Consider the following 43,113-nt stretch of genomic DNA (forward strand, 5'->3'; position numbering starts at 1 on the left):
GGGTCTGACCGCGCCCAAGGGGCGGACGATGGGCCACGCGGGCGCAATCATCTCGGCCTTTGGCGAAAGCGCGAGTGAGAAGGTCGAGATCCTGTCGGCAGCCGGTGTGACCGTTGCCGAAAACCCTGCGGTGATCGGTGAAACCATCGCCCGCGTTATGGGAAAGGCTGCGTAATGGTCAAACCATCGGTTCTTGTTACCCGTCGCTGGCCTGCCGCCGTCGAAGCGTTGCTGGCCGAAAACTACAACGCTGTGCTGAACACCGGGGACACTCAGATGACCCCGGCGGAAATCAGAGAGGCACTTGGTAAATACGATGCCGTCTTACCCACCGTCACCGACACGCTCAGCGCCGAAGCACTGGATGTGCCCGCGGCCCAGACCAGAATTTTGGCCAATTACGGCGTAGGCTACAGCCACATCTGTGAACCCGCAGCACGCGATCTGGGCATGACGGTCACAAATACCCCGGATGTCCTGTCCGAATGCACTGCTGATCTTGCGATGACGCTGCTGCTGATGGCCGCGCGCCGCGCAGGAGAAGGAGAGCGTGAACTGCGCGCAGGCGGTTGGACCGGTTGGCGCCCGACGCATCTGGTCGGCACCAAGGTAAGCGGTAAAACACTGGGCATCATCGGATTTGGCCGCATCGGTCAGGAAATGGCGCGCCGGGCACATCATGGGTTCGGTATGAAAATCGTGGTGCAAAACCGCAGTGCCGTATCGAGCGACGTGCTGAAACAGTTCAATGCCACTCAGGTCGAAACAGTCGATGAGCTTTTGCCTCAATGCGATTTCGTCTCGCTGCATTGTCCGGGCGGTGCTGCAAACCGCCACCTGATCAACGGACGACGTCTCGACCTGATGAAACCGGATGCGTTCCTGATCAACACCGCGCGTGGAGAGGTCGTGGACGAGCACGCGCTGGTGCAATCGCTGATGTTTGGCACCATCGGCGGTGCCGCGCTGGATGTGTTCGACGGCGAACCCCGCATCAGCCCGGATCTGCTGCAATGCGACAATCTGGTGATGTTGCCGCATCTGGGCAGCGCCACAAAGGAATCGCGCGAGGCCATGGGGTTTCGCGTTCTGGACAATCTGGGCGACTTTTTCGCAGGCCGCCCACCTCGTGATCGCGTGATCTGACGCGCCTCTCTTCAAAGGACAAATCCCATGAGCTTTTATGCAATCGAACAAGCCCCCGCACGCCTGAATCGCAGCGAACTTGCCGTACCGGGCAGCCAACCCGGCATGTTCGAGAAAGCCGCGAAATCGGATGTCGACGTGATCTTCCTTGATCTGGAAGACGCCGTTGCCCCCGACGAAAAAGAGCAAGCCCGCAAGAACATCATCCAAGCGTTGAATGACATCGACTGGGGCAACAAGACCATGTCGGTGCGCATCAACGGGCTGGACACGCATTACATGTACCGCGACGTAGTGGATGTGGTGGAACAGGCGGGTCAACGGCTTGACCTGATCATGATCCCCAAGGTCGGCACCGCAGCGGATGTCTATGCGGTTGATATGATGGTCACGCAGATCGAAGACGCCATGGGCTACAAAAAGCGCATCGGGTTTGAACACATCATCGAAACCGCCCTGGGCATGCAGAACGTCAGCGAGATCGCCGCTGCTTCGAAACGCAACGAAAGCCTGCATTTCGGCGTGGCGGATTACGCGGCTTCGACCCGCGCTCGGACCACGATCATCGGGGGGGTCAACCCGGATTACTCGGTTCTGACGGATCCGGATGGCGACGCAGCCCGCGCAACCCATTGGGGCGACATGTGGCACTATGCGCTGGCCCGAATGGTCGTGGCCGCCCGCGCCAATGGACTGCGCCCCATTGATGGCCCCTTCGGAGATTTCCAGGACCCCGAGGGCTATAAGGCCGCTGCCAAACGCGCTGCTGTTCTGGGCTGTGAAGGCAAGTGGGCCATCCACCCCAGCCAGATCGCACTGGCCAACGAGGTCATGTCCCCCGCTGACGCCGAGGTCAACAAAGCGCAACGCATTTTGGAGGCAATGGCCGAGGCCGAAGCCGCCGGTAAAGGGGCCGTTTCGCTGGATGGTCGTCTGATCGATTACGCGTCGATCCGTCAGGCCGAAGTAATGGTTGAAAAAGCCCGTCAGATTGCCGCTGCGTGATTTAGGGCGGACACATGCCGCGCCCCGGTCCAGCCGGGGCGCAACGCGGTAAGCATTTAGGCTGTATGGCTTGCATTATGCAGCACCCAGTCTCTGACCTTGATCGCGTCATCAGACAGGGGGTTTTTCTTGGACCAGACCAGATAAAACCCCTTTCCGGTCTTCCACTCCCATTCAGTTTTGCCGGCCAACAAGCCTTGGCTTATCAGCCTGTCTGCCAGATGTTTCCAGCCAAATGCAAAGCCTTCGCCCGCCATCGCGGCCTGAAGAACCAAGGCATAATCATTCAGACGAAGACCCGTATTTGGAACTGAATGCCTGATCGAAAAATTCGCGAACCAGTCGCTCCAGCTTGGCCGCTGACGAATGGGTTCTTCCAGATGGATCAGGCGTTGATTCAGCAGGTTGGGCAAGCTGCGCAAGTCAACAGCCGCCGCCATAACACGCGGAGCTGCAACCGGGTAAATGACCTCATCAGCGATCAGCGCGCTGTCATATCCCGACCAGTTGCCATTCCCCTGACGCACGGCAAGGCTGATGTTTTCAGCATCGATATCGGGCTCACGGTCGCTGGACTGCAGTCTCAGGTCAATTCGCGGATGCCGCTTTTGCAAATCCGCAAGCCTCGGCATGACCCAGTAATTGTTGAACGCCGTTGACGCGCTGAGCGTTACATATCCCGTCTGGTTCAATTGCTGGATCGAAGAGACCGACAGCGCCAAGTGTTCAAACGCATGCGTCACGTCAGCAAGAAGGCGTTCCCCCGCCGCAGTCAATGTGACTTGCCGGTGGGCACGCGTGAACAGGGCCGTGTCCAACCCCTCTTCCAGACGTCGGATCGAGACACTTACGGCAGGCTGCTGCACATTCAGTTCCTGCGCAGCGCGGGTAAAGGATTTCAACCGTGCCGCGGCCTCGAAGACGACCAGATGACGTGGTGATCCAAGCTGTTTCCAGAGTTCTTGCATAAACTGTGTTTATGCTAACCATACAAATTTTCAAGCGTCACAGGCCATTCGCGAATAGATAGTATGCCGCAAAAAATTTGGAGTATGCTCTATGGCTCGGCGCGCACGTCAGTCCCGTTCCCGTGGTTCCGAGGCCGGTTCCGTACCGGCTTCACCCTATATCAGGCGCCAACTGGCGTTCTTTAATCCTTTGAACGAAGAGGATTTGGAACGCCTTGAGGCCCAAGTGGACTGGATCTTCGAAGAAGTTGGCATTGCCTTTCGCGATGATCCCGAAGCACTCGAACTGTGGCGCCGCGTGGGCGCGCGCATTGAGGGTGACATTGTTCGTGCTGATGCGTCATGGATTCGTGACCTGTGCGCGAAAGCGCCCAAAAGCTTTCAGCAAGTCGCCCGCAATCCCGAACGCTCGGTCGTCATTGGCGACGGCAATCAGGTGTTCGCCCCAGTCTATGGTGCGCCCTTCGTGCGGGATCTGGAAGGCGGCCGCCGCTATGGCGACATCGAGTCGTTCGAAAAGCTGGTCAAGCTGACCTATATGCACCCCAACCTGCACCACGGCGGCTTTGTCACTTGCGAACCCTGTGACGTTCCGGTCAGCAAACGCCATCTGGACATGATGTTCGCCCACATGACGCTCAGCGACAAGCCGCATCTGGGGGCCATCACCGAGATGAGCCGCGCACAGGACAGCGTCGACATGGCCGAGATCGTCTTTGGCGTGGATTTCATGGAAGACAACTGCGTGATCATGGGTAACGTGAACACCAACTCGCCGCTGCTGGTGGACCGCGTGGTGACGGAATCGGCGCGGGTCTATTCCTCGCGCGGTCAGGGCCTGATCGTGGTGCCGTTCATCCTGTCCGGCGCGATGGGTCCGGTCAGCACCGCCGCCAGTGTCGCGCAGGCGATGGCCGAGGCGATGATGGTTTGCGCCTATGTTCAACTGCTGCGCCCCGGTGCGCCCTTTGTTCTGGGCAACTTCCTGTCGTCCATGTCGCTGAAATCCGGCGCACCGACCTTTGGCATGCCCGAGCCGGTGATCTCGAACTACGCCATCGGCCAACTGGCCCGCCGCGCCGGTCTGCCCCTGCGCTGCGGCGGCTCGCTGACTGCCTCCAAGATCGAAGACGCGCAGGCCGCCTACGAATCCGCCGACTCGATGCATTCAACCATGCTGGCAGGCGCAAACTTCGTCCTGCACTCGGCAGGTTGGCTCGAAGGTGGCCTGTGCACCGGCTTCGAAAAGCTGATCATGGATGCCGACCGTCTGGGGTCCTATCAGAAGGTTCTCAGCCAAGGCCTCGACACCAGCGACGACGCCTTTGCCCGCGACGCCTATGATGAGGTGGATGCAGGCGGTCACTTCCTGGGCTGCGCTCATACCATGCGCAATTATCAAACCGCGTTCTATGAACCCAAGCTCAGCGACAGCGAGAATGTCGAAAGCTGGGAAGAAGGCGGCTCCAAGGACATGCGCCGCCGGGCCTATGAGCGTTGGAACCAGATGCTGAACGAATATCAGCCCCCCGCGATGGACGAAGCCAAGAAAGAAGAACTGGCCGCCTATGTCGCCAAACGCAAAGAAGAAATCCCGGACGCCTGGTACTAAAACCGGGATCCCTTCATCTGGCCAAAAATATCCTCGGGGGTGAATTGAGCCGCAGGCTCAAGAGGGGGCAGACAGCCCCCTTCCCCCAACCACAAGAAAAGACACAGGACCCTCTCATGCCCGAGATTCAAAAAGACGAAACCACATCCGGCAAACAACTGCCCTCCCACGCCAAGGTCGTCGTCATCGGCGGCGGCGTTGTGGGTTGTTCGATCCTTTTCCACCTGGCCAAATTCGGCTGGAAAGACGTCGTCCTGCTGGAACGCGATGAACTGACCTCCGGCTCCAGCTGGCACGCGGCGGGTCAAATACACACGATCAGCTCGGACCCCAACATCTCGCGCCTGCAAAGCTATACCATCGATTTGTACAAAGAGATCCAGGAAACATCGGGCCACTCGGTCGGCATGCACATCACCGGCGGTTTCTACGCGGCATCGACCAAGGAATGGTACGACTATCTGAAGCGCGAGCGTTCGAAAGCGCGCTATATGGGCCTGCATCAGGAATTCATCAGCCCGCAGGAACTGGCCGAGCGTCACCCGCTGATCGATCCCAAACACTATCATGCCGCGCTCTGGGATGAGCAGGACGGCGACGTGGACCCCTCGGGCGCGACCTACGCCTTCGCGAAATCCGCCCGTCACCACGGCGCACAATATTTCACCCATTGCGGCGTGACGTCGATGAGCCAGCGCCCCGATGGCAGCTGGGATCTGACCACCCCCAAAGGCGTCATCAACGCCGAGCAGGTTGTGAACTGTGGCGGCCTCTGGGCGCGTGAAGTCGGTCATATGTCCGGCATCCACCTGCCCGTACAGCCGATGGAGCACCACTATCTGATCACCGACGCGATCCCGATGATCAAGGACCGCATGGAAAGCATGGGTGAAGCCGGTCGTCTGCCCGCGGGCATCGACTATGAGGCCAACATCTATTTCCGTCAGGAACGCCACGGCATGCTGCTGGGCACGTATGAGCCGAAATCTACCCCGTGGAAAGTCGATGGCACGCCCTGGGATTTCGGCCACGAGCTGCTGCAACCCGATCTGGACCGCATCGCCGACCGTCTGGAAATGTCGTTCGAGCGTATCCCCGCCATTGGCGAATCCGGCATCAAGGACACCATCAACGGCCCGTTCACCTTCGGCCCCGATGGCAACCCGATGATCGGCCCGGTTCCGGGCATGAAGAACTATTGGGTCGCCGTGGGCGTCATGGCGGGCTTCTGCCAGGGCGGCGGCGTTGGCCTGACCATGGCCGAGTGGATGATCGACGGCGAGCCTTCGATCGACGTCTGGGCGATGGACGTGGCGCGGTTTGGCGAGTTTGCAACGCCGGACTGGGGCACGATCAAGTCCTCGGAAAACTACGAGCGCCGCTTCGTGATGACCTTCCCGAACGAAACGCTGCCCAAGGGCCGGATGCAGAAAACCACCGCGCTCTATGATCGTCTGATCGACAAGGGGGCCGTGATGGGTCAGGGCTTTGGTCTGGAAAACGCGCTGTGGTTTGCCGACAATGCCGAAGACGCCCATGAAACCCCGACGTTCGAGCGCAACCGCAGCCACGACTATGTGGCGCGCGAAGTCAAAGCCGTGCAAGAGGCCGTCGGCGGCATCGAGATCGCCAACTTTGCCAAGCACGAGTTCAAGGGCGCCGGTGCGCGCGACTACCTGAACCGCACTCTGGCAGGTTACGTGCCGAAACCCGGCCGTCTGGCGCTGACCCCTATGCTGACCGAAAAGGGCCGTCTTTACGGTGACCTGACCGTGGCGTGTCTGGGCGATGACCACTTCATGCTGTTTGGTTCGGGCGCGATGCAGGATGCGCACAGCCGCTGGTTCCAAAAGGACCTGCCTGCGGATGTGACCTATGCCAATGTCTCGGATGACTGGCACGGGATCGCCCTGTCCGGCCCCAAATCGCGCGAGCTGCTGGCCCGCATCACCCGCGACGACGTCAGTGCCGACGCGCTGAAGTTCCGCGACCTACGCCAGACCTTTGTGGGTGGCGTGCCGGTGATCCTGAATCGTATCTCGTTCTCGGGCGAGCTGGGCTTTGAGATCTACTGCAAGCCGATGTACCTGCTGCGTCTGGCCGAGGCGATCGAAGAGGCCGGTGCCGATCTGGGTTACCGCTGGTATGGCGCACGCGCGCTGATGTCGCTGCGCCTTGAAAAAGGCTGGGGCGTCTGGACCACCGATTTCCGTCCCGACTTCAACGCGGTCGAATCCGGTATGGATGTCTTCATCAACTGGAAGAAGGACTTTGTCGGCAAGGAAGCCACCGAAAAGTTCAAAGCAGATGGCGTAGCCCGCAAGCTGGTCACCATGACCATCGACGTGGACGGCATCGATGTCTCGAACGACGAGGCAATCCTGAAAGACGGCGAAGCGGTCGGCTATGTCTCGTCCGGCGGCTATGGCCACCGCGTCGGCAAGTCGATGGCGATGGGCTATGTCGCCTCGGACAGCGCGGTGCCGGGAACAAAGCTGCAGGTAGAAATCCTGGGCGAGTTCTATGACGCCGAAGTTCTGGGTGCTCCTGCATATGACGCCAATGGCGCCAATATGCGCGCCTAAGAAAGGAACGCCGAAATGGGTCACCCCGAAATCAACTTTGCACAGTCAAGTGTCAGGTCTGCTGAACTCAACCGGTTCATTTTCCTGATTATGCCGGGCTTTTCGGCATTGGAGTTGGGCTCGGGGATCGACTCATTGGCTGCGGCGAATGATGCCTCGGATCATGCGCCCTTCGAATGGTGTATCGTCAGTGAAACGGGCGAACCTGTAACGTCGTCCTCTGGAATGACCGTATCAGTGGAAGGTGCGTTGCCTAAAACGCAACGGGGCGACTGTATCGTCATCTGCGGGCCAATGGCCGTCGCGCAGACGGTTTCCAACGAGTTGAAAGCCTGGTTAAGACAAGCCCGGCGTTTTGGCGTGCAGCTTTGCGGCGTTGGGGGTGGGTCAAGCACATTGGCCGGCGCTGGTGTCGCAAGCGGCCAGTGCTTGAGCGCGCACTGGAAGCAGCAACCCGTGATGGTCGAGCTGTTTCCCACGGTCGAAACTGTGTGTTCGGTCTATGTCGACGAACGCCCGATTGCGACCTGCGGCGGTGGTGTGACCACGCTGGATTTGTTTTCCTCCCTTATCAGCCAGAAATGCGGTCAAACCACGTCCTCTCGTGTGGCGGATCAACTGCTTTATGCGTCTGTGCGGCACAGCGATGGCCGGCAGACGCAGACAGACCTGTTCCGTTTCGGCACGCGTCACTCAAAGCTGGCGACGGCGGTGATGATCATGAAAGAAAATCTGGAAACCCCGCTGTCTCCGCGCGTGGTCGCGGAACGTGCTGAAATGTCGACGCGTCAACTAGAGCGGTTGTTTCAGAAATATGTCGGCACCAGCCCTAAAAACTATATGACCCGCCTCAGGCTTGAGCGCGCGAAGACATTGCTGCAACAAACCGATATGCGCGTTCTGGACGTTGCGGTGGCGTGTGGATTTGGTTCGGCCAGCCATTTCTCAAAGTGTCTTCGCAAGCACTTTGGCGCCTCACCGCATACACAACAACGCGCGGACTGATTTCTTCTGTCTAGCCGGGGGGATCAGTTTGATTTGAACGGCGTCAGGCTTTCGGTGAAATCCTCGATGAATTCCAATGTCACAAGGGACGGTTGCTTCAATACCGGGCGTACCAGTGAAAGAGTGTGGGACATCAAAGGCTTAAAGGGTCGAAAACACAATCCCCGTTCCCTGTATTGTATGGCATCCAACTCGCTGACGACGGACACGCCGACGCCTTGCAAAACCAGCTCACACGCTGCGGTGAACTGCCGAACTTCGATGTGAGAGTTCAGTTGAACATTCGCATCGTGAAACGCCTTTGACAGGCGTCCGAAAAAGTCGCTGTCGCGGCGCGTGTGAATGATTTTTTCGTGCTCCAGGTCCGATGGCGTGACCTGAGAACACTTTTCCAACGCATGCCCGCGGGGAAACACGCAAACCGTGCGGACGTTGATGTTGGTGCTTTCGACGGCCGGGTGGCCGCGAAAACTGTCTGTAATTCCAAATTCGTATTGTTCGCCCACGATCCATTCAAGGATACGTTCCGGCCTGTCCGGTTCGATGGTCATGGTAACGCCCGGCCTGTCCTTGAGAAACCGTGCGACGACGCCCGGCAGGTGGCTGGTGGCGAACCCGGGCAGACAAGCGACGCGGATATGCCCGGCCTTTCTTTGGGTAATATCCTGACTCACATCCGAAATTTGCCGCATAAGCTCCAGAACACGTTCTACGCTGGGCTGTAGGTACCGGACCTCCTGAGTGGGCACCAACCGCCCTTCGCGCCGGTCAAAAAGCTGAAACCCAAGCGATTTTTCGAGGTCCGACATCAATCTGCTGACAGCCGGTTGGCTTATCCCCAGATCCAGCGCCGCCGCCGTGACCGAGCCATTGGCCGCCACGGCCATCAATGCCTCTAACTGTCGAATTCTCAGGGTTTGTCTCATTTTCAAACCTATTTGGGGCTTCGTCGGGCAAATATATAATATCGTGTTATGTTTTATGCCATTACTAAATGCTTGAATTATAAATCTGTAACGTTAACGTCGTGAAATCGTCATGTCTGCTGATTACGCGTTGCGGTCGGTATTCAACGAAGCATCGAACCTGATGCATGGGAGGAATCATGAAAAAGACTTTTCTCGGCGCTCTTGCCGTAACAACTGCTTTGTCCCCGGTAGCGGCAATGGCTCAGACCGAAGTTCAGTTCTGGCATGCCTTCACCGGTCGTCTGGGTGAGCTTGTGAAAGCCCAGGTTGAAGAATTCAACGCAAGCCAGGATGAGTTTGTCGTGGTTGAAAGCCACAAGGGCAACTATTCAGAAACCTTGAATGCCGGTATCGCGGCGTTCCGCGCCAAAGAGCAACCGCATATCCTGATGGTGTTCGAGGTCGGCACGGCAACGATGATGTCCGCCGAAGGTGCGGTCAAACCCGTTCATGAGGTGATGGCAGAAAGCGGCGCGTCTTTCGATCCGGATGCCTATATCGGCGCTGTCAAAGGGTATTACACAACCACTGATGGGGACATGCTTTCGCTGCCCTTTAACTCTTCCACACCTGTGCTTTGGGTGAACCGTGACGCGTTTGAAGCCGCAGGCGTTGACCCCGACACCGACCTGTCGACATGGGAAAACGTTGGTGAAGTTCTTGGACAGCTGAAAGACGGCGGCGAAGAGTGTCCGTTGGTGACAGCATGGCAAAGCTGGATTCACCTTGAGAACCTCTCGGCCTATCACGACGTCCCGTTTGCCTCCAAGGACAATGGGTTTGCCGGTCTGGATACCGAACTGATGCTGAACGGTCCCACACAGGTTGCGCACCTGACCGCAATGGGCGAGTGGGCGAAGGACGGCAAGTTCATCTACACAGGCCGCAGAAACGAAGGTGGTGCCAATTTCCGCGCAGGTGAATGCGCCTTGTTTACCGAAAGCTCGGCAGGCTACGCCGGGATCAGTGCCGAAGCGCAGTTCGACTTTGATGTGCGTCCATTGCCATATTGGGCAGGCGTTGTGAGTGAGCCGCAGAACACCATCATCGGTGGCGCTTCGCTTTGGGTGCTGGAAGGGCATGACCCCGAAGCCTACAAGGGCGTGGGCGAGTTCCTCAGCTTTTTGTCCTCCTCCGGGGTACAGGCCGACTGGCACCAAAACACCGGTTACCTTCCGATCACTGCCGAGGCGGGCGTCGCCACCCGTGCGGCCGGTTTCTATGAACAGAACCCGGGCACCGATATCGCTGTGATCCAGATGACCGCCAAAGAGCCTACGGCGAATTCCAAGGGCCTGCGCCTGGGATCTTTCGATCAGATCCGGGGTATCATCGACGAAGAGCTGGAAGCGATCTGGGCTGGCGAGAAAACCGCACAAGAAGCGATGGACAGCGCGAAAGAGCGCGGCGATGCGCTGCTGCGTCGGTTTGAATCGGCTAATCGCTAAGCCGGAAAAACGATGCGGGCCCTGAACGGGCCCGCAATCCTTCCCCTGGTGGAGCAGCAGGATGGAAAAACGCGTCACTTTTCGCGGCTGGCTTTTACCGCTTGCGCTGATTGCACCGCAGGTGATCATTTCTGCAGTTTTCTTTTTCTATCCCGCGGGACAAGCGGTCTGGCAATCGCTGTTCATCCCTGATCCGTTCGGGCTGTCGTCTCAGTTTGTTGGGTTGGGGAATTTCGAATTTCTGTTGACCGACAGGTTCTACCGCGCGTCCTTTGTGACGACGGCCGTGTTTTCCATTCTTGTAACGCTGTGTTCGATGATCCCGGCGTTGTTTCTGGCGGTGTTGGCGGACAGATTGATCAAGGGCTCGGGTGTCTACCGGACGCTTTTGATCTGGCCCTATGCCGTTGCCCCTGCCGTGGCCGGTGTGTTGTGGCTGTTCATGTTCAACACGCGCGTTGGGGTTGTGTCTTGGTACCTTGGACAGCTGGGCTATGACTGGAACCATGTGTTGAACGGGACCGAAGCGATGAGCCTGGTCGTTGTCGCCTCGGCCTGGGGGAGGATCAGCTATAACTTTTTGTTCTTCTTCGCCGCCCTTCAATCCGTCCCGCGATCGGTTATCGAAGCCGCCGCGATTGACGGCGCGCGGTTCTGGCGGCGGTTCTTTACCATCGTACTGCCGCTGCTGTCGCCGACGGCATTCTTTCTGCTGGTTGTGAACGTGGTCTACGCCTTTTTTGAAACCTTTGGCGTTATTCACACCATCACAGGTGGTGGGCCCCAGCAGGCGACAACCATTTTGGTTTATAAGGTCTTTTCAGACGGCTTCGTGGGTCAGGATCTGGGTTCATCCTCGGCGCAATCCGTGATCTTGCTGGTCGTTGTGGGGCTACTCACGGTCATACAGTTCAAGTACGTGGAAAAGAGGGTGCATTACTGATGTCTGCCCAACAACACGGCATGGTGGAAAAACGCGGCGCAGGTATCTGGCTGACCCATGCCTTTATGATCTTGGGCGTTCTGATCATCTTTTTCCCAATCTGGCTTGCATTCGTTGCATCGACCGTGACCCAGGCCGATATCATCTCACCCCCTATGCCGGTCGTTCCGGGTGATCAGTTTTGGGTGAACTACAAGGCGGCCCTGTTTTCCGGGGTGAACGTGCCCGTGGCAACCATGCTGTTCAACAGCTTGGTCATGGCGATTGGCATTGCCATCGGTAAGATCATCATTTCACTGCTATCGGCGTTTGCGATAGTCTATTTCCGGTTTCCCGGACGCCAGACGTTTTTCTGGATGATCTTCATTACGTTGATGTTGCCGGTCGAGGTGAGGATCGTTCCCACATTCGAAGTCGTCGCCGGGTTCGGGATGCTCAACAGCTATTCCGGGTTGATCCTGCCTCTGATCGCGTCGGCCACTGCCACGTTTCTGTTTCGCCAGTTCTTCCTGACAATCCCGGACGAGTTGGCCGAGGCCGCGCGTGTGGACGGTGCCCGCCCGATGCGGTTCTTTATCGACATCGTCGTGCCCATGAGCCGGACAAATATCGCGGCTTTGTTTGTGATCCTGTTCATCTATGGCTGGAACCAGTACCTCTGGCCTCTGCTGATCACAACAGACCCGGAAATGAACACCATCGTTATGGGCATCAAGCAGATGTTTCCATCTGGGGATGATTTTGCCCATTGGCCAACGATCATGGCGACATCCATGCTGGCAATGATCCCGCCGGTCATAGTGGTTGTGTCGATGCAAAAGCTGTTTGTGCGCGGCCTTGTCGATAGCGAGAAATAAGAAATGGCGACAGTAACCCTTGAAAACGTCAAGAAAAGCTTTGGCCCAACCGATGTCATCCACGGGATCGACATCGACATCAAGGACGGCGAGTTTATCGTGATTGTCGGCCCCTCGGGCTGCGGCAAGTCCACGCTTTTGCGCATGGTGGCAGGGCTTGAGACCGTAACGTCCGGAGAGATACAGATCGGAGGGACTCGGGCCAACGAAAAAGAGCCGATGGACCGCGATATCGCGATGGTGTTCCAGAATTATGCGCTTTATCCCCATATGTCCGTTCGCCAGAACATGGGGTACGGGCTCAAGATCGCAGGGTTGCCAAAGGATCAAATTGACCAAAAGGTTGTTGAGGCGGCCAGACTGTTGCAGCTGGAACCCTTGCTGGACCGCAAACCGCGTCAATTGTCGGGCGGACAACGCCAACGCGTCGCGATGGGTAGGGCCATTGTCCGTGAACCAGCCGTGTTTCTATTTGATGAGCCGTTGTCGAACCTTGATGCGAAACTGCGCGTCCAAATGCGGCTGGAAATCCGCGAGCTTCAGGAAAAACTGGGAATTACCGCTCTTTACGTGACGCATGATCAGGTCGAAGCGATGACAATGGCCGACCGGATGATCGTAATGAACGGCGGCGTTGCCGAGCAGATCGGGACCCCTCTAGAGGTTTATCAGACACCGAAAACGCTGTTTGCTGCGCAGTTCATCGGTAGCCCCGCGATGAATATCTTTGACGCCCGGCGTGAAAACGAAACCGTCAAAATCGGCGATATCGCGATTGGGCCGTCTCATGGGCCCGATGCGGCGTTGAAACTGGGCATTCGACCAGAACACCTGGTGTCTGACGACAACGGCCCGCTGGAAGCGGTCGTTCAAATGGCCGAACCCTTAGGGGCCAATACGTTGTTACATGGCCATCTTTCGGGCTTGGGACACGCGGTAACGATCAGCCTTCCGGGTGTTCACCCGATCGAAGGCGGGCATCCGAACATGCGCTTTTCCGTACCGGTTGAGCATTTGCATTTGTTTGATGCTTCAAGTGGTCAACGGTTAAAAGGTTGACCCAAGGTCAATCATATTGAGACGCGATAAAACTGCGCGATTACAAATATTTACACGACCTCTATCCAACCCGGCGACCATTTTGGACTGTCTATACGACTAAGAGTCAATTGACAGATCGGTACACTCATGCCGATCATGTCTGAATGTGAGACGTCACCGAGTCGGAAACAGTGTGGCGTCTCCATCTAATTTGGGAGGATTAGAATGTCACAACCACGTGTTATTGCGGGGCTTTTGTTGGGTTCCATATTGGCTGGGCCGGTTCTGGCCCAGGACAATTTGGACAAACTAAGTAATATGCAGAAAACAGATGCGACGTTTACCTATATTGAACAAGAAGGGGAACGTGCCGACGCACTGAGCGGAATTCTGCCGTATATCAATGTACCCGATGGGTTCGAGGTGAGCCTTTATGCCGTCGTACCGGACGCAAGGTCCATGTCGATGGCGCCCCAGGGGACAGTGCTTTTTGCCGGGACCCGTAAAGACAAGGTCTGGTCGATTGTTGACCGCGACCGCAACCGCGTGGCGGATGAGGTGAAGGATTTCGCGCCATCTGTGACATTCGACATTCCCAACGGGCCGTGTTTTTCGCCCGACGGGTTCCTGTATATCGCGGAACGGAACCGTATCCTGGTTTTCCCTGCAGCCGAGTTTTTCTTTGAAAGCCCCGACATCGCAGTTGGCACCGTTGTGGCAAAGGGCGAGTTGATCCCCGAAGACGAAGAAAGCTTTAACCACTCGGCCCGTGTTTGCGACATCGGTCCCGATGGCAAGCTATACGTGTCGTTGGGTCAGCCGCACAATGTGCAGCCGGTGGATAAAATCGAACTGTATGATGAGATCGGCATCGGCGGCATCATCAGAATGAACACCGATGGGTCCGACCGCGAAGTTTACACACGCGGCGTCCGTAACTCGGTTGGTCAGGACTTTAACCCCCAAACAGGCGAGCTGTGGTGGACCGACAATCAGGTCGACGGAATGGGAGACGATATCCCACCCGGTGAACTGAACCGTCAGACCGAAGCGGGCCAGCATTTCGGGTTCCCATGGACCAATTCACGCGTTGAAATCGTTTCGGCAAGTGATGCTCCGCCGCCAGAAGGTGTGACCTTTGTTGAGCCGCAGCTGGAACTGACGGCCCATGCGGCAGATCTTGGCATGCGTTTCTATCACGACCAGACGTTCCCAGAGAAATACCATGGCGGTATCTTTTGGGCACAGCACGGGTCGTGGAACCGTACCACGCCAGTGGGCGCGCGGATTATGTTCACAGCGCTTGATCCGGAAACGGGTGACGCGGTCGGGGCTGAGGTCTTCGCCGACGGTTGGTTGAACGAGGAAACGGGCGAATATCGCGGACGCCCAATGGACATCGAATTCCTGCCTGATGGCTCGATGCTCATTTCAGACGACTTTGCCGGAGCGATCTGGCGTATTGCCTATAACCCGGCACCTGCTCAATGAAGAGTGCCCTGATACTTGCTCTCGGCGGGATTATTCTCGCCGGGGGCTTTGCCACGCCCGCACGCAGTGATGACCCGGATGCGGGGCGCAGAATTGCCAATATGTGCCAAACCTGTCACGGCATTGACGGGTTTGCGCGGATACCGCTTGCTCCGAATATCGGAGGTGAGCCCAAAGAATACCTCGAAGCGCAGCTTATGGCGTTCAAAACAGGTGCCCGAGAACATGAGATGATGTCGGTGGTCACATCCAGTTTGTCTGCGCAACAGATCTCTGATGTCTCGGCCTGGTACGCTGCACATACTGCGGTTGCGACTTTGCCAGAGGGCGTGACCGAAGCGGATGCGCCGGATGCCTGCGTGTCATGCCACGGTGTTGATGGAATTTCGACGCTGCTAGATGCACCGCACCTTGCAGGAGAGGTCAACGTATACATTGACACTCAGCTCAAAGCATTTCGGAACGGCAACAGGCAACATGACATCATGTCTGACATTGCAGCCGAGCTGACCGACGAAGAAATTCGTGCGCTGGCCGACTGGTATGCAAACATCCAGCTAGAGATTGTCGCGAACGAATAGAACGGGGGCGAGCGAATCCAACACCTTGTCAGGCTCAGAAGCAAACGTCATAGTTACCTAAGGTAAACATTTGCATTTCGTTACCAAGGCATTTTTGAGCACTTACGGAGTTGAGCAGGATCGACACGCCAAAGAATCCGTTTTTTCAAGAAGCCCTTTGGTTCTTGCTGTTTATCGGCTGGGTTCCAATGCTGGCTTCATACGCCTTTGTGCTGGACCCGGTCGCGGCAGGTAAGACGGGCGTTCTGACGACAATCACGGATGAAATAACACTTTATCAGCAACGCGGCTGGTCCCATCCGGCGATTGGCGTTTTGGGTGTGGCCGGTCTGCTGGCCATTGGTCTGGTGTTCAAACTACGCCGGTTCTGGCTTTGGCCGATACCTGCATTTTTGCTGTGGTCGTCGCTGATCTACATGTTCAACGCGTCCGGGGCAGGGGGGCCGCTGGAAATTGCGATCCACGCAGTTTACGCGGCCTTGGCGATCGCCTGCACATACTTGTTTCTGCGCCACGGGCATTTGCTGTCCACCTCGTTCGTCGGGTTCACGGCGGTGCTTTTTCTGGATGTTTTCGGATCCTGGGTCGCCCAACTCTTTGGCGCTGCTCCGGGCACCAGTCTTCTGGGGCTGTTGTTCCTTGGCTATGAGCCCAATTTGGTGAACGCCTTATTGTTCCTGACGATATCGGTTCTGGTGCGGATGCTCTGGATGATGGTTCGAGACAACTGGCAGTTCCTCTGGGCCTTACCAAGGTCGGACCTTAAGGCGGCGCTCCGCAAGACCTTCCGCCTCTGGAGCCCCGCTTTTGCCTGCTTTTTGGTATTCGGCGGGTTTTGGTGGGCCCTGGTGAACCTATGGATCGAACCTCGGATGGTGGCCGAAATCGATCTTCGGACGGTCGAACTTGAAAACAAAGCCATCATTTGGGTGATTGATAACGAGACGATGGCGCACGATGCCCACGCCCCCTACGTGGAGTCCTGGTCTGGCGACTATCCTAATGCAGATCCCCTTGAGCGTGCGATCAACCGCTGGTCCGATGTGTATCTGACATCCGTTCATAAACGCGTCGACCTGAGCTTGACGACAGTCGCGCGCGAGGCAAAGAACGATTTAGCACAGGTACCCGGCGCGGTAAGTGACCAGATGAATGCAGCCTTTCCCAAGGATGTCTTACCGCTGCTGGAGCCGCCGGAATGGTGCTTTCCTCTTGATCCTGTCTGCAAGACGAAGGAGTGGATCGTAGAAGGGGCCAACGAAATGATGATCGAAGCCCGTAGCGGTATGATCAATGGTACCACCGATTTTGCCCGATGCGTGGCATTGACATCGAACCACCCGCAACGGCCACGCGATTGCCCCCCAGACATTGCCCTTGCCAATGACGTCGATAACGCGTCGACCCAGATCCGGGGCGTCTATCAACAAACCTATCTGACGATGCACAGCACAACCACGTCCTCAATCAAGGGCGGGTTTCGAACCTGGCGGAACATATCGTTGCTGCTGACGCTGTACAGTGTAATCATTCTGCTCAAGACGCTGCTCATTGTATTTTCACGCGTGATTTTCGCACCGAACGGCGCAGCGAGCCTGCACGCGCAGTTTCTGCCGGATGACCCGCCTTCCACCGCGTCGGCGTTGGCCAATCACGGACAGCACTACCGCATCCCGACCGACGCCAAAGAAGCATATTTCGTCGCGCGCTGGGGGGTTACCCTGGAAGGGCCACCGCCCGCACGAAGGCGCCCGCTGGGCTTTCGCATGCCGGTGGCGCGTATTCTCAGCGGGACTTGGGCCATGAACCGCATTGATGGTGACCGCGCTGGCAATCCGGATGAATTCGATGCCGAGCTCAAGGTCGATGAACCAGCCGAATTGGTATCGTGGACCCTGCAAGAAGGCGAGCGTGTGATTTTCCGGTTTTCAGACTTTGTGGGCATGTCCGACACCTTGAACATGGGGCGCGTTGCAAGTCTTGGGCTGTCAACTTTGATACTGGGGCGGATGATCTTCTATTATGCCGAAGGGCCGGGGACCTTGATCTTGCGAACGACGGCGGCCGCGCGCCTGACGCCATCACCCGACGCTGAAAAACCCGCACCGATGCCCAAGCTGGTGGCATGGGGCAGCAGCACAAAGTTCAGCATCTTCGCCGCGCTGACCACAATGGATACGTTCCTTAGCGGTTACAATCTCAAGACAGCCCCCGGCGATGCTGTTGTCTGGGACAGCTCGACCCGACGCGGGGATGGCCCGGGAACCGGCATTCTTAGGTTCATGAAAAGCTTTCTTCTTCCGGTCTAGCAATGCCCCAACGTCTGCCGCATGTTTTCAAGCAAGGGTTGACCAAGGCAGCATAGTTTACCCGAGTGCTTTGCGTATAGGTTTGAAGCCACTAACACCGTCTGCCAGACGCTTCACCGTTAAAGGAGATTTGAACAAGTGACACAGGACTTGTCGGGGAAGGTCGCGCTTGTCACAGGCGCAGCACAAGGGATCGGTGCCGCTGTTGCGCATGCTTTGGCAGATGCAGGGGCGATCGTGATCGCGGCCGATCAACAGGACATATCGGACACGTGGTCAGCTCTTTCTCAGGTACGGGCAGTGCGGTGCGATGTGTCCGATGCGGGGGACGTAGATCAGTTATTCCGCTCGATCTCAGACATCGAAGGGCGTTTGGATTTCGCGATCAACGCGGCCGGCATTCTGTTCGAGACAAAGCTGGTTGATATGGATGTGTCCGCATTTGACCGAATGGTTTCGGTCAATCTGAGGGGGTCGTTCTTAATCGCGCAAGGTGCCGCGCGGCTTATGTCTAAGGCAAATTCGGGACGGATCATCCTGATCGCGTCAGAGCTGGCTTACCTTGGTCGTGCAGATTACTCGGCCTACTGCGCGTCCAAGGCTGGGGTTGTTGGCCTGACCCGGTCGCTTGCACGCGAGTTGGCACCTGCGATCACTGTAAACGCGGTCGCACCGGGGCCGGTGAATACGCCCATGCTGGATGTTGAAAACATGTCGCCCGAGTGGATTGAAAAGGAATTCGACGTGCCACTGGGGCGGATCGCAGAACCGTCTGAGATCGGCGGGTTGGTGCATTTCCTTTGCGGGCCACATGCCGGGTATTTCACAGGACAGACACTCAGCCCCAATGGTGGCGCGGTAATGATCTAATGCGCGTGCCTTGCGTCCCATCGAGGATCGGAATCCTTTGGCAAGAATAGATTCCAGAATGTCATTGGACTGAAGGGCGCGGCCAGTGAATAATAAGGGTATGGAGCTGTCAGCAACCACACCTGTCCATCTGATCAACGTCGACCCGGACGTCAATATGGCGCGGTTTTATGGGATAGAGTTGCAGCCGACCCTGTTTGGAGAAGTCGCAGTCCTTCGTAGCTGGGGGCGTATCGGCACCTGCGGGCAAACCATGATGGTCACGTTTGAAGACGAAGCCCAGGCTATGGACGCACTTCGGGACCTGGACAGGCGGAAACGCAGCCGGGGTTACGTTCCGGTACCCGGATAACCCGGTCTGGTTTGAGTGCTGCGCTTACAGGGCGCGACCGCTGCGGCTATGATTGCCCATCCAAGTATGCCTTGTCCGTGCGCGCTCAGGTTCTGTTGGTATGAAAAGAATAGCATTTTTAACGGCTTACCAATTTCCCGCGGGGGCCAGATAACCCATTGCAGCGGTAAATCGGGAATGATCAACCGGTAGTACATGTAATAGACTTGCGGCGACAGCCACACGAACAGCCAAAAGATCACAAGCGCACCGATGATGCGCACCCAAGGGCGGTATCGGCGCAAAAGGATCCTTGCCGACAAAACCACCAGCGCGAAAAGGATTAGGCTAAGCGTTGCAAGGCCGACCTGTCCCCAACCTGACAAATCGAAAAAGGAATCTTGGCGGTACACCTGTGCCCTCCAAGGCGCCAAACAACAAAGAGACCCGCCCGCATCAGCTGACGGATCTCAGAATACGGCTCAGCGATAGTTTAGCGAAGCGGAGCGACCGCCAAAATCACCGTGAACTTTTCACAATAGATATAGAGTTCATTGTACTTTGACGTGTCAATCCCAGAGGGGATTTTGAAAGAAGCTTCACCGTTTTTGACAGTCAGCTTCTCGTGAATCTTCGAACCCTTTGCGTATTTCTCACCATTGCCGAAGCCGATCTTGATATCTGGTGGGTTCTTACTGGGGTCAAAGACATAATCGCTTTTGAGTGTGACGGTGTCATCGGTTACGGAAACCGTTCCCTTAACTTTATAGCCGCTTCGGCCTGACAGACTGCCAGTGCGTTCTTTGCCTGCAGCAAAGGCGGCCGGAGCCCCAAGTGAGAATGCAGCTGCTGAAGCAAGTCCCAGCTTCACGAGTTGGCGGCGTTTGATCGTCATGGCGAATTTCCTATCTCAATCGCAGATGCAAGGATGCTGCGCAGACTGAGGGGAAGCTGCCAACTCAATTTGCTTCAAAGGAAGTTGAGCCTTTGAAACAAATGGGCCTTGTGTTCGGCCAGATGATGCCGCGCGATGTCCATCGCCCATAAGACGTTGGGGTTTTCGTCAGTCCAGCACGGATTTTGGAAAGTAGAACGATACCGTCCAGTTTGGCATGTCCACGATCTCGCTGATCCGCAAATCTCCGCAGACGGAGCACAGCATATAAGCCTCAAGCGTGGACATCCCCGTCACGGCCGAGATCCAGTCGACCATTCCGGAAACTGCATCGCGAGCGGCTTGCATCAGGTCTTCCCCGATGCCGGTTGTGGCTTTGTAGCCCGCGGTATCGAAATGGCGCGTAACCGGACCGTTGGTTTCGAACCGAGGAAAGGGCAAGTTCTCACCCTTGATCAGGTCGATCTTGATGGCCACGTCCATGGGGCTTTCGATTGCGGTTCCACAAATCTCACCATCGCCTTGCGCGGCATGGGTATCGCCCAGCGACAGCATCCCGCCTGCCACCTCGACCGGCAGGTAGAGCGTTGTGCCCACGCAATTGTCGCGGATATCCAGATTGCCGCCCACTCGACGCGGAGGGACGACAGAATGCAGGCCCGGCTCGGCCAGCGCCAGCCCGATTGTGCCCACAAACGGCTTAAGCGGTACCTTCCCACCGGGGCCGAACAGGGCAGGGGTCATGGCGTTGGTATCGTATTTCCAGATATGCAGGGCTGCATCGGGAAACTGATCGGTCAGCAATCCAAAGCCCGGTATATTGGCGGTCCAGCCCCAGCCCGAGGGTTTGAAATCAAGAAAGGAAACGGCGACGGTATCACCGGGTTCGGCCCCCTTGATGTGGATTGGTCCGGTAACCGGATTGACCTTGTCAAAAGACAGCGCGCCCAGATCGGCCAGAGTCGAGGACGCGTTCAGCTGACCGCCGGAACTGTCGATGGTTTCAACCTCAACCGTTTCACCGGGATCGACGCTCAGTATCGGATCGATGGAGTTATCCCAGCCGAAGTGGTGATTGTGCTTGTGGATAGTGTGGTTGCAACCCATGACTCACTCCTGTTTTCTCAGTACGAGGTCCTCGATTTCGTTGTCGCCCATGATGCCACCGGGGCGCAATGCCATGGTCAAAACGATCACCGTGCCCAAGGCTATACCCGACAGACCCAATACTTCGGGCAAGTCGATGCCCAGCAGGACCGGACCGGTTTCCAGCCAGCGCACACATTCCAGACCAAATGAGATCAGCAAAGTGCCCAGAACCGCCCCCGTGACGGTTCGCATCCCCCCAAGGATCAGCATGGCAAGGGTCAGAAACACGTGGTTGAAATAGAACGGACGGGCGCTGATTGTTCCAAGAAAGAACGCATAGGCGATCCCGGCAACTGCCAGCAGCACGGCTGAAAGAACCCAGGCGATCAGGCGTAACCTGCGGATATTGACGCCCATCGCCGCCGCGCCAACCTCATCATCGGCGCAAGCGCGTAATTGTATGCCCCAACGGCTTTCGCGGAACAGGCGCACGACAAACAAAACAATCACCGACAGGATCACAATTGAGGTCAGCGAAAACACCTGCGGGATGCCAAAGAACGCCTGGTTTCCTTTGAAGATATCCGTGCGGTACAAAAAGACAGAATGCACGATGACCAATACGGCAAGGGAAAAGATGGTGACGCCGGAGCCCGTCAGGCGCACCACGAAAAGCCCAACGACCAAGGCCAACGCCGCCGTGATCGCGATGGCCAACAAGGCAGAGGTTACCGGGTCCAGCGAAAACGCGTTCAGCCCCCAAGGGGCGTCCGGCAGGGAAATCGATTTTATCGTAACGGGTGTGACGCAGATCGCGGCGACATAGGCACCAATCCCCATAAAGGCGCTGTGGCTCAGGTTGGTCAGCCGCGCATTGCCCATGAAGACTTGCATCGCCAAAACGACCAGCAGGTTCACGAACGCGCTGTAGACCAATCGCAGCTGATAGCGGGACCCGAAATAGGTCACAACAACGCCAATCACGATCAATACGATGGCCAAAATAGCGGCACCGACCAATCCACGTTTCTGACTGGGGTTCAGGATCATATCTTGTCCCCCTTTTCAGTCGGGGGTGACAGGATACCGTCTGGCCGCCAGACCAGAACAAGCGCGATGATCCCAAAGACAAACGCGTCCTTCATACCGCCATATTCCTGCGGCAGCAGGACCAGCATGGCGACCTCGATCGCGCCCAGAAGAAAGCCGCCCAGCACCGCGCCGGGCAGGCTGCCGAACCCGCCAACGACGCAGGCGACAAAGGCCTTGAGCACTGGATTGAACCCCAGATGCGGGTCGACCGATCCACGGCGCGCCATGATGAAGATACATGCTAAACCGGCCAAGAGGCCCGACACCATGAAGGCCATCGCAAACACCCGGTTCGATCTGACGCCAACCATTCGGACCATTTCGAAATCCAACGAGGCTGCCCGCATAGCAAGGCCCAGCGTCGTCCGTTTCAAAAACAGCATCAACCCGACGATCACCAGAACCGTTGTCACAGCCTCGAACACCTGAAGGGATGACACCTGAACGCCGAACAAGTTCACTGGCCAGTCCAGAAAATAGAGCGACGTGACAGCCACAGGGCGCGGCGATACCGCAAGCAGAAAGACATTCTGCAGGATGATTGAGACACCGAATGCGGTCAGCAAACCCGTGGTTGGATCGGCGTACCGCACGGGCCTGAAGGCCACGCGCTCCAACGCCAGAGACATCAGGATAGCCGCCAGTATGGCGCCACCGATCACAATGAACGGGTTGTTCAGCGCCAGCGCCGCAAAGGCCACCATCGTATAGCCACCAACCGCAATCACTTCGCCATGGGCAAAGTTCACCAGCCCCATGATCGAAAAGACGATGGCCAACCCTAAGGCAATCAGCGCGTATTCCGCCCCGAAGGCGAGCGCATTCATAACCTGTTGCGCCACATATTCCATGTCAGGCGATCCCCGTCAGTTCCGCCATCAGCGCGCTGCTCTGGCCCAGTGTCTCTTTGGTGCCTTCTGCCACGATCCGACCGTTGTTAAGCAGATAGGCGTAATCCGACAGGCGCAGTGCCTGCGTCGCATTCTGTTCGACCAGCAAGATGGTCATGCCGTCCGCTTTCAGCTGTTCGATCATCTGAAAAATCTGGCTGACAATCTTCGGGGCCAACCCAAGGCTGGGTTCGTCCAAAAGCAATATCTTGGGCTGGGTCATGAGGGCGCGGGAAATCGCCAGCATCTGCTGTTCCCCCCCGGAAAGGGTGCCTGCCAGTTGATCGCGGCGCTCGCCCAGAATTGGAAAGGTTTCCAGCCAGCGCGCAATGTCTGCATCCCGGCCATCCCGATCCGTGCGGGTTGCACCACCCAGAACAAGGTTTTCCTCGACGCTCAGGTTCGAGAAAATCCGCCGTCCTTCGGGGGCCACGGACATGCCGGCCTGTACGCGCGCTTCGACGGGCAGGGCCGAGATGTCGGCCCCGTTGAACACGATCTGCCCGGATGAGCGCGCCACGCCCATTAGCGCCGAGATGGTCGAGGTTTTGCCCGCGCCGTTCGGGCCCAGCAAGGATACACAACGTCCTTGGTCCACGGCAAAAGAGATGCCGTGCACGGCCTCGATCGGACCATGAGAGACTATCAGGTTTTCTATATTTAGCATGGGATGGGAAACGGGGGCAGGAGCCGCCCCCGTCTTTGCGCTCAGTTCCAGTCCTGTGGCGTGTTTTCAGGGATTTCGTTCGAAATCAGAACCCGCTTGCCGTCCTTGTAACCGATCACCGGGATCGTGCGTTGGGCGTAGGTTTTAGTATCCTTGAACGAAATATTGTCAACGGTCAGAACCGGGATGCTGTCCGCAGTACGGATCGTTTCGGCAATAACCGCCGGATCGCTGCTGCCCGAGGTTTCGACCGCCCAAGCGACAGCCTTGACCGTGTCAGCGCCGGTAGCAGGGAACAGACCCGGCACGTCATGGCCAAGCTCTTTGCAGTCCGCCATGAATTTGACCACAGCACTTTCGTCATGGCTGGGTGCCAGCGTGGCAAAGAACACCTTGTCCAGGATCGACGGATCATCGGCAGCGACCGCATCCAGCGACGGATCGTCAAAGCCATCGGATCCAACCACCCAAGCGTCGATACCCGCACTACGCAACTGGCGGACCAGAACGCCGATGTCAGGCATGATTGACGAGATATAGACCGCGTCGATATCTTCCCCCAACGCCTTCATGTCAGCGATCTGCGGCGACCAGTCAGACGTGCCAAAGCTGAAATTCATCTTGGCCAGAACCTTGCCGCCGCCTTCTTCGATGACATCGCCAAACCACAACGGCGTGCGCGCGGACCACGAACCACCTTCATCCGAGGTCAGCAGAACCACGTTCTTGACGCCCTCGCTCAGCGCGTGGTTGGCGGCCGCGGTTGCGGTGAACGGGTCTGGCGAGACACCGGTAAAGAAATTGTCGACGATGCCTGCGTGCATCTCAACCTGCGTGGATTGCGGCTGGAAGATAGACACGCCATAGGGTTGGGCGATCTGGGCGACCGGGATCATCGTGTCTGAAAACGGTGTTGTTCCCAACATCACGACGCCTTCGTCCAAGAACTTCTGGGCCAATGAAATCGCGGCCTGCGTGTCGCCCGCAGAGTCCTGAACCAGAACTTCGATCTTTTTGCCACCTGCGCCGCCTTCGGCATTGATCATGTCGGCCATGCAACGCGCGCCGAGATATTCGGAATAAATCGCCAGATCGCCGGTCATCGGCACACCAAGCCCGATCTTGATCGTGTCCTCAGCAACAGCCGGAAGCGCCAGGCTCATGGCAGTCAGAGTGGTAAGGGTCAGCTTCTTCATACTCTTTCTCCTGTTGAAAGCCGCCTGCGTCACGCGGCCCGTTCATCGGTTTCGCCAAGATAAGCGTCGATAACCTCTTGGTTCTTGGTTATGTCTTGGGGTGCGCCTTCAGCGATGACAGCACCCATGTTCAAAACGGTGATCCTGTCGCAAAGCGACATTATGAATTTCAGATCATGGTCGATGACAAGGATGGCGCATTCCGAATGTGCGCGGACCCATGTCAGGGCCCGGCCCAGAGCGTCGGTTTCCTGTTCATTCATCCCCGCCGCAGGTTCGTCCAACATCAAAACGCGCGGGTTCAGGGCAAGCGCGCGCACAATCTCAAGCCGCCGCAATTGCCCATAAGCCAACGATCCCGCATTTTGGTTGAGCTTGTCCGACAGACCAAATTCCGCGATCGCGGCATCCACGATTTCTGCACCCCGACCCGAATAGCGCGCGACATCAATATTCTGGGCAACGCTCAGGCTTGGGAAGACGCGTAGATTCTGGAAAGTCCGCGCAACACCACGTGCGGCGCGTTCATGTGCGCGCAGTCGGTCGAGGGGTTCACCGTCCAGCGACAATGTACCCGCCGAATGGGTCAGCAACCCGGAAATCAGGTTCACAAGGGTCGTTTTGCCGGCGCCGTTTGGGCCAATCAAGCCACGCACCTCACCCGGAGCGACGGACATCGTCACATCCTCGACCGCATGAACGCCGCCAAAGGTTTTGGTGATACCGTTCAGGTCAAGCACTCGCTAACTCCTCGACCAGCTCGGTTGTGGTGATTTGGCGGCAATACCCCTTGATCGCGTTCAGAGAGTTTTCATGGCGCTCGGGCGTGTAAGTCAGACATGCATCGGTTACTTGGGTCACCAGATAACCCAGATCACAGGCGTCCCGGATTGCGCTTTCGACGCATTGATCGGTGACCAAACCGGCCAGAACGACCTGCCGGACCCCCAGATTGCGCAGGATGTAGTCGATATGTGTCGACACGAACACCGAAGACGAGGATTTGGGCAGCACGATTTCGTCCCCCACAGGGGCGATCTGATCAATGACCTTCCCGTCCCAGCTGCCCTTGGGCACATGAAAGCCGGTGATTTTATAGTCCAGCGACCTGTCGCGCCCGTCCAGTGTCAAGCTTTCAATATTGGTATACATGACTTCGACCCCGGCATCGCGGCACGCGGCCTGAATGGCCTGCATGTTGGGGATAACGCGGCTGTCCAACTGGTCAAAATACCAGCCGTATTTATCCTCGAATTCCTGTTCCGACAGATCCTTGAACTCGGACCCTTTCCGATGTGCAGAAAAGTTCTGAACGTCGATGAAAATCAACGCGGATTGTGCGGGGGAAAGCGGAACATTACGGGTCAGTGTCACAGCTTGGTCTCCAGTATCCGGGTAAACGCATCCGCCAAAAGCTGCGCCCAGTCTGCCGCACCCTTTGCATCACGGATCAGGTCGTTGCGGATCTCGACCAGAGAATGCGCCAGCCCTCGCGGTTCGACAAAATGCGGAATGAACCAGTCACTGTCACTTTCGATCTGGTAGGGTTGGTTCAGCGCCATGTTCAGGTCCGGGCGTTGGGCAGAGATGTGGTCGATCGCTGCCTGCCCTGTGGCGGGGTCTGACCGTGTAAGAAACCCGGCATGCCACGGGCGCGTTTCGCCAGAGACACGCGCGGTGAAGGAATGGATCGAGACCGCCAGCACGCGGGGCGCGCGGTCGAGCATATGTTCGATGGCCGCGTTCAAGGGGGCCATAATCTCGCTCTGCCGCGCGGCACGCTCGGGTGCGGTCAGGTTCAGGTTTGCCGGGATCTGTTCGCCAAAACTTATTGGCGGAATCGAATCCGGGGCCTCGATGGGCCGGTTGCAATCAATGACAAGCCGCGAATAACGCTGCAATATCAGAGGGGCCTGCAACCGTTCAGCTAATCCGCGTGCAACTGTTTCGGCCCCGATGTCCCACCCTCGGTGGCTGGCCCGTACATCGGCGGATACCCCTAAATCACCCAGCTTTTGCGGAATCGCACGACCTGCATGTTCACATAACAACATGACCGGAAAACTGCTGTCGCGATTCACCCATTCCACCGGGTTCGGATCCCCAGAGACCAGCAAGGTTTCAGTTGCGACGGATGTGTTCATGCGCCCCACGTTAGAGAACAAGTTTTTTCAGAGTCAACAAGAAATAGATTGACTGAAATTTTCCTTCCATGCGAATTCTTCATAACAGGAGGGATGCGCTTGCTTATCAGGCAACAAATCGAAGCCAAGGCTGAAGTAATGACGGCGAGTGAGCGCAAGCTGGCCGCCGCCTTACTGAGCGACTACCCCTATGCGGGTCTGGTTTCGATCCAGGAACTTGCCCGACGCGCCGAGGTTTCGGCGCCATCAATCTCGCGGTTTGTCATCAAGATCGGCTTGGGTGGCTACCAGGAGTTCCAGCGCGCCCTGCTATCTGAATTAAAAGAGGGGGAAAGGTCCCCCACCGATCTGCATGGCGAAGGCCGCAGTGTCGACGGCGGGTTCCTGCGGGACTTTATCGCGCGTGCATCCTCACAGATGGCACTATCCGCGGAAGGCATCACCGAGGCGCAGTTTCAACGCATCTGCACCTTGCTCAGTCAGCCCAAAAGCGACGTCTACACTCTGGGTGGGCGGATCAGCGACACGATTGCCCAGCATCTGTCCTTTCATCTGCGCCAGACCCGCAGCGGCGTTTATCATCTTCCGGCCAATAACGAGGTCTGGCCAGAATACCTGCTGCGGATGAAACCGGCGGACATCCTTTTTCTGGTTGATTTCCGCCGTTATCAACCCGCGCTCGCCCGGCTGGCGGCCAGGGCGACGCAACAACGTGGGGTGCGTGTGGTTTTGATGACGGATAAATGGCTTTCTCCGATATCGCGCCATGCCGCAGAAATCTTGCCGGTTCCGATCGAAAGCGGCACACTCTGGGACACATACACAGCAGCCCTTGCGGTGACCGAAGCATTGGTGACCCGCATCGCCGAAGACAACTGGGAACAGACAAAGTCCCGCATCGAAGCCTGGGATGCCATGCGATCCCAAAATCAGGATCCTAATTCATGATGCCCAAAACGCCTTTGATCTTTGCCGCCACATCCGATCTTGCGGGTAAACTGCGCGGCAAAGCATTTCCGGCTGATCAATTGAACACCCGACTACAGCGCGGGGTCGGATGGACACCAACCAACGTGCAGATCAATTGCTTTGACGGGATTGCCGAAAGCCCGTTCGGCGCGTTGGGCGATCTGCTGTTGATCCCGGATGCGACCGCCGAGGCAAAGGTTGAACTGGGCGACCACCCCGGGCTGCACTTCCTCATGGGGGACATTGTCACGCTTGAGGGGGAACCTTGGGAATTCTGCACGCGTGGCTTGCTTAAGGCGGCACTGGAGCGACTTTACAAGGCATCCGGCGCGCGGGTGCTGGCGGCTTTTGAGCATGAGTTTCAGTTGAAGGACGCACCCCAGCGCACGAACGAGGCCTATGGGCACAAGGGTTTCAGCCTGCAGCGCGAATTGTGCGAGACGTTGATGTCTGCGATTTCGCAAGTCGGTCTGAAACCGGATTCGATCATGAAAGAGTACGGCCCGAACCAGTATGAGGTCGTGATCGGCCCCGAGATTGGCGTGCGCGCCGCCGACGCAGCCATCATGGTGCGTGAGCTAACCTATGCAACCGCAAGCGCCTATGGTGAACGGGCGACCTATACCCCAATCCGCGATGTCGCGAGTGTCGGCAACGGGGTTCATATACACATGAGCTTTGTTGACGATCAGGGGACGCCGATGACCCATGACCCGCAGGGGCCGTCTGGCATGTCCACTCTGACCAGTGCATTCGCCGCAGGGGTGCTGAAATACCTTGATGCCATCCTCGCCCTGACCGCGCCGTCCGTCATCTCATACGAACGGCTCACACCTCATCGCTGGTCGGCGGCTTATAACAATCTGGGGTTTCGGGATCGCGAAGCGTCTTTGCGTATTTGTCCGGTGACCGCCAAAGACCCCGCGTCAATTGCGCGACAGTTCAACATCGAATATCGCGCGGCGGATGCGGCGGCCTCGCCCCATCTGGCGCTTGCAGCTATTGTCATGGCCGGCACGCAGGGGATCGAAGAAAACCTGACTGCGCCGCCCCCCACAGAAGAAGATCTTTCGCTGCTCAGCCCCGCGGATCTAGCAGAAAGGGGCCTGGTGCGTTTGCCGCAAACATTGGAAGAAGCTCTGGATCGTTTTACCAACAACCCTGTTGTGACAGGCTGGCTGCCAGAGGGGTTTGCGCAGGTGTACCGCGCGCACAAAATATCTGAAATCGATAAAACTGCGGATTTGGACACCGAGGGACGTTGCCGCTTGTACGAGGAAACGTACTAACCCAAGGCGCGCTCTGTCCATTGGGCGCTATTAACAGTTTCGTTTGCGCAGTCGTGACGGGAATCGCGTGTGTTGACGGCGACGTATCAGATGTCTTGCACACTGACATTCACACGCTGCTTGGGTCCAGCCGCGCCAGAAAATCAAGCACGCCCCCCTTAAAGCGATTAATTTTTGAACACTCACACATCGGTGTTCAAAAATAAAAATGGTGCCCTTGCCAGTCACACACGCGTTGAACAGCCTTTGACGTGCAGGGTGCTTAGGGTTCCGCTGACATCGTCAGGTCAGGTCCGAGAAGCACCACCTTGTCGGCAAACTCCGATGGGGCACACGGCGGGCCAAAATCCCGGGAGGTTACTGCGCTGGTTTCGTCCGCGCCTGATCTCTTTGTTCCGCCAGCGGCACGGAAACCCACCACGATTTCGGCGGGACGTGACAACGGGGAATGACATGAAAATGACAAAGCTGATGTCCGCGACCGCCCTTGCCCTGGGTGTTCTGGCCGCGCCGCTTGCAGCGCAGGAAAAAACCGAATTCAAACTCGCCTGGTCGATCTATGTAGGCTGGATGCCCTGGGGCTATCTGGAAGACAGCGGGATCATGGACAAATGGGCCGACAAATACGGCATCGATGTCGAGATCGTGCAGTTCAATGACTATGTTGAATCGATCAACCAATACACCGCCGGTGCTTTTGACGGTGTCTCAGCCACCAATATGGACACGCTTTCGATCCCGGCCGGGGGCGGGGTGGACACCACCGCGCTGATCGTGGGGGACTATTCCAACGGCAATGACGCCGTGATCCTGAAAGGCGAAGGCAGCCTTGAGGACCTCAAGGGCAAACCTGTCAATCTGGTTGAATTGTCGGTGTCGCATTACCTGCTGGCGCGGGGTCTGGATTCCGTTGGGCTTGAGGAATCCGATCTGGCCTCGGTCATCAATACATCCGATGCCGATATGATCGCGGCCTTCGCCACTCCGGATGTTGAGGCTGTGGTGACATGGAACCCGCTTGTATCCGAGATTTTGGGCTCGAACCCAGATGCGGTGAACCTGTTCGACAGCTCCAAAATCCCCGGTGAGATTCTGGACCTGATGGTAGTCAACACCGAGACGCTGGAAGCCAACCCGTCGTTTGGAAAAGCTGTCGCCGGCGCATGGTATGAGGTCATGGCCCTGATGGCTGCGGGCGACGAAGAGGTCCTGACCGCAATGGCCGAAGCCTCAGGCACCGATCTGGAGGGCTACAAGGCGCAATTGGCCGCGACCGAGATGTTCTTTGACCCTGCCGCTGCAGTGGCGCAGGCCAGCGCAGGTGAACTGCCCGAGACCATGACCAATGTCGCGGAATTCCTGTTCGACAAGGGCATTCTGGGCGAAGGCGCACCTAGTGCAGACTTTGTTGGCATCGCCTATCCTGATGGCACAGTCACGGGTGACGAGGGCAACGTAAAGTTCCGCTTTGACACGACCTACATGCAGATGGCCGCAGACGGCGCTCTGTAATGTGATTTCGGGGCGGCCACGCCGGTCAGCCCCGATCCCCTGACGTGTCGAGGATGCCGATTTCATGCGACTGATTAATCACAAACCCGGACGCCCCGGCGCATTCATTCTGGCTGCGCTGCCTTTTGTGGTGCTGTTTGTGGCCTATGCTGTTGCATCCGACATCCGGTTGACGGCGAACCCACAGGATAAACTTTTGCCTGCGCCGTCCACCATTCTGGATACAGCACATCGGCTTTTCACCGAGCCGGACAGGCGGTCGAAAGAAATTCTGCTTTGGAACGACACCTTCGCCAGCCTTGCGCGTTTGCTGGGCGGTGTTGGAATATCGGCTTTGCTGTCGCTGGTACTGGGTCTTGCCATCGGGTTGCTGCCCTATGCGCGATCGCTTTTGTCCAGCTTCATCGCGGTGATTTCGATGGTACCGCCGCTGGCGCTGCTGCCGATCCTTTTCATCGTCTTTGGACTGGGTGAGCTATCCAAGGTTGTTCTGATTGTCATCGGCATCACGCCATTCATGACACGTGATCTGGCACAGCGGGTGATGGAGATACCGAAAGAGCAAATCGTCAAGGCACAAACGCTTGGTGCCTCGACCGCCGTGATTGCTCTGCGTGTGGCGTTGCCGCAAATCCTGCCACGGTTGATATCGAATGTGCGCCTCTCGCTGGGGTCGGCCTGGCTGTTCCTGATCGCGGCCGAAGCCGTCGCCTCGAATGTCGGGCTTGGGTACCGCATCTTTCTGGTGCGCCGTTATCTGGCGATGGATGTGATCCTGACCTACGTCATCTGGATCACCCTTCTGGCCTTTGTCATTGACTGGACGCTCAAGACCATCTCGCGGCGGGCGTTCCCATGGATGGAGGCCGGGCTATGAGTTTCGTTTCCGTCCGCAATGTCTGGCAAAGCTATGGCGGCCACTCGATCTTGGAGCGGGTGAATGTCTCGGTCGATGAGGGTGAGTTCATCTCGATCGTTGGGGCATCCGGCTGCGGCAAGTCAACCTTTCTACGCATGCTGCTGGCCGAAGAGCGCCCCTTTAAGGGCGAAATAAGCATCGACGGTGGCGATACGGCGGTCGAGCCCAATCGCGAACGCGGGGTAGTCTTCCAGAAATACTCGGTTTTCCCGCATCTGACCGTGCGCAACAACCTGATCGCCGGCGAGAGTTTCGATCGCCCCTTTGGCCGTTTACGCGGGGCCGCACGCACCGAGGCCGCCGCGCGGGCGGATGCCATGTTGGAGAGGATCGGCCTTAACCACGTGGCCGATCAGTTTCCGGCTTCTTTGTCGGGTGGCATGCAGCAGCGGCTGGCCATTGGTCAGGCGATGACGGCGCGGCCGCGCATCTTGTTGCTGGATGAACCCTTTGGTGCGTTGGACCCGGGCACCCGCCTGCAAATGCATGATTTCCTGATGGAATTGCGGGATGAAACCAACATGACCGTGTTCATGGTCACCCATGATCTGCAAGAGGGCTTCAAGCTGGGCGACCGCGTTCTGGTCTTTGACAAACCCCGTTGGGACCCCGACGACCCGGGCCTGTTCGGGGCGACGATTACCTATGATTTCGACGCCCGCAATCAGGGCATGCCGTATCAGGATATTCTCGATCAGTACCCCTCATTGGCGGGGGCCTGAACAACCGCAGCATGCGCCGCCGGGCTCCGCATGCTGCGTTCACCAAAGCCCGGAGATCCCCCGCCCAAGGCGGGACACTGATTTGGGAGACACCGTTGTTTTCAGATCCAAAGCGCACGCAGTCCCATCACCCGATGGACCTGCGCCACCACCTTGAACGCCGCGAAAAACGCCAGCATCACCCGGACCTGACCAAACTGGCCGGATGGAAGGCGATGCAGAAAGAGGCCGACCTGCCGGAAGGCCGCTGGGACGAGGAACGCCGCTGGGCCCTGCGCATGGGCCTGACCGGGGCCGACAGCATCGAGGACAAGTCGATCCCCACTTTCGCGCGGGGCGAGCTGCCGCATTTCGCAGGCATCAACACCTTCCTCAAGGCCCCCTATGCCGAAGACGTGCTGGAGGTCGCCGATTATGACGCAACCGTGCTGGGTATCCCGTTCGACGGCGGCACTACCTATCGCCCCGGCACGCGCTTTGGGCCGCAGGGGGTGCGCAAGATCTCGGCGCTTTATACGCCGTATAACTATGAGATCGGCGTCGATCTGCGCGAGCAGATGACGCTGTGCGATGCGGGCGACGTGTTCACCATCCCGGCCAATATCGAGAAAAGTTTTGATCAGATTAGCCGTGCGGTCAGCCATGTGTTCAGCTCGGGCTCACTGCCGATCATGATCGGGGGCGATCACTCGATCGGCTTCCCCTGTGTGCGCGGGATCGCCGAATGCACGTCGAAAAAGATCGGGATCGTCCACTTTGACCGCCACGCGGATATTCAGGAAAAAGACCTAGACGAGCGGATGCACACAACCCCGTGGTTCCACTCGACCAACCTGCCCAATGTGCCGGCCAAGAACCTTGTGCAGATTGGCATCGGTGGCTGGCAGGTCCCGCGTGAGGCCGTAAAGGTCGCCCGCGAGCGCGAAACAAACATCATCACCATGGGCGATATGGAGAAGATGGGCGTCGACAAGACTATCGAGATGGCGCTTGAGATGGCGTGGGATGGGGTCGACATGGTTTACATGTCCTTCGACATCGACAGCATTGATTGCGGCTTTGTCCCTGGCACCGGCTGGCCCGAACCCGGCGGGTTCCTCCCGCGTGAGGCGCTGGCGCTGGCCTCGGGCATCGCTGCCGAAGGTATCTGTGGCATGGAACTGGTCGAGGTTTCGCCACCCTATGACACCTCGGACATCACCGCGCTGATGGGCACTCGTGTGATCGTGGATGTTCTGGGCGCGCTGGTGTCGAACGGCAAGATGGGCGCGCACAAGCAGTTCATCGACAAGCCTGTTGCCATCCCCCACGGCGAATTCGAAGGGCGGAGGTGGTCCAATGCCACATGACCACCCGCACCACCACCATGACCACGACCATTCCCACCACGGGCATGGTCACAATCATGCACATGGCGATCATCTGCACAGCCACATGCATCACGAGGATGAGGCGGCGGACCTGCAGGTTCTGGCCACGCAATTCATCGATGGTTTTCTGCAGGCCAGTGACAAGACCAGCTACCTGAAACTGGCAGGCGTCCCCTTTGAACGCCCGTCCAAGGATGGCGCCAAGGCCCTGAAACTGATCGACGTCGAATTGAAGACCGAATGGCAGGTCGGCACCGCCTCGCCTTCATTCGGGTCCCGCGAACTCAGCTATCTGCCCTTTCCGGGGCAGATGGTTCAGGAACGCACCAACATGTCGCTGATTTATGTGTCGATGGATGAAAAATCCGTTCTGGACATTCGCGATTTTCTTCACCAGCGCAAACAGGAGATAGAAGCATGAAGACCGTTCAACTCACGCTGGCGGCGATGGTCGCAGCAACACCAGCATTGGCCCACTCGGATACCGCATTCCACACACATGGAAGCGAAACTTTCCTAGTTCTGGCGGGTCTGGCCGTGATCGCCCTGGTCGCGTATCGCTCAAAAGGCTAACCAAAAGCTTGTGGCGCAGTCTGCTTTCAACTGCGCCACATCTGTACCCGTGATTTATTCCTCGGTCTGGTCGCCGATATCGTGATGACCTTCCTCACATTCCCACTGAATGCCGTAACGATCGACAAAATAGAAATAACGGATTCCACTGATGATATCTGCAGTGCGCTGTTTCTCGGCCGCGTCAGCCTCGGCCGTTGGATCAAAAAACTTGAAATGATGAGGTTCGGTTTTGCTGATCCGTTCGGGGCGATAGGTGTCTGATGCGGTGATCATGGCCGTGTCGGGCATAGATTGGACATGCGCAAAGGCTTGATCAATCTGCGATACCTTAACCGCAATATGCCCAACGCGCCGTTGATCGGTTGTTGCAAGGTCAAAACGCAGGGTTTGACCAGCAGGAGAATGGTACTCCATCAATTCAATCGTCAATGCGTTGGATGGCAGGCCAAGGAAGGCGATTGAGACCTCGATCTCTTGCCAATTTTCTAAGAACCCGGCGCTTTTGGCGAAACCTTCGTTTTTGAAACGCGGAAATATCTGTAAAGGCGTCGCGTTCAGCAGCCTTTGGTAATAGGCGATGGCGTCGTCCATATTGTCGACGTTGATGCAGACATGACTCAGGCCGGTGATGTTGATCACGATGCTCTCCTGATTGTGGTGGACCTGACACGATACTGATCCAAGCGGAGTGCGTTTTCCAGATTATTGATCCGCGCGTCCGCCGGTCCCGTTGAGATCAAGCGCGCAACAAGGCGAATTCCCGCAGCCAGCGCCAATAAACTTGCCCGTAGGCGCGAATCTGACTCCGTGCTAATTTGCAGGCCGTATAGCGGGAAAGAGAGTTGTTGGATCGCCAGCATTCACATGAGATAGATCGTGTATTGAATGGCTTCGACACGGGGCGTGATCGCCTTGTTGCCGATAGCTGGCAGCGCTGTGTCGAAACATACGGCATGGACCCCACACAACAGGAACCAGCGCATATCCTGCCTGAAAACCAGTTTCGTGAGCATCTTGAACAGTCCGAGCGGCTAATCGCAACGGCGCGATCTGGTTTGCAATCACTGTTTGCGCAAGTGGCCGGGCAGAATTACGTTCTGTTGCTCGCCGATGCCGAAGGCGTCTGTGTGGACTTTTTTGGCGACCGACGCTTTGAAGATGAATTGCGGGATGCGGGGCTTTACCTGGGGTTCAAGTGGACCGAAGACCTTGCGGGTACAAACGGTGTTGGGTCCTGTCTGGTAACCGGAAAGCCGGTCACAATTCATCAGGGCGATCATTTCTCGGTGACGCATACACCTCTGTCCTGCACGGCTGCTCCGATTTTCGACACCAAGGGGGGGCTTGCCGCGGTCCTTGATGTGTCGCTGCTGCGCGGGCCATCACCCAAGGCCTCGCAAAATCTTGCCATGACGTTGGTGACGAATTCGGCGCGGCGGGTCGAAATGGCAAATCTGATGGCCTCTACACGCCGGGATTGGGTGTTGCGTTTCTCTGCCAGCCCCGAGTTCCTTGAGGTCGATCCCGAAGCTGCAGTCGCGGTCGATGGTAGCGGCACAATTATCGGCATGACATCGGCTGCGCGTACCGCATTGGATCCCGATGGGGCAGGGCAGCTTATAGGCTCTCAATTACAGGACTGGCTTGAAGTTGGCATAGATGACATGCCGGAATTCATGCGCGGTCGCCCGTCTGAAGATCGCGTCTTACGTCTTAAAGACGGGCGCGCCCTATACGGTCATGCCGTGGCCCCGCAGACACCGCAGATGACCGCCGCGCTGCGCAAGCGCGAACAGGTATTACCGGGGGCTTTGGGCAGTTTCGCTGGACCAGATGCAGATCTGCGGCAGTTGCTGAACAAGGCCGCACGGTTAGCGCCCACCAACTTGCCGCTTTTACTGACGGGGGAAAGCGGGACGGGAAAAACAAAGCTGGCGCGCGCCATTCATATGGCTGATCCGACCAGACGTGATTTCCACACCGTGGTTTGTTGCGACACCGACACCTTCGATTTTTGCGACACGCTTGATGCCGGGACACTGTTTCTGCGCGGCATCGAAGACCTAGGCGATCCGGCGCAGGCGTCCCTGTTGGCGGTGTTGGAGCGTCGCGCAGACCTTCGCATCATCGCGTCCTGCAGGCATGCCCCCGCCGGGCTGCAAAACAAACTGCGCAGCGACCTGCTGCACCGCATTGCAGGCGCAACCCTTGCCCTTCCGCCTTTGCGTCACCGGGCAGACTTGGATTGGCTGATCGACCGTCTGCTGCGGCGCTTTGCAAGCCATGACATTCGTTTGTCCACAGCCGCGCGCGCAGAACTCAAGTCCCGCAGGTGGAGTGGAAACATCCGCGAGCTGGAACATGTTCTTCAAAGCACTATCGCCCTTTGCGAAGACAACATCATTGATCTGACAGATCTGCCCGCCCCGGTTTTGACCATCGGGCAAGAGCAGGAAACAGATGATCTGGACGCCCTTCTGGTGGCCTGCGATTGGAACATGTCGCAAGTTGCGCGCCGCCTTGGTGTCAACCGCTCGACAGTTCTGCGTCGTGTGCGCAAAGCCGGGCTGAGACCACCTGCGTAAAGCATATCTGACCTGTTGCACCCTTGTTGCGCGCGCAACAAGATGGGCTGTTTTTGGCATCCCACGGCAGGTCGACAGGCAATTCCCCTTGCCCCAAGGAATGCGGATTTGTCAGCCTTCTATCCCGTGGAGATAGGGAGGATACCATGCTCGACACGACACTCTCAGACCAGGTTCAGGCGTTTTTGGACAGCTTTGGAGCGGCACTGTCCAAAGGCGATATCGACGCCGCATGCAAAATGTTCGATGACGATTGCTATTGGCGCGATCTGGTCACCTTTACGTGGAACATCAAAACCGTCGAGGGCAAGGAACAGGTGGCCGACATGCTATCGCACCAACTTGCCACGACCAAACCCAGCGATTGGAAGATCGCAGAGGGCGAAATCCCCACCGAAGATGGCGGTGTAACAACCGCCTGGATCGAGTTTGAAACCGAAGTGGCCCGAGGTTATGGGCTGATCCGCCTCAAGGGCGACAAAATCTGGACTTTGCTTACCACTATGGTCGAGCTGAAAGGTCACGAAGAACCAAAAGGTCCCAACCGCCCGCTTGGCGCCAAACACGGTGCCGGCAAGCATCGCACCACTTGGGCCGAAGAGCGTGCGCAGGAAGAGGCCCAGCTGGGTTATGAAACACAACCCTATTGCGTCATCATTGGCGGCGGTCAGGGCGGTATTGCCATGGGCGCGCGGCTCCGCCAGTTGGGTGTGCCCACGATCATCGTGGAACGCAATGAACGCCCCGGCGACAGCTGGCGTAATCGCTACAAGTCTTTGTGTCTGCATGACCCGGTCTGGTACGACCACCTGCCATATATCAAGTTCCCCGAAAACTGGCCGGTCTTCTCACCCAAGGACAAAATCGGCGATTGGCTCGAGATGTACACCAAAGTCATGGAGCTGAACTATTGGACACGCACAACCGCCAAATCCGCCACGTTTGACGAGGCCAAAGGCGAATGGACCATTGTCGTGGATCGCGACGGTGAAGAGGTCTTTCTGAAACCCAAGCAGTTGGTCATGGCCACCGGGATGTCTGGCAAGAAACGCATGCCTGATTTCCCCGGAATGGACAAGTTCAAGGGCGAACAGGTGCATTCCTCAGAACATGAAGGGCCAGACAAATGGGCGGGTAAGAAAGTCGTTGTTGTCGGGTCCAACAACTCGGCCCACGATATCTGCGCGGCTTTGTGGGAGAACGACGCCGACGTCACGATGGTGCAGCGCTCGTCAACGCACATCGTTCGTTCTGACAGCCTGATGGAGATCGGGTTGGGCGATCTCTATTCCGAGCGCGCAGTGCGTTCTGGTGTGACAACCGAAAAAGCAGACCTGATCTTCGCGTCACTGCCATATCGTATTCTGCACGAATTCCAGATCCCCGCTTATGCGGCCATGAAAGAGCAGGATAAGGAGTTTTACGAAGGGCTGGAAAAAGCCGGATTCTGGCTGGATTGGGGAGACGACGACAGCGGGTTATTCATGAAATACCTACGGCGTGGCTCGGGGTATTACATCGACATTGGCGCCAGTCAGCTGATCATCGATGGTGAAATCAAGCTAAAGCGTGGTCAGGTCACGTCGCTGGACGAAACAGGTGTGATCCTGGATGACGGAACACATCTGGACGCCGATCTTGTGGTTTATGCGACCGGATACAACTCGATGAACGGTTGGGTCGCTGATCTGATGGGGCAAGAGATGGCAGACCAGCTTGGAAAATGCTGGGGTCTGGGCTCTGACACGACCAAAGACCCCGGGCCTTGGGAAGGCGAGCAGAGAAACATGTGGAAGCCGACGCAGGTTCCAAATCTGTGGATGCATGGCGGCAACCTGCATCAGTCCCGGCATTATTCACAATTCTTGTCGCTGCAGATCAAAGCCCGGATGGAGGGTATCCCCACACCTGTCTACGGTCTTCAGCAGGTCTACCACCTGAGCTAAGTCCGCCCTTCTTGAACGGACCCTCAACTGTCGCAGTGGGGGTCCGTTTTTCATGACCACCAGTTCGCGCCTTGGAAAACCCCTGCCAGATCTGCCTGCAAAAATTGATTGGTGAAAATATGTACAGATCGGTAAGGTTCAGTTGATCCAGCGGCGGGGATGGTGGCTGGAACAAAAAACGACGAGTTTTCTGGACTGCTCGTCGCTTTAACGCTCAAATAAATGGGGTGGGGGTTTTGGCAAAAGTTCTGTTGGTCGAAGATAATGAAATGAACCGCGATATGCTGTCGTGACGTTTGGCGCGCAAGGGCTTCCAAGTCGTCGTCGCGCAAGACGGGCTAGAAGGCGTCTCGATGGCGGAAAGCGAGACACCGGACATCATTTTGATGGATATGAGTTTACCTGAAATTGATGGATGGGAGGCAACGCGCCGTATCAAGGCCGCGCCCGAGACGACCTCAATTCCAGTGGTTGCCCTAACGGCGCATGCAATGGCCAGCGATCGCGACAAAGCACTGGAGGCCGGCTGCGATGACTTTGACACCAAGCCGGTTGAGCTTAGCCGCCTGCTGGAAAAGATGGCGAAACTGCTGCCAGCGTCCTAAAGCCACATGACCTGCGCGTTTTGGTTTTGAAATCAGCCAGACGTTTGTCGCGGGCAGTCTAGTCGCCTCTGGACCGGGCAGTGGGTAGGATACTATTCAGCTTGCTGAGGATCGTTTCGATTTCATCGCCGTCCTTGCTGATAAGTGTCTGGACCGACCCGCTCAACCGCGCTCGGTCGTCGTTTGACAGGGTTTTGGCGGTGACAACGATGACAGGAATGTCCTGCCATTCGGGATTTTTTCGCATGCGCGCCAAAAACTCAAAGCCATCCATTTCCGGCATCATGAGATCCAGTAAAATGACATCCGGCGTCGAGTTGGACAGGTTTTGCAAGGCATTCAACCCGTTTACCGCCTGTTCGATCTGCCATCCTTCCTTTTTGAGGACGCGGCAGATCAGTTCGCGCGTAGCTGCCTGATCTTCGACAACCAAGACCCGCGGGCTGGGCAGGGTAGGGCAGTGCTCCTTTAAGGCGTTCAACAACTCTATGGTGTCGATGGGTTTGCCAAGGTAATCACTTGCGCCCAATGAAAATCCGCGGCTTCGGTCTTCTGCGAAGGTCAGCATGATCACCGGTATGTCCGCAAGTTCAGGATCCTCTTTCAACTTGGACAGGACGGCCCAACCATCAATTTCGGGCATGAATACGTCCAGCGTGATGGCATCCGGGCGCGTTTTGCGAGCAAGATGCAGCGCGTCTTCACCCTTGGTCGACGCGATTACCCGGTATCCTTCGCGGCGCAGTCGGCGACCCAAAAGATCATGTACGGTCGGGTCATCGTCCACCAAAAGGACCAAAGGCGCATTGGGATTGCTGTTTGAATCCTCGTCCGCAAGCAACTTGTCATGCCGCAAGTCCAAGGACGGGTCGTGACAGACGGTCGGCAAGCGTATTGTGAAGGTCGACCCTTCACCAAGCGTGCTGGTGCATCGGATATCGCCGCCCAATTGCTCGCAAAATACTTTCGTGATCGACAGCCCAAGACCCGTTCCACCGTAATTTCGGGTGGTTGAAGAGTCTGCCTGTGTGAACGCTTCGAAGACTTTATCGACTTGTTCAGGGGACATGCCGATACCTTGATCGGCAACCGAAAACACAACCTGATCCGTCTCGTTTGACCGCTGAACCAACAACCGGACAGTTGCATTTTCTGTGAATTTACAAGCATTTGAAAGCAGGTTGAGTAACGCCTGGCGTACTTTGGTCAAGTCACAGACCATTTCACCGATTTCGTCGGGGCATTCTATCTCAAGCGTATTGCTGTTCTTTTCGGCCAATGGTTGCGCAGTTGCGCTGACATCTTTGATCATCCGGCCAATATCAAAAGCTTCGAGGTTGAACTCCATTTTGCCGGCTTCGATCTTGGAAAGATCCAGCACGTCGTTGATCAGCGACAGCAAGTGTTTGCCGGAGGATTGAATCTTGCTCAAATCGCTCAGGTTCGACTGATCGCTTTGCTCGACCGCTTCCTCGAGCATCAGCTCGCTATATCCGATGATCGCATTCAAAGGCGTGCGCAGCTCGTGGCTCATATTGGCGAGAAACGTGCTTTCGGTTTTGTTGGCGGTTTCAGCGATTTCCTTTGCCAACCGCAATTCGCTTTCGACCTGTTTCTGCGCGGTGATGTCCCGGCCATAGATATTGGCATAGCCGGCCTCTGGGACCGGCCAAAGCAACAGCGCGTAAACCCGGCCGCCAGCCTCATAATCAAAGTCCTGGCGCTGATCTTCTTGCAGCCCTTTTGACACGCGGTTTCGCCAACCTGTTCCAACGCGGCTACCGATTTTCAACAGCAACGCTTCGATCAATGGCGTGCTTGCCTTGTTGGCGAACATGAGTTGCCCGTCGCCCGCAATGCGCAAAACCGGGTTCGGGTTTTCCTCGGGAATGCGCGCCAGCTCTCGCATTCGATTTTCCGCGTGTTTTAACTGCGTGACATCACGCCCATAAAGGTTGATATGCTTGGCATCCGGCACGGGCCAAAGCAACAAGGCAAAAACCAGTCCATTGGCGAGACATTCAAAGTCTTGTCGCTTGTTTTCCTGCAATCCCTTTTTGACGCGCGCCATCCATTCGTCGGTAACAGCTGCCCCAACCTTCAAACCCAATGCGTCCAGCATCGGATCACTGGCCTTATTGGCAAAAAGCAAGTTACCGTCGTTGTGGATGCACATAACCGGGTTCGGGTTTTCCTCAGGGATTTGCGCAAGCTCGGCATTGCGGGCTTCGACCTTCTTCAGATCGCTTACGTCACTATAGATCGCCACAGTCCCGTTGTCGCGGGTCCTGCGTTCGCTGATCTTTATCCAACCGCAAGAAGCCCGGCTTTGCATCTGGCTGCTTTGGGGGTTTTGGTGGCGCTCCAAGCGTTGCGCCAGCCACTCTTCTTCGCGACCGATCGCATCCGCAATTACGTTCAGAGACAGAGCTTTTCGAACGACTTGTTCAAACGTCATTCCGGGTTTGACCAGATCTTCTTGTCCCGGATACAACATCTGTCGGTAAGTCCGGTTCGCCAGTACCAATCGGTCATCGGAGTCGTATAGGGCAAAGCCTTCCGGGATAGTGTTGATTGCGTCGACTATGCGTTCTGATGCAGCTTTTTCCATCTGCTTTTCGCGCATGGCTGCGCCGCAAAAGGCAACGGCGCGCATGGCAAAGTTGACGTCATCTTTCGCGAAACCGCCGGAATGATTGGTGTGAAAAGTAACGGCCCCGACAACCTGTCCGAAAGATTTTAGCGGCAGCGCCATCGACGATGACGGGGCACTGGCGCCATCTGAAATCAGCTGCGGTTGGCCCGTCCGCAGAGTCTCACCAACGAAGTTATGTTGTACGGAAGTCTGCGTGTCGCTCCAGCTTAGCTGAGTGTTTTTCGAATCTGAAACGGAACCTTCCAGATAAAAATCACCAACTGCGCCCAGCAAAGCAAAGCTGCATTCGTCGAATGTCCAAAACATGTCCCAACCGATCGACAACCGCACAAAGCAGATGCTCTGGGGTAGGTGCGTCAGAGGTCAGTGACGCGATCTCTTCAATCAGCTTCCATTCTGTCCCATCTGGTTCTGACGCATGACCATTGCCGGGTCGGTTCATTTTTGACCTCCAGTTGTCGAAACCCAGGCGTTCCGAATGCGCAATTCGCGGGCTTCTTGACTGAGGATAAGTTGAAAGGAATTGCCGCAGTAAAACAAGGTTGTTTCGCGACGGTCGTCCAGGTGTGTACTAATGTGCTTTCATAGCGGGGAGTCACAACAGGACAGCAACTAAGGTAATTTGGACCACGGAACGCGGGCTAACAAAGACCGCGCTTGTATTCCAAAGGACGTTATTATTTAACATAACTATGATTACACTAAATTTTACGCCGTACGGCCCGACATTGAAACGCCGCCCGGTTTGGGCGGCGTTTGTTGTTTTATTGCTGTTTTGGCTTTGGGTTATTCGGCGGCTTGTGTGGCGCCTTCGCCCTGCTTGTCGCGCAG

Annotated in this window: 41 protein-coding genes and 1 riboswitch (1 of these 42 running past the window's edge); of the genes, 26 read left to right on the plus strand and 15 right to left on the minus strand. The window is 56.9% G+C overall.

The genetic code is table 11. The annotated features are described in order from the left end of the window. The 3 genes in view from sucD to ACR0DG_RS19945 are tightly spaced (at most 27 nt apart) and all read left to right on the plus strand, a layout consistent with a single transcriptional unit that may run on beyond the window. Window positions 1–175 carry the final stretch of a succinate--CoA ligase subunit alpha gene (gene sucD, locus ACR0DG_RS19935; protein WP_480700106.1) on the plus strand. The gene continues 716 nt to the left of window position 1, outside the view, so only the last 175 of its 891 coding nucleotides appear in the window; the start codon falls outside the window, past its left edge; the stop codon is at window positions 173–175. After that, on the plus strand, window positions 175–1,146 hold the full coding sequence (locus ACR0DG_RS19940) for a 2-hydroxyacid dehydrogenase (RefSeq protein ID WP_480700107.1): 972 nt from the start codon (window positions 175–177) through the stop codon (window positions 1,144–1,146). The genes sucD and ACR0DG_RS19940 overlap by 1 nt, the downstream gene beginning before the upstream one ends. Window positions 1,147–1,173: 27 nt before the next feature. Then, on the plus strand, window positions 1,174–2,151 hold the full coding sequence (locus ACR0DG_RS19945; protein ID WP_480700108.1) for an HpcH/HpaI aldolase/citrate lyase family protein: 978 nt from the start codon (window positions 1,174–1,176) through the stop codon (window positions 2,149–2,151). A gap of 56 nt (window positions 2,152–2,207) precedes the next feature. Here the strand turns inward: ACR0DG_RS19945 and ACR0DG_RS19950 are convergent, their stop codons facing one another. Next, the gene (locus ACR0DG_RS19950) at window positions 2,208–3,119 is read right to left on the minus strand and encodes a LysR substrate-binding domain-containing protein (protein ID WP_480700109.1); all 912 of its coding nucleotides are present in this window, start codon (window positions 3,117–3,119) and stop codon (window positions 2,208–2,210) included. 91 nt (window positions 3,120–3,210) lie between these two features. Between ACR0DG_RS19950 and ACR0DG_RS19955 the strand changes: the two genes are divergently transcribed. The 3 genes from ACR0DG_RS19955 (at window position 3,211) to ACR0DG_RS19965 (ending at window position 8,321) form a co-directional block, all read left to right on the plus strand. Then, window positions 3,211–4,731 carry a trimethylamine methyltransferase family protein gene (locus ACR0DG_RS19955; protein WP_480700110.1) on the plus strand — a complete coding sequence of 507 codons (1,521 nt, stop codon included), beginning with the start codon at window positions 3,211–3,213 and terminating at the stop codon, window positions 4,729–4,731. A 116-nt stretch (window positions 4,732–4,847) separates the two neighbouring features. After that, entirely contained in the window at window positions 4,848–7,316 is a 2,469-nt protein-coding gene (locus ACR0DG_RS19960; RefSeq protein ID WP_480700111.1) for a GcvT family protein, read from the plus strand. 15 nt (window positions 7,317–7,331) lie between these two features. Continuing rightward, complete coding sequence (locus ACR0DG_RS19965) at window positions 7,332–8,321, plus strand: GlxA family transcriptional regulator (RefSeq protein WP_480700112.1); 990 nt, start codon at window positions 7,332–7,334, stop codon at window positions 8,319–8,321. A gap of 23 nt (window positions 8,322–8,344) precedes the next feature. Here ACR0DG_RS19965 and ACR0DG_RS19970 read toward each other — a convergent pair whose 3' ends face one another. Then, window positions 8,345–9,247 carry a LysR substrate-binding domain-containing protein gene (locus ACR0DG_RS19970; protein WP_480700113.1) on the minus strand — a complete coding sequence of 301 codons (903 nt, stop codon included), beginning with the start codon at window positions 9,245–9,247 and terminating at the stop codon, window positions 8,345–8,347. Between the two features lie 179 nt (window positions 9,248–9,426). Between ACR0DG_RS19970 and ugpB the strand changes: the two genes are divergently transcribed. The 9 genes from ugpB to ACR0DG_RS20015 all read left to right on the plus strand — a co-directional run bounded on the left by ugpB (window position 9,427) and on the right by ACR0DG_RS20015 (window position 19,181). Then, window positions 9,427–10,737 (plus strand): sn-glycerol-3-phosphate ABC transporter substrate-binding protein UgpB, encoded by a 1,311-nt coding sequence (ugpB, locus tag ACR0DG_RS19975; RefSeq protein WP_480700114.1) that lies wholly within the window; start codon window positions 9,427–9,429, stop codon window positions 10,735–10,737. Window positions 10,738–10,798: 61 nt separating this feature from the next. Then, window positions 10,799–11,680 (plus strand): sn-glycerol-3-phosphate ABC transporter permease UgpA, encoded by an 882-nt coding sequence (gene ugpA, locus ACR0DG_RS19980; RefSeq protein ID WP_480700115.1) that lies wholly within the window; start codon window positions 10,799–10,801, stop codon window positions 11,678–11,680. Between the two features lie 20 nt (window positions 11,681–11,700). Beyond that, the gene (gene ugpE / locus ACR0DG_RS19985; RefSeq protein WP_480700148.1) at window positions 11,701–12,537 is read left to right on the plus strand and encodes a sn-glycerol-3-phosphate ABC transporter permease UgpE; all 837 of its coding nucleotides are present in this window, start codon (window positions 11,701–11,703) and stop codon (window positions 12,535–12,537) included. Between the two features lie 3 nt (window positions 12,538–12,540). Beyond that, on the plus strand, window positions 12,541–13,596 hold the full coding sequence (locus ACR0DG_RS19990; protein ID WP_480700116.1) for a sn-glycerol-3-phosphate import ATP-binding protein UgpC: 1,056 nt from the start codon (window positions 12,541–12,543) through the stop codon (window positions 13,594–13,596). A gap of 207 nt (window positions 13,597–13,803) precedes the next feature. Further along, window positions 13,804–15,069 (plus strand): PQQ-dependent sugar dehydrogenase, encoded by a 1,266-nt coding sequence (locus ACR0DG_RS19995; RefSeq protein ID WP_480700117.1) that lies wholly within the window; start codon window positions 13,804–13,806, stop codon window positions 15,067–15,069. Further along, the gene (locus ACR0DG_RS20000; protein ID WP_480700118.1) at window positions 15,066–15,650 is read left to right on the plus strand and encodes a c-type cytochrome; all 585 of its coding nucleotides are present in this window, start codon (window positions 15,066–15,068) and stop codon (window positions 15,648–15,650) included. Before ACR0DG_RS19995 ends, ACR0DG_RS20000 begins: the two co-directional genes overlap by 4 nt. Window positions 15,651–15,814: 164 nt before the next feature. Then, window positions 15,815–17,959 carry a hypothetical protein gene (locus ACR0DG_RS20005; protein ID WP_480707295.1) on the plus strand — a complete coding sequence of 715 codons (2,145 nt, stop codon included), beginning with the start codon at window positions 15,815–15,817 and terminating at the stop codon, window positions 17,957–17,959. 138 nt (window positions 17,960–18,097) lie between these two features. Next, on the plus strand, window positions 18,098–18,829 hold the full coding sequence (locus ACR0DG_RS20010; RefSeq protein WP_480700120.1) for an SDR family NAD(P)-dependent oxidoreductase: 732 nt from the start codon (window positions 18,098–18,100) through the stop codon (window positions 18,827–18,829). Between the two features lie 100 nt (window positions 18,830–18,929). After that, on the plus strand, window positions 18,930–19,181 hold the full coding sequence (locus tag ACR0DG_RS20015) for a WGR domain-containing protein (RefSeq protein ID WP_480707297.1): 252 nt from the start codon (window positions 18,930–18,932) through the stop codon (window positions 19,179–19,181). On the opposite strand, the gene ACR0DG_RS20020 is transcribed toward ACR0DG_RS20015, so the two are convergent. The 10 genes from ACR0DG_RS20020 to ACR0DG_RS20065 form a co-directional block, all read right to left on the minus strand. Further along, window positions 19,160–19,573 carry a hypothetical protein gene (locus tag ACR0DG_RS20020; protein ID WP_480700122.1) on the minus strand — a complete coding sequence of 138 codons (414 nt, stop codon included), beginning with the start codon at window positions 19,571–19,573 and terminating at the stop codon, window positions 19,160–19,162. The two genes, ACR0DG_RS20015 and ACR0DG_RS20020, sit on opposite strands and share 22 nt — an antisense overlap. An 80-nt stretch (window positions 19,574–19,653) precedes the next feature. Then, window positions 19,654–20,055 (minus strand): DM13 domain-containing protein, encoded by a 402-nt coding sequence (locus ACR0DG_RS20025; RefSeq protein WP_480700123.1) that lies wholly within the window; start codon window positions 20,053–20,055, stop codon window positions 19,654–19,656. Window positions 20,056–20,223: 168 nt separating this feature from the next. Further along, entirely contained in the window at window positions 20,224–21,162 is a 939-nt protein-coding gene (locus tag ACR0DG_RS20030) for an acetamidase/formamidase family protein (protein WP_480700124.1), read from the minus strand. A 3-nt stretch (window positions 21,163–21,165) separates the two neighbouring features. Next, window positions 21,166–22,194: a branched-chain amino acid ABC transporter permease gene (locus ACR0DG_RS20035; protein WP_480700125.1), complete on the minus strand. Its 1,029-nt coding sequence runs from the start codon at window positions 22,192–22,194 to the stop codon at window positions 21,166–21,168. Further along, a complete protein-coding gene (locus ACR0DG_RS20040; RefSeq protein ID WP_480700126.1) occupies window positions 22,191–23,087 on the minus strand; it encodes a branched-chain amino acid ABC transporter permease in 897 nt (298 codons plus the stop codon). Before ACR0DG_RS20040 ends, ACR0DG_RS20035 begins: the two co-directional genes overlap by 4 nt. A gap of 1 nt (window position 23,088) precedes the next feature. Then, window positions 23,089–23,793, minus strand: a complete 705-nt coding sequence (locus ACR0DG_RS20045) for an ABC transporter ATP-binding protein (protein ID WP_480700127.1) — start codon at window positions 23,791–23,793, stop codon at window positions 23,089–23,091. Between the two features lie 41 nt (window positions 23,794–23,834). Continuing rightward, window positions 23,835–24,989: an ABC transporter substrate-binding protein gene (locus tag ACR0DG_RS20050; protein ID WP_480700128.1), complete on the minus strand. Its 1,155-nt coding sequence runs from the start codon at window positions 24,987–24,989 to the stop codon at window positions 23,835–23,837. Between the two features lie 29 nt (window positions 24,990–25,018). Beyond that, a complete protein-coding gene (locus ACR0DG_RS20055) occupies window positions 25,019–25,729 on the minus strand; it encodes an ABC transporter ATP-binding protein (protein ID WP_480700129.1) in 711 nt (236 codons plus the stop codon). Continuing rightward, the gene (locus ACR0DG_RS20060) at window positions 25,722–26,363 is read right to left on the minus strand and encodes a cysteine hydrolase family protein (RefSeq protein WP_480700130.1); all 642 of its coding nucleotides are present in this window, start codon (window positions 26,361–26,363) and stop codon (window positions 25,722–25,724) included. The genes ACR0DG_RS20055 and ACR0DG_RS20060 overlap by 8 nt, the downstream gene beginning before the upstream one ends. Further along, entirely contained in the window at window positions 26,360–27,133 is a 774-nt protein-coding gene (locus tag ACR0DG_RS20065) for an N-formylglutamate amidohydrolase (RefSeq protein WP_480700131.1), read from the minus strand. The genes ACR0DG_RS20060 and ACR0DG_RS20065 overlap by 4 nt, the downstream gene beginning before the upstream one ends. A gap of 93 nt (window positions 27,134–27,226) precedes the next feature. Between ACR0DG_RS20065 and ACR0DG_RS20070 the strand changes: the two genes are divergently transcribed. The 8 genes from ACR0DG_RS20070 (at window position 27,227) to ACR0DG_RS20105 (ending at window position 34,487) form a co-directional block, all read left to right on the plus strand. Beyond that, window positions 27,227–28,081: a MurR/RpiR family transcriptional regulator gene (locus ACR0DG_RS20070; protein WP_480700132.1), complete on the plus strand. Its 855-nt coding sequence runs from the start codon at window positions 27,227–27,229 to the stop codon at window positions 28,079–28,081. Continuing rightward, complete coding sequence (locus ACR0DG_RS20075) at window positions 28,078–29,391, plus strand: type I glutamate--ammonia ligase (RefSeq protein WP_480700133.1); 1,314 nt, start codon at window positions 28,078–28,080, stop codon at window positions 29,389–29,391. Before ACR0DG_RS20070 ends, ACR0DG_RS20075 begins: the two co-directional genes overlap by 4 nt. A 251-nt stretch (window positions 29,392–29,642) precedes the next feature. Further along, a riboswitch (guanidine-I (ykkC/yxkD leader) is annotated at window positions 29,643–29,749 on the plus strand. 95 nt (window positions 29,750–29,844) lie between these two features. Next, entirely contained in the window at window positions 29,845–30,903 is a 1,059-nt protein-coding gene (locus tag ACR0DG_RS20080) for a putative urea ABC transporter substrate-binding protein (protein ID WP_480700134.1), read from the plus strand. A 64-nt stretch (window positions 30,904–30,967) separates the two neighbouring features. Further along, on the plus strand, window positions 30,968–31,780 hold the full coding sequence (locus ACR0DG_RS20085) for an ABC transporter permease (protein ID WP_480700135.1): 813 nt from the start codon (window positions 30,968–30,970) through the stop codon (window positions 31,778–31,780). Next, complete coding sequence (locus ACR0DG_RS20090) at window positions 31,777–32,544, plus strand: ATP-binding cassette domain-containing protein (RefSeq protein ID WP_480700136.1); 768 nt, start codon at window positions 31,777–31,779, stop codon at window positions 32,542–32,544. Before ACR0DG_RS20085 ends, ACR0DG_RS20090 begins: the two co-directional genes overlap by 4 nt. A gap of 11 nt (window positions 32,545–32,555) precedes the next feature. Continuing rightward, complete coding sequence (locus ACR0DG_RS20095) at window positions 32,556–33,893, plus strand: agmatinase family protein (protein WP_480707299.1); 1,338 nt, start codon at window positions 32,556–32,558, stop codon at window positions 33,891–33,893. Then, on the plus strand, window positions 33,883–34,335 hold the full coding sequence (locus ACR0DG_RS20100; RefSeq protein ID WP_480700138.1) for a hypothetical protein: 453 nt from the start codon (window positions 33,883–33,885) through the stop codon (window positions 34,333–34,335). The genes ACR0DG_RS20095 and ACR0DG_RS20100 overlap by 11 nt, the downstream gene beginning before the upstream one ends. Beyond that, complete coding sequence (locus ACR0DG_RS20105; protein WP_480700139.1) at window positions 34,332–34,487, plus strand: hypothetical protein; 156 nt, start codon at window positions 34,332–34,334, stop codon at window positions 34,485–34,487. Before ACR0DG_RS20100 ends, ACR0DG_RS20105 begins: the two co-directional genes overlap by 4 nt. 54 nt (window positions 34,488–34,541) lie before the next feature. On the opposite strand, the gene ACR0DG_RS20110 is transcribed toward ACR0DG_RS20105, so the two are convergent. After that, window positions 34,542–35,129, minus strand: a complete 588-nt coding sequence (locus ACR0DG_RS20110) for a VOC family protein (protein WP_480700140.1) — start codon at window positions 35,127–35,129, stop codon at window positions 34,542–34,544. 242 nt (window positions 35,130–35,371) lie between these two features. Here ACR0DG_RS20110 and ACR0DG_RS20115 point away from each other — a divergent pair, with 242 nt between their 5' ends. From ACR0DG_RS20115 to ACR0DG_RS20125, 3 genes are all read left to right on the plus strand, one after another. Continuing rightward, window positions 35,372–37,075 carry a sigma-54-dependent Fis family transcriptional regulator gene (locus tag ACR0DG_RS20115; RefSeq protein WP_480707301.1) on the plus strand — a complete coding sequence of 568 codons (1,704 nt, stop codon included), beginning with the start codon at window positions 35,372–35,374 and terminating at the stop codon, window positions 37,073–37,075. 146 nt (window positions 37,076–37,221) lie between these two features. Next, window positions 37,222–39,021 carry an NAD(P)-binding domain-containing protein gene (locus tag ACR0DG_RS20120; protein ID WP_480700142.1) on the plus strand — a complete coding sequence of 600 codons (1,800 nt, stop codon included), beginning with the start codon at window positions 37,222–37,224 and terminating at the stop codon, window positions 39,019–39,021. A gap of 296 nt (window positions 39,022–39,317) precedes the next feature. Continuing rightward, a complete protein-coding gene (locus ACR0DG_RS20125) occupies window positions 39,318–39,626 on the plus strand; it encodes a response regulator (protein ID WP_480700143.1) in 309 nt (102 codons plus the stop codon). Between the two features lie 58 nt (window positions 39,627–39,684). Here ACR0DG_RS20125 and ACR0DG_RS20130 read toward each other — a convergent pair whose 3' ends face one another. Together ACR0DG_RS20130 and ACR0DG_RS20135 are read right to left on the minus strand one after the other, a co-directional pair. Next, window positions 39,685–42,588 carry a response regulator gene (locus tag ACR0DG_RS20130; protein ID WP_480700144.1) on the minus strand — a complete coding sequence of 968 codons (2,904 nt, stop codon included), beginning with the start codon at window positions 42,586–42,588 and terminating at the stop codon, window positions 39,685–39,687. Beyond that, the gene (locus ACR0DG_RS20135; protein ID WP_480700145.1) at window positions 42,536–42,724 is read right to left on the minus strand and encodes a hypothetical protein; all 189 of its coding nucleotides are present in this window, start codon (window positions 42,722–42,724) and stop codon (window positions 42,536–42,538) included. Before ACR0DG_RS20135 ends, ACR0DG_RS20130 begins: the two co-directional genes overlap by 53 nt. Between the last annotated feature and the right edge of the window lie 389 nt (window positions 42,725–43,113).

The sequence above is a fragment of the Ruegeria sp. BG8 genome (assembly GCF_056538325.1).

Excerpts from the sequence above, each read along its gene's own strand:
- ACR0DG_RS19940 (WP_480700107.1), top strand. The coding sequence starts at position 175 with ATGGTCAAACCATCGGTTCTTGTTACCCGTCGCTGGCCTGCCGCCGTC.
- ACR0DG_RS19945 (WP_480700108.1), top strand. The coding sequence starts at position 1,174 with ATGAGCTTTTATGCAATCGAACAAGCCCCCGCACGCCTGAATCGCAGC.
- ACR0DG_RS19950 (WP_480700109.1), bottom strand. The coding sequence starts at position 3,119 with ATGCAAGAACTCTGGAAACAGCTTGGATCACCACGTCATCTGGTCGTC.
- ACR0DG_RS19955 (WP_480700110.1), top strand. The coding sequence starts at position 3,211 with ATGGCTCGGCGCGCACGTCAGTCCCGTTCCCGTGGTTCCGAGGCCGGT.
- ACR0DG_RS19960 (WP_480700111.1), top strand. The coding sequence starts at position 4,848 with ATGCCCGAGATTCAAAAAGACGAAACCACATCCGGCAAACAACTGCCC.
- ACR0DG_RS19965 (WP_480700112.1), top strand. The coding sequence starts at position 7,332 with ATGGGTCACCCCGAAATCAACTTTGCACAGTCAAGTGTCAGGTCTGCT.
- ACR0DG_RS19970 (WP_480700113.1), bottom strand. The coding sequence starts at position 9,247 with ATGAGACAAACCCTGAGAATTCGACAGTTAGAGGCATTGATGGCCGTG.
- ugpB (WP_480700114.1), top strand. The coding sequence starts at position 9,427 with ATGAAAAAGACTTTTCTCGGCGCTCTTGCCGTAACAACTGCTTTGTCC.
- ugpA (WP_480700115.1), top strand. The coding sequence starts at position 10,799 with ATGGAAAAACGCGTCACTTTTCGCGGCTGGCTTTTACCGCTTGCGCTG.
- ugpE (WP_480700148.1), top strand. The coding sequence starts at position 11,701 with ATGGTGGAAAAACGCGGCGCAGGTATCTGGCTGACCCATGCCTTTATG.
- ACR0DG_RS19990 (WP_480700116.1), top strand. The coding sequence starts at position 12,541 with ATGGCGACAGTAACCCTTGAAAACGTCAAGAAAAGCTTTGGCCCAACC.
- ACR0DG_RS19995 (WP_480700117.1), top strand. The coding sequence starts at position 13,804 with ATGTCACAACCACGTGTTATTGCGGGGCTTTTGTTGGGTTCCATATTG.
- ACR0DG_RS20000 (WP_480700118.1), top strand. The coding sequence starts at position 15,066 with ATGAAGAGTGCCCTGATACTTGCTCTCGGCGGGATTATTCTCGCCGGG.
- ACR0DG_RS20015 (WP_480707297.1), top strand. The coding sequence starts at position 18,930 with ATGGAGCTGTCAGCAACCACACCTGTCCATCTGATCAACGTCGACCCG.
- ACR0DG_RS20025 (WP_480700123.1), bottom strand. The coding sequence starts at position 20,055 with ATGACGATCAAACGCCGCCAACTCGTGAAGCTGGGACTTGCTTCAGCA.
- ACR0DG_RS20030 (WP_480700124.1), bottom strand. The coding sequence starts at position 21,162 with ATGGGTTGCAACCACACTATCCACAAGCACAATCACCACTTCGGCTGG.
- ACR0DG_RS20035 (WP_480700125.1), bottom strand. The coding sequence starts at position 22,194 with ATGATCCTGAACCCCAGTCAGAAACGTGGATTGGTCGGTGCCGCTATT.
- ACR0DG_RS20040 (WP_480700126.1), bottom strand. The coding sequence starts at position 23,087 with ATGGAATATGTGGCGCAACAGGTTATGAATGCGCTCGCCTTCGGGGCG.
- ACR0DG_RS20045 (WP_480700127.1), bottom strand. The coding sequence starts at position 23,793 with ATGCTAAATATAGAAAACCTGATAGTCTCTCATGGTCCGATCGAGGCC.
- ACR0DG_RS20050 (WP_480700128.1), bottom strand. The coding sequence starts at position 24,989 with ATGAAGAAGCTGACCCTTACCACTCTGACTGCCATGAGCCTGGCGCTT.
- ACR0DG_RS20065 (WP_480700131.1), bottom strand. The coding sequence starts at position 27,133 with ATGAACACATCCGTCGCAACTGAAACCTTGCTGGTCTCTGGGGATCCG.
- ACR0DG_RS20070 (WP_480700132.1), top strand. The coding sequence starts at position 27,227 with ATGCGCTTGCTTATCAGGCAACAAATCGAAGCCAAGGCTGAAGTAATG.
- ACR0DG_RS20075 (WP_480700133.1), top strand. The coding sequence starts at position 28,078 with ATGATGCCCAAAACGCCTTTGATCTTTGCCGCCACATCCGATCTTGCG.
- ACR0DG_RS20080 (WP_480700134.1), top strand. The coding sequence starts at position 29,845 with ATGAAAATGACAAAGCTGATGTCCGCGACCGCCCTTGCCCTGGGTGTT.
- ACR0DG_RS20085 (WP_480700135.1), top strand. The coding sequence starts at position 30,968 with ATGCGACTGATTAATCACAAACCCGGACGCCCCGGCGCATTCATTCTG.
- ACR0DG_RS20090 (WP_480700136.1), top strand. The coding sequence starts at position 31,777 with ATGAGTTTCGTTTCCGTCCGCAATGTCTGGCAAAGCTATGGCGGCCAC.
- ACR0DG_RS20095 (WP_480707299.1), top strand. The coding sequence starts at position 32,556 with ATGCGCCGCCGGGCTCCGCATGCTGCGTTCACCAAAGCCCGGAGATCC.
- ACR0DG_RS20100 (WP_480700138.1), top strand. The coding sequence starts at position 33,883 with ATGCCACATGACCACCCGCACCACCACCATGACCACGACCATTCCCAC.
- ACR0DG_RS20105 (WP_480700139.1), top strand. The coding sequence starts at position 34,332 with ATGAAGACCGTTCAACTCACGCTGGCGGCGATGGTCGCAGCAACACCA.
- ACR0DG_RS20120 (WP_480700142.1), top strand. The coding sequence starts at position 37,222 with ATGCTCGACACGACACTCTCAGACCAGGTTCAGGCGTTTTTGGACAGC.
- ACR0DG_RS20130 (WP_480700144.1), bottom strand. The coding sequence starts at position 42,588 with ATGTTTTGGACATTCGACGAATGCAGCTTTGCTTTGCTGGGCGCAGTT.
- ACR0DG_RS20135 (WP_480700145.1), bottom strand. The coding sequence starts at position 42,724 with ATGAACCGACCCGGCAATGGTCATGCGTCAGAACCAGATGGGACAGAA.